The 57,671-nt window shown below is 62.5% G+C and carries 53 protein-coding genes and 1 riboswitch (2 of these 54 only partly in view); of the genes, 33 read left to right on the top strand and 20 right to left on the bottom strand.

The window, feature by feature from the left end; all coding sequences use genetic code 11:
• The 3 genes in view from H281_RS0114775 to H281_RS0114765 are tightly spaced (at most 9 nt apart) and all read right to left on the bottom strand, a layout consistent with a single transcriptional unit that may run on beyond the window.
• Positions 1–287: the start of a precorrin-2 C(20)-methyltransferase gene (locus tag H281_RS0114775; RefSeq protein ID WP_020067897.1), read on the bottom strand. It extends 454 nt beyond the left edge of the window; only the first 287 of its 741 coding nucleotides appear in the window; it begins with the start codon at positions 285–287; its stop codon lies beyond the left edge, outside the window.
• Positions 288–914, bottom strand: a complete 627-nt coding sequence (locus tag H281_RS0114770) for a precorrin-8X methylmutase (protein ID WP_020067896.1) — start codon at positions 912–914, stop codon at positions 288–290. It lies immediately after the preceding gene.
• A gap of 9 nt (positions 915–923) precedes the next feature.
• Positions 924–2,474, bottom strand: coding sequence for an oxidoreductase (locus H281_RS0114765; RefSeq protein WP_277394738.1), 1,551 nt, complete (start codon positions 2,472–2,474; stop codon positions 924–926).
• Between the two features lie 83 nt (positions 2,475–2,557).
• A riboswitch (cobalamin riboswitch) is annotated at positions 2,558–2,743 on the bottom strand.
• Between the two features lie 85 nt (positions 2,744–2,828).
• Between H281_RS0114765 and H281_RS34665 the strand changes: the two genes are divergently transcribed.
• Genes H281_RS34665 through cobM form a run of 4 tightly spaced genes read left to right on the top strand, consistent with a single transcriptional unit; the run spans position 2,829 to position 6,656 of the window.
• A complete protein-coding gene (locus H281_RS34665) occupies positions 2,829–4,088 on the top strand; it encodes a bifunctional cobalt-precorrin-7 (C(5))-methyltransferase/cobalt-precorrin-6B (C(15))-methyltransferase (RefSeq protein WP_020067894.1) in 1,260 nt (419 codons plus the stop codon).
• A 5-nt stretch (positions 4,089–4,093) separates the two neighbouring features.
• Positions 4,094–5,182 (top strand): cobalt-precorrin-5B (C(1))-methyltransferase, encoded by a 1,089-nt coding sequence (locus H281_RS0114755; RefSeq protein WP_020067893.1) that lies wholly within the window; start codon positions 4,094–4,096, stop codon positions 5,180–5,182.
• Positions 5,179–5,901, top strand: a complete 723-nt coding sequence (locus H281_RS0114750) for a cobalt-precorrin-6A reductase (RefSeq protein ID WP_020067892.1) — start codon at positions 5,179–5,181, stop codon at positions 5,899–5,901. Before H281_RS0114755 ends, H281_RS0114750 begins: the two co-directional genes overlap by 4 nt.
• Before the next feature lie 29 nt (positions 5,902–5,930).
• Entirely contained in the window at positions 5,931–6,656 is a 726-nt protein-coding gene (cobM, locus tag H281_RS0114745) for a precorrin-4 C(11)-methyltransferase (protein ID WP_020067891.1), read from the top strand.
• A 74-nt stretch (positions 6,657–6,730) separates the two neighbouring features.
• Here the strand turns inward: cobM and H281_RS0114740 are convergent, their stop codons facing one another.
• Positions 6,731–8,224, bottom strand: a complete 1,494-nt coding sequence (locus H281_RS0114740; protein WP_020067890.1) for an MDR family MFS transporter — start codon at positions 8,222–8,224, stop codon at positions 6,731–6,733.
• A 212-nt stretch (positions 8,225–8,436) separates the two neighbouring features.
• Between H281_RS0114740 and H281_RS0114735 the strand changes: the two genes are divergently transcribed.
• Positions 8,437–8,709 (top strand): DUF1488 family protein, encoded by a 273-nt coding sequence (locus H281_RS0114735; protein ID WP_020067889.1) that lies wholly within the window; start codon positions 8,437–8,439, stop codon positions 8,707–8,709.
• Positions 8,710–9,023: 314 nt separating this feature from the next.
• A complete protein-coding gene (locus tag H281_RS0114730; RefSeq protein WP_027778561.1) occupies positions 9,024–9,659 on the top strand; it encodes a carbonic anhydrase in 636 nt (211 codons plus the stop codon).
• Positions 9,660–9,706: 47 nt separating this feature from the next.
• On the opposite strand, the gene H281_RS0114725 is transcribed toward H281_RS0114730, so the two are convergent.
• Together H281_RS0114725 and treA are read right to left on the bottom strand one after the other, a co-directional pair.
• A complete protein-coding gene (locus H281_RS0114725) occupies positions 9,707–10,288 on the bottom strand; it encodes an alpha-ketoglutarate-dependent dioxygenase AlkB (RefSeq protein ID WP_020067887.1) in 582 nt (193 codons plus the stop codon).
• A 146-nt stretch (positions 10,289–10,434) separates the two neighbouring features.
• Positions 10,435–12,129: an alpha,alpha-trehalase TreA gene (gene treA / locus H281_RS0114720; protein ID WP_020067886.1), complete on the bottom strand. Its 1,695-nt coding sequence runs from the start codon at positions 12,127–12,129 to the stop codon at positions 10,435–10,437.
• Between the two features lie 659 nt (positions 12,130–12,788).
• Between treA and H281_RS0114715 the strand changes: the two genes are divergently transcribed.
• The gene (locus H281_RS0114715) at positions 12,789–13,934 is read left to right on the top strand and encodes a porin (protein ID WP_020067885.1); all 1,146 of its coding nucleotides are present in this window, start codon (positions 12,789–12,791) and stop codon (positions 13,932–13,934) included.
• Between the two features lie 94 nt (positions 13,935–14,028).
• Here the strand turns inward: H281_RS0114715 and H281_RS0114710 are convergent, their stop codons facing one another.
• Entirely contained in the window at positions 14,029–14,769 is a 741-nt protein-coding gene (locus H281_RS0114710) for an LrgB family protein (RefSeq protein WP_020067884.1), read from the bottom strand.
• Entirely contained in the window at positions 14,766–15,137 is a 372-nt protein-coding gene (locus tag H281_RS0114705; protein WP_020067883.1) for a CidA/LrgA family protein, read from the bottom strand. Before H281_RS0114705 ends, H281_RS0114710 begins: the two co-directional genes overlap by 4 nt.
• Positions 15,138–15,271: 134 nt before the next feature.
• Between H281_RS0114705 and H281_RS0114700 the strand changes: the two genes are divergently transcribed.
• A complete protein-coding gene (locus tag H281_RS0114700; protein ID WP_020067882.1) occupies positions 15,272–16,426 on the top strand; it encodes an epoxide hydrolase family protein in 1,155 nt (384 codons plus the stop codon).
• 195 nt (positions 16,427–16,621) lie between these two features.
• On the opposite strand, the gene H281_RS0114695 is transcribed toward H281_RS0114700, so the two are convergent.
• Entirely contained in the window at positions 16,622–17,395 is a 774-nt protein-coding gene (locus H281_RS0114695) for a YkgJ family cysteine cluster protein (protein WP_033379575.1), read from the bottom strand.
• A gap of 129 nt (positions 17,396–17,524) precedes the next feature.
• Here H281_RS0114695 and H281_RS0114690 point away from each other — a divergent pair, with 129 nt between their 5' ends.
• The 6 genes from H281_RS0114690 to H281_RS0114665 all read left to right on the top strand — a co-directional run bounded on the left by H281_RS0114690 (position 17,525) and on the right by H281_RS0114665 (position 24,519).
• On the top strand, positions 17,525–17,857 hold the full coding sequence (locus H281_RS0114690) for an ArsR/SmtB family transcription factor (protein ID WP_020067880.1): 333 nt from the start codon (positions 17,525–17,527) through the stop codon (positions 17,855–17,857).
• A 3-nt stretch (positions 17,858–17,860) separates the two neighbouring features.
• The gene (locus H281_RS0114685; protein ID WP_020067879.1) at positions 17,861–18,307 is read left to right on the top strand and encodes an SRPBCC family protein; all 447 of its coding nucleotides are present in this window, start codon (positions 17,861–17,863) and stop codon (positions 18,305–18,307) included.
• Between the two features lie 42 nt (positions 18,308–18,349).
• Positions 18,350–18,985, top strand: coding sequence for a glutathione S-transferase family protein (locus H281_RS0114680; protein ID WP_020067878.1), 636 nt, complete (start codon positions 18,350–18,352; stop codon positions 18,983–18,985).
• A 666-nt stretch (positions 18,986–19,651) separates the two neighbouring features.
• Entirely contained in the window at positions 19,652–21,820 is a 2,169-nt protein-coding gene (locus H281_RS0114675) for a M1 family metallopeptidase (protein WP_027804609.1), read from the top strand.
• A 718-nt stretch (positions 21,821–22,538) separates the two neighbouring features.
• Complete coding sequence (locus tag H281_RS0114670) at positions 22,539–23,399, top strand: hypothetical protein (protein ID WP_020067876.1); 861 nt, start codon at positions 22,539–22,541, stop codon at positions 23,397–23,399.
• A complete protein-coding gene (locus H281_RS0114665; protein ID WP_020067875.1) occupies positions 23,359–24,519 on the top strand; it encodes a GGDEF domain-containing protein in 1,161 nt (386 codons plus the stop codon). Before H281_RS0114670 ends, H281_RS0114665 begins: the two co-directional genes overlap by 41 nt.
• Positions 24,520–24,631: 112 nt before the next feature.
• Here H281_RS0114665 and glgA read toward each other — a convergent pair whose 3' ends face one another.
• The 3 genes from glgA to H281_RS0114650 form a co-directional block, all read right to left on the bottom strand.
• Positions 24,632–26,233 (bottom strand): glycogen synthase GlgA, encoded by a 1,602-nt coding sequence (gene glgA, locus H281_RS0114660; protein ID WP_027804608.1) that lies wholly within the window; start codon positions 26,231–26,233, stop codon positions 24,632–24,634.
• A 286-nt stretch (positions 26,234–26,519) separates the two neighbouring features.
• Positions 26,520–27,992 carry a sodium:solute symporter family protein gene (locus tag H281_RS0114655; protein ID WP_020067873.1) on the bottom strand — a complete coding sequence of 491 codons (1,473 nt, stop codon included), beginning with the start codon at positions 27,990–27,992 and terminating at the stop codon, positions 26,520–26,522.
• Positions 27,989–28,204: a DUF3311 domain-containing protein gene (locus H281_RS0114650; protein ID WP_020067872.1), complete on the bottom strand. Its 216-nt coding sequence runs from the start codon at positions 28,202–28,204 to the stop codon at positions 27,989–27,991. Before H281_RS0114650 ends, H281_RS0114655 begins: the two co-directional genes overlap by 4 nt.
• A gap of 383 nt (positions 28,205–28,587) precedes the next feature.
• Between H281_RS0114650 and H281_RS0114640 the strand changes: the two genes are divergently transcribed.
• The 5 genes from H281_RS0114640 to H281_RS0114620 all read left to right on the top strand — a co-directional run bounded on the left by H281_RS0114640 (position 28,588) and on the right by H281_RS0114620 (position 34,218).
• Complete coding sequence (locus H281_RS0114640; RefSeq protein ID WP_027804607.1) at positions 28,588–29,268, top strand: MarC family protein; 681 nt, start codon at positions 28,588–28,590, stop codon at positions 29,266–29,268.
• A 275-nt stretch (positions 29,269–29,543) separates the two neighbouring features.
• The gene (locus tag H281_RS0114635) at positions 29,544–30,650 is read left to right on the top strand and encodes a porin (protein ID WP_027804606.1); all 1,107 of its coding nucleotides are present in this window, start codon (positions 29,544–29,546) and stop codon (positions 30,648–30,650) included.
• Positions 30,651–30,823: 173 nt separating this feature from the next.
• On the top strand, positions 30,824–31,273 hold the full coding sequence (locus H281_RS0114630; protein ID WP_020067868.1) for a sugar dehydrogenase complex small subunit: 450 nt from the start codon (positions 30,824–30,826) through the stop codon (positions 31,271–31,273).
• Between the two features lie 3 nt (positions 31,274–31,276).
• A complete protein-coding gene (locus H281_RS0114625) occupies positions 31,277–32,899 on the top strand; it encodes a GMC family oxidoreductase (protein WP_020067867.1) in 1,623 nt (540 codons plus the stop codon).
• A gap of 2 nt (positions 32,900–32,901) precedes the next feature.
• A complete protein-coding gene (locus tag H281_RS0114620) occupies positions 32,902–34,218 on the top strand; it encodes a c-type cytochrome (protein ID WP_408735241.1) in 1,317 nt (438 codons plus the stop codon).
• Between the two features lie 22 nt (positions 34,219–34,240).
• Here the strand turns inward: H281_RS0114620 and H281_RS0114615 are convergent, their stop codons facing one another.
• Positions 34,241–34,453, bottom strand: a complete 213-nt coding sequence (locus H281_RS0114615; RefSeq protein WP_027804603.1) for a hypothetical protein — start codon at positions 34,451–34,453, stop codon at positions 34,241–34,243.
• Between the two features lie 189 nt (positions 34,454–34,642).
• Here H281_RS0114615 and H281_RS0114610 point away from each other — a divergent pair, with 189 nt between their 5' ends.
• Complete coding sequence (locus H281_RS0114610; protein WP_020067864.1) at positions 34,643–34,888, top strand: DUF6723 family protein; 246 nt, start codon at positions 34,643–34,645, stop codon at positions 34,886–34,888.
• Between the two features lie 20 nt (positions 34,889–34,908).
• On the opposite strand, the gene H281_RS0114605 is transcribed toward H281_RS0114610, so the two are convergent.
• The gene (locus H281_RS0114605; protein WP_020067863.1) at positions 34,909–35,145 is read right to left on the bottom strand and encodes a hypothetical protein; all 237 of its coding nucleotides are present in this window, start codon (positions 35,143–35,145) and stop codon (positions 34,909–34,911) included.
• A 188-nt stretch (positions 35,146–35,333) separates the two neighbouring features.
• Here H281_RS0114605 and H281_RS0114600 point away from each other — a divergent pair, with 188 nt between their 5' ends.
• The 4 genes from H281_RS0114600 to tkt all read left to right on the top strand — a co-directional run bounded on the left by H281_RS0114600 (position 35,334) and on the right by tkt (position 38,831).
• Complete coding sequence (locus H281_RS0114600) at positions 35,334–35,594, top strand: hypothetical protein (RefSeq protein ID WP_020067862.1); 261 nt, start codon at positions 35,334–35,336, stop codon at positions 35,592–35,594.
• 27 nt (positions 35,595–35,621) lie between these two features.
• The gene (locus H281_RS36845) at positions 35,622–35,792 is read left to right on the top strand and encodes a hypothetical protein (RefSeq protein ID WP_020067861.1); all 171 of its coding nucleotides are present in this window, start codon (positions 35,622–35,624) and stop codon (positions 35,790–35,792) included.
• A 211-nt stretch (positions 35,793–36,003) separates the two neighbouring features.
• Positions 36,004–36,549, top strand: coding sequence for a cupin domain-containing protein (locus H281_RS0114590; protein ID WP_020067860.1), 546 nt, complete (start codon positions 36,004–36,006; stop codon positions 36,547–36,549).
• Between the two features lie 197 nt (positions 36,550–36,746).
• Complete coding sequence (gene tkt / locus H281_RS0114585; protein ID WP_020067859.1) at positions 36,747–38,831, top strand: transketolase; 2,085 nt, start codon at positions 36,747–36,749, stop codon at positions 38,829–38,831.
• 140 nt (positions 38,832–38,971) lie between these two features.
• On the opposite strand, the gene H281_RS0114580 is transcribed toward tkt, so the two are convergent.
• From H281_RS0114580 to H281_RS0114560, 5 genes are all read right to left on the bottom strand, one after another.
• On the bottom strand, positions 38,972–40,057 hold the full coding sequence (locus H281_RS0114580) for a hypothetical protein (protein WP_020067858.1): 1,086 nt from the start codon (positions 40,055–40,057) through the stop codon (positions 38,972–38,974).
• Positions 40,058–40,296: 239 nt separating this feature from the next.
• Entirely contained in the window at positions 40,297–41,373 is a 1,077-nt protein-coding gene (gene zapE, locus H281_RS0114575; RefSeq protein ID WP_027804602.1) for a cell division protein ZapE, read from the bottom strand.
• 8 nt (positions 41,374–41,381) lie between these two features.
• Positions 41,382–43,715: a hybrid sensor histidine kinase/response regulator gene (locus H281_RS0114570; RefSeq protein WP_020067856.1), complete on the bottom strand. Its 2,334-nt coding sequence runs from the start codon at positions 43,713–43,715 to the stop codon at positions 41,382–41,384.
• Between the two features lie 4 nt (positions 43,716–43,719).
• Positions 43,720–44,523 (bottom strand): alpha/beta fold hydrolase, encoded by an 804-nt coding sequence (locus H281_RS0114565; RefSeq protein ID WP_020067855.1) that lies wholly within the window; start codon positions 44,521–44,523, stop codon positions 43,720–43,722.
• 136 nt (positions 44,524–44,659) lie between these two features.
• Complete coding sequence (locus tag H281_RS0114560; RefSeq protein ID WP_020067854.1) at positions 44,660–45,562, bottom strand: YihY/virulence factor BrkB family protein; 903 nt, start codon at positions 45,560–45,562, stop codon at positions 44,660–44,662.
• A gap of 143 nt (positions 45,563–45,705) precedes the next feature.
• Between H281_RS0114560 and H281_RS0114555 the strand changes: the two genes are divergently transcribed.
• The 7 genes from H281_RS0114555 (at position 45,706) to H281_RS0114520 (ending at position 54,399) form a co-directional block, all read left to right on the top strand.
• Entirely contained in the window at positions 45,706–46,869 is a 1,164-nt protein-coding gene (locus H281_RS0114555; RefSeq protein ID WP_033379574.1) for a ligase-associated DNA damage response exonuclease, read from the top strand.
• Positions 46,866–48,551: an ATP-dependent DNA ligase gene (locus H281_RS0114550; protein ID WP_020067852.1), complete on the top strand. Its 1,686-nt coding sequence runs from the start codon at positions 46,866–46,868 to the stop codon at positions 48,549–48,551. The genes H281_RS0114555 and H281_RS0114550 overlap by 4 nt, the downstream gene beginning before the upstream one ends.
• Before the next feature lie 220 nt (positions 48,552–48,771).
• Complete coding sequence (locus H281_RS0114545) at positions 48,772–49,251, top strand: response regulator (RefSeq protein ID WP_020067851.1); 480 nt, start codon at positions 48,772–48,774, stop codon at positions 49,249–49,251.
• Positions 49,252–49,535: 284 nt separating this feature from the next.
• Positions 49,536–50,402 (top strand): SDR family oxidoreductase, encoded by an 867-nt coding sequence (locus H281_RS0114540; RefSeq protein ID WP_020067850.1) that lies wholly within the window; start codon positions 49,536–49,538, stop codon positions 50,400–50,402.
• Between the two features lie 207 nt (positions 50,403–50,609).
• Complete coding sequence (locus H281_RS0114530; protein WP_020067848.1) at positions 50,610–51,152, top strand: (2Fe-2S)-binding protein; 543 nt, start codon at positions 50,610–50,612, stop codon at positions 51,150–51,152.
• A complete protein-coding gene (locus tag H281_RS0114525; protein WP_020067847.1) occupies positions 51,149–52,153 on the top strand; it encodes an FAD binding domain-containing protein in 1,005 nt (334 codons plus the stop codon). Before H281_RS0114530 ends, H281_RS0114525 begins: the two co-directional genes overlap by 4 nt.
• Positions 52,150–54,399: a xanthine dehydrogenase family protein molybdopterin-binding subunit gene (locus tag H281_RS0114520; protein WP_020067846.1), complete on the top strand. Its 2,250-nt coding sequence runs from the start codon at positions 52,150–52,152 to the stop codon at positions 54,397–54,399. Before H281_RS0114525 ends, H281_RS0114520 begins: the two co-directional genes overlap by 4 nt.
• A 198-nt stretch (positions 54,400–54,597) precedes the next feature.
• On the opposite strand, the gene H281_RS0114515 is transcribed toward H281_RS0114520, so the two are convergent.
• Positions 54,598–54,999, bottom strand: coding sequence for a PRC-barrel domain-containing protein (locus tag H281_RS0114515; protein WP_020067845.1), 402 nt, complete (start codon positions 54,997–54,999; stop codon positions 54,598–54,600).
• 196 nt (positions 55,000–55,195) lie between these two features.
• On the opposite strand from H281_RS0114515, the gene glgX reads away from it, so the two are divergent.
• Positions 55,196–57,412, top strand: coding sequence for a glycogen debranching protein GlgX (gene glgX / locus H281_RS0114510; RefSeq protein WP_020067844.1), 2,217 nt, complete (start codon positions 55,196–55,198; stop codon positions 57,410–57,412).
• A 123-nt stretch (positions 57,413–57,535) separates the two neighbouring features.
• A protein-coding gene (locus H281_RS0114505; RefSeq protein WP_020067843.1) for a DUF2934 domain-containing protein crosses the window boundary here: on the top strand, positions 57,536–57,671 show its 5' portion. It continues 44 nt past the right edge of the window; 136 of the gene's 180 nt are visible here — the first part of the coding sequence; the start codon lies at positions 57,536–57,538; the stop codon falls past the right edge of the window.

Genomic DNA, 57,671 nt, shown 5'->3' with positions numbered 1-57,671 from the left:
ACTATGTCGGCCGCGGTGTCGTAGAAGTCGGCAATGATCGCTTCATACGACAGCGGCGGCTCAAGCGCTTCGGTCGTGACGGGATACACAAGCGGCAGTTGCTGCTGCGTGTCATGCAAATGCGCCTCGATGATGCTGAACGCGTTGCCCTTCTTGCCCTTCGCGACGAAGTAGGCGACCACGGCCGCTGCCTTGAGCAGACGCAATGCCTTTAGCGTGATGAGTTCCGGGTCTCCTGGACCGACACCGAGTCCATATAGACGCCCTGCACGTTGTTGCGCTGTCATTTATTCGATCTCCGTTGCCAGCGCGTTGACAGCGGCCGCAGCCATCGCACTGCCGCCGCGCCGGCCATGCACGACGACATACGGCACGCCACGGCAATTCTCTGCGAGCATCGCTTTCGATTCCGCCGCGCCGACAAAGCCGACCGGAAAGCCCAGAATCAGCGCGGGCTTCGGCGCACCGGCGTCGAGCATATCGAGCAGATGGAAGAGGGCAGTCGGCGCATTGCCGACCACGACGACGCTGCCGCCCAGATGCGGGCGCCACAATTCGAGCGCGGCGGCCGAGCGCGTATTGCCGAGTTCGCGAGCGAGCGCGGGCACTCGTTCATGCGTAAGCGTGCAGATCACGTCGTTGTTCGCCGGCAACCGCGCGCGCGTGATGCCTTGCGCGACCATGCCGGCGTCGCAGAGAATCGGCGCGCCTTGCGCGAGCGCCGTGCGGCCCGCTGTGCCGGCATGGTCGGAGAACGCGAGATCGTCGATCACATCGACCATCCCGCACGCGTGGATCACGCGCACCGCGAGTTTTTCGAGGTCGGCAGGAATGCGCGACAGGTCGGCTTCGGCGCGGATCGTCGCGAAAGACTGGCGATAGATCTCCTGACCGTCGCGAATGTAATCAAGCATCGGTGTCACTCATGTGTCGCTTCGAACAAGGCGCGCGATTTTATCGGCGGCCTGTTCGACTGTCAGTTGGCGCGCGACGCATTGACCGAAGCCGGGGCCCTGGTCGCGTCGAAATAGGTCGTACATGCCGGGCGCCGCAGCGAGCAGCGTAAACGGTGCGCAATGCGCGGCAGCACATGAGCGCGGACACCCGCTCAAATGCACGTCGACGCCGGCGGGCAGGCGCTTCGCGAGATTCAATGCGTCGGCTTTGGTATCCGCGAGGCTTTTCGCGCAGCCAGTGGAACCGGCGCACGCGATCAGGTGCGTGATGGCTTCGGCGCAATCGCATGCGAGGCCCAGCGGGTTCAGCGCGGCAAGCACAACGGGCACTGAGAGCGTCCGGATATCGGGCAGCAGCACGCTTTGCCACGGCGTGATGCGCAGCGTGCCGTCGCCATGTTGTTGCGCGAGCGCGGCGAGGCCGTGCAGCGTGGTCGCATCGATACGGCCGAGCGGCGGTTGACCGCCGGCATGCCATGTATCCGCGGCGCGTTGCGCATGTGCGCCGAGGCGCAGCGAGGCATCGGCGGTCGTGCTGCGACGCCAGTCGCCGAGCTTCGCGTCGCGTGTCAGTGGAAAATCCACGTAGGTTTGCGCATGCTGCAATATCGCGTCCGCCGAATGGGTGTCGAGCAGATGACGCATACGCGTGGCGTCGGCAGCGGCAAGATCTAGAAACGTATGCAGCAGCGCGCGCACGAGCGCCGGAACTTGCGACGGCAGCACCGAGGCCAACGCGCCTGTCGCATCCGCATGCGATCTTTCGGACGAGTTCGCAGCGTTGCCTGATGACGATGGCGACTTCCCGCCGATGTGCGTGTTTGCGCTCGCGTTTGCATCCACGGTCGTGCAGCCCGCGAGCCCGAACACGAAGCGCACCGCACCGGCCGAATCTTGTGCTGCCGCGAGCCACACGTCATGCGGGTGGTCCACTCTCGCGAGCCGCTCGCCGCCGTCGAGCAATAACGCGAATTTCGGCGATAGCGCCGCAAAACGCGGTTCACTTTGCAGCAGCGTGAGAAGGGCGGTGCACAGAGGTCTGGTGTCGAACAGTGCGCACGGGTCGCGTCCGGCAGCGGGGCTGATCATGACGTTGCGCACGTCGTCAGCGGCGGCGGCATCGAGGGCGTGCGCTTTTCGATCGTGACCGTGATCGTCTTCGGCGGAATCGGTCGGCGCTCTATCGCCCATTCTTTCAGAGCCGCTTGCAGCGCCCGGTCCGAGCCCCGCATCGATCAGCTTGGCGACCAGCGCAGCTTCATGGCCGGCCCGAACACCGCGCAATTGCAGATTCGCGCGATTCGTCAGTTCGATCACACCCGCCGTATGCTGCGCGCTCGCGTTGGCGATCGCCTCGGCCTGAGCCGCGCTCAATTCGCCGCCTGGCAGCTTGATCCGACAAATACCGCCGTCGCGCGCCGCCACGATCCGCAGCAGGCCCGGACACGCCGAGGGCCGCAGCGCAGATGCCGCGTCGGGCAAGACAGTGGAGGGCGAAGCTGGATTCAAGACGGACACCGGGTTAGCGTCGCGCGACGGCCCGAGCAAGCGGTCAAAACGGCATTGCTGCGGCATCGGTACACCCCGCCCGATGTTGGCTGGCACGAACAGTCTGGCCGGCAGGTCTCCTGGCTGGCAGGTCGTCGTCCGCTGCGGCCTTCCCGGTTGAACCAGTGGCGCCAAGCGCAGGCGGACTCGCTGCATACAGTTGCGGGGGCAGCCACAGCGGCAATCTTCCCGCTGTGTTCCCTGTTAGGCCCCGAAGGGCACCGGCGGCTGTATTATGCCTTTTTTCGGATAGCACAACGAGGCTGGACGCTTTGACCGGCGTGGCGCAGTGCATTGTTTGAGATACAAAATGAGGAAGGGTGCATGTCGGCGTGGCTGACGGTAGTGGGCATTGGCGACGACGGCTTCGCCGGTTTGGGGCGGCCCGCACGGCGTGCGTTGCTCGAGGCGTCGGTGATTTACGGCGGCGAACGTCATCTGTCGATGTTGCCCGCGCGGCTGGCCGCGCGGCGCGCCGAGTGGCCGCGCCCATTCGATCTCGCGCCGCTTCTGGCCGAGCGCGGCGGTTCGGTGTGCGTGCTGGCGAGCGGCGATCCGATGCTGTTCGGCGTCGGCGCGACGCTGGCTCGGCAGTTGCCGGCCAGCGAACTGCGCGTGTTGCCCGCGCCGTCGTCGTTATCGCTCGCGGCGGCGCGGCTCGGCTGGCCGTTGCAGGATGTGGCCACGGTGTCGGTGGTTGGGCGGCCGTTGCCCACGCTGAACGCTTATTTGCATGACCGCGCACGCGTGTTCGTGCTGAGCGCGGACGAGCGCACACCCGCCGCGCTTGCCGATCTGCTGAGCGCGCGAGGTTTCGGCGCAACGCGGATGACCGTGTTCGAACATCTTGGCGGCGACGACGAGCGCCGCATCGACGGCCGCGCGGATCAATGGTCCCCGGGCGATGTCGCCGCGTTGAACCTGGTCGCGCTCGAATGCCGCGCGACCGAAGGCGCGCCGCGCCTGCCGCTCACCTGCGGCCTGCCCGACGACGCGTTCCGTAACGACGGCCAGCTCACCAAACGCGATGTGCGAGCGATCACGCTCGCGCGACTCGCACCGACGCCCGGCGAATTGTTGTGGGACGTGGGTGCGGGCAGCGGCTCGATCGGCATCGAGTGGATGCGCGCGCATCCGACTTGCCGGGCGATCGCCATCGAAGGGCACGCGGAGCGTCAGCGCTTCATCGAGCACAATCGCGATGCGTTGGGCGTGCCGGGCTTGCAACTCGTAGCGGCCCGCGCGCCGCAAGCGCTCGAAGGGTTGGCCGCGCCGCACGCGGTGTTCATTGGCGGCGGCGTGACGGTGCCCGGCGTGCTCGAAACGTGCTGGGACAATTTGCGCGACGGCGGCCGGCTGGTCGCGAACGCGGTCACGCTGCAAGGCGAGGCGGCGCTTGCCGCATGGCGTGACAAACATGGCGGAACGCTCACGCGAATCGCGCTTGCGGACGCTCAGCCGCTCGGTGGCTTCGATACGTGGCGGCAAGCGCTGCCGATCACCTTGTACGATGTAGTGAAGCGTTGCGCTGCCAACGGCGTCCATAGTGTTGCCGATAACCTCAACGCTGCTTCATCGGCGTGACGCTCATGCGCGACGAAACGCCTGAACAACCCGCACCGCTGCGCAGCGGCTACACGACCGGCAGTTGTGCAACCGCCACGTCGCTGGCGGCCGCGCGTCTGCTGCTCGCGGGTGTGGTCAGCGAGGTGGCCGAAATCGTGTTGCCCAAGGGCCAGCATGTGCCGATGCCGCTCGTGTTCTGCCGGTTGACCGATGACGGCGCCGAAGCCGGCACGATCAAGGATGCCGGCGACGATCCCGATGTCACGCACGGCGCCGTGGTGTTCGCGCGCGTGCGTCTGGTCCCTGAGCCAGGTGTGGTGTTCCGCGCCGGGCCGGGCGTGGGCACGGTGACGCGTGCGGGGTTGACGCTCGCCGTCGGCGAACCGGCGATCAACCCGGTGCCGCGCAAGATGATGAGCGAGCATCTTGCAGAACTCGCCGCCGAGCATGCCTATGGCGGCGGTTTCGAAGTGACGATTGGCGTTGAAGACGGCGAAGCGCTCGCGCTCAAAACGATGAACCCGCGGCTCGGGATCGTGGGCGGCCTGTCGATCTTGGGCACGACGGGCATCGTGCGGCCGTTTTCGTGCTCGGCCTACATCGCGTCGATTCATCAGGGCATCGACGTCGCGCGCGCTAACGGCTATATGCATCTCGCCGCGTGTACAGGTAACGCGAGCGAAGACGCGATGCGCTCGCACTACGCATTACCCGATATCGCGCTGATCGAAATGGGCGACTTCGTCGGCGCGGTGCTCAAGCATATGAAGCGCGCGCCGGTCGAGCGCCTGAGTATTTGCGGCGGTTTCGGCAAGCTGAGCAAGCTCGCGGCGGGCCATCTCGATCTGCATAGCCGCAACTCGAGCATCGATCTGGAACGGCTCGCCGCATGGGCCGCCGAACAGGGCGCCGACGACGCGTTGCAATCCGCGATCCGCGCGGCCAATACGAGTCAGCAAGCGGTCGCGCTAGCGCACGCGGAGCAGGTGCCGCTCGGCGACATTGTCTGTGCGCACGCGCTTGCCGTCGCACGCGAAATCGTGCCGCCGCAGGTGAACGTCGAGATGTTCGCGATCGACCGCGCGGGCAAGCTGATCGGAGTCGCGCGATGACAAAGGTTCTGCTGCTCGGCGGCACCGGCGACGCTTTACGCATTGCCCGCCAACTTACTTCCGTCGACGTGTACAGTCTCGCGGGACTCGGCAAGGTGCCCGACGATCTGCCATGCAGCGTGCGGGTCGGCGGCTTCGGCGGCAGCGAAGGCATGGCACGATATATCGCAGATGAAGAGATCGGCCTCGTGATCGATGCGACGCATCCTTACGCGGCGCAGATCAGTGCGAATGCTGTGAATGCGGCTCGTCACGCGGGCGTTCCGTGCTGGGCGCTGCGTCGACCGGCGTGGGAGCCGCGCGCCGGCGACGACTGGCGCATGGTCGACGGCTGGGACGAACTCACCATGGCGCTCGCGCCGTTCAGGCGACCGCTCTTCACGCTCGGACGCGAACCGCTCTCGCATCTCGACGAGATTCCGCCACATCAATTCTGGCTCGTGCGCTGTCTCGACTCGCACGAAGACACGGAACGCGCCCGCATGATCGCGGCACGCGGACCGTTTACGCTCGAAGGCGAGCGTGCGCTCTTCGCGCTGCAACACGTCGACGTCGTGGTCAGCAAAAATAGCGGCGGCAGTGCAACCGAGGCCAAGCTCGAAGTCGCACGTGAGCGCCGCCTGCCTGTCGTGATGCTGCGCCGGCCTTCATTGCCTGCCGCGGATCGTGAATTCGAAAGCGTGGCGGAGTTGCTTGACGCGCTGCATCTGTCACGTTGAGTCGTCCGCTTGAATCAATGGAGTATTGAATGACGGTGTTTTTTATCGGCGCGGGTCCCGGCGATCCGGAGCTGATCACGGTGAAGGGGCAGCGTCTCGTGCGCAGTTGTCCCGTGATTCTCTACGCAGGTTCGTTAGTGCCGGCTGCGGTGCTCGAAGGGCATTCGGCGGCGCTGGTGGTGAACACGGCCGAACTCGACCTCGACCAGATCGTGGCGTTACTGAAAAGCGCGCACGATACAGGTCAGGACGTAGCGCGCGTGCACTCCGGCGACCCGTCGCTATACGGCGCGATCGGCGAACAGATTCGCAGGTTGCGCGAGCTCGCGATTCCGTACGAAATCGTACCGGGCGTGACCGCGACCGCTGCTTGCGCGGCGGCGCTCGGCTGCGAACTCACATTGCCAGACATTTCGCAGACGCTGATTCTCACGCGCTACGCGACCAAAACCACGATGCCTGAGGGCGAACAGCTTGCCGATCTGGCGCGGCATCGTGCGACGATGGCCATTCATCTCGGCGTGCGGCACCTTGCGCGCATCGTCGAAGAACTGCGGCCGCATTATGGCGGCGCATGTCCGATCGCGGTGATCTATCGCGCGAGTTGGCCCGACGAGGAAAAGATCACGGGCACACTCGACGACATTCTCGGGAAGGTCCAGTCCACGCAGATCGAGCGCACCGCGTTGATTCTGGTCGGACAGGTGCTCGCGGCCGAAGGCTTTGCGAATTCGACGCTGTACGCGAAAGCCTGACGTATCGGAAGGCTTTCGATTGCATTCGCGCGTCGGCCATTCGACATACACGTCCGTCCATCTACCGGCAACAGCTAGTCTTCGAGCGGTGCAAGCGCTTCGACCGGCATCTTTTTCTCCGTGCCGATGGTGATGGCCGGCACGAGAGTCAGCAGCAGCACCACGAAAATCGCGATTGCGAAGATCGAAATGAACGTGAGGTGCAGCGATTGATGCAGCACCATGCGGATTGCTTCGCTACCACCGAGGCTCGCGGCCTGATTTTGCAGCAGGCTTTTCAGTTGGTCCGACGTTACGACGGCGACGCCGTGCGAGTGGCTGAGGCCGAAGTTGAGCACAGCGCCGAATAGCGTGGCGCCGAGCGTGCTGCCCAGATTGCGCGAGAACAGATTCGACGCCGTTGCACTGCCGCGTTCGTCCATTTTCACGATTTCCTGAATCAGGATGAGACAGCTGACGCTCGACGTGCCCATGCCGAAACCCATGATCAGCGAGCCGAATGCGGCGACGAGCGGCGAGCCGCCCGGCGCGAGGAACAGCAGCAGCACCGCGCCGATGGGAATGAAAGCACTGCCGCAAATCAGCATGCGCCGCAAGCCAATGCGATGAAACGACTTGGCGGCGAGCGTGGCGCCGGCCGGCCAGCCGACCATCATCATCGTGAGCGCGAGTCCCGCTATCACCGGCGAGCGATTGAGCACGCCTTGCACATACATCGGCAGGAACGTGGTTGAGCCCATCAGGATCATGCCGGACAGCAAGGTCGCGCCGTTGCACGCGGCAATCGGGCGGCGGCTCCAGAGCGCGAATGAGATCATCGGTTCTTTTGCGCGGCGCTCCTGCAGCACGAACAGCAGCAGGCACACGACGAATGCACCGCCGGCCATCGATGCGTGCGCGAGGTCGTCGTCGCCCGCACAGGTAAGCGCGGTCATCAACGCGGCTATCGCGGCCATGAAAAGCGCCGCGCCCGCGAAGTCGATAGAAGGGCGCGCATGCCGCTCGGACTCTCGTAGAAACGCGATAAATCCTGCTGCGGATGCGAGGCCGATCGGCACGTTCATCCAGAAAATCCACGCCCACGACAAGTTGTGGATGATGAAGCCGCCGACCATCGGTCCCACCACCGCTGAAATCGCCCACACGCTTGCAAGATAACCTTGCACCTTGCCGCGTTCGCGCGCAGGGTAGAGGTCCGCGACGATGGTCAGCGTGACCGGCTGGATCGCGCCCGCGCCGATGCCTTGAATCAGCCGGAACGCGATCATGACCGGCATCGACCATGCGAAGCCCGCGAGCACGGAGCCGATCAGGAAGATCGCGATGCCGGCCAGCATGACCGGCTTGCGGCCGTACAGATCGGCGAGTTTGCCGAACACCACGGTCATTGCCGTTTGCGTGAGCAGGAACGAGGAGAATACCCAGCTATACAGATGCAGATCGCCGAGTTGCGCGACGATCTGCGGCATGGCGGTGGAAACGATGGTGGCTTCGATGGCGACCATCGCCATGGAAGCCATCACGGCGGCAATGACCAAAGGACGCGACGATTGCGGATTGCGGGACATGGGGCGAAGTTGGATCAGAATAGTGGGTGCGTCCGGCCGCCTGGCGCTCGACCTGCACGCGGCGACGCATGAGCACGGCCGTTCGGAGGCGGCCGACCCCGAGTATGCACCTTGCACAGAATCTTCGCATGCGAGCGGCGCCATCGGCGCCCTGCGCCGTTTGGCACAGCACTTGCGACTTGCAAGGTTCTTTCGACACATGGAGGGTCATTATGAGGATCGAATTCACCGGACGCCGTGAAGTGGTGGCGGCGGCACGCGTCGCCTTCGAAGCCAATGTCGACGGAAAAGACGTCTGGTGCAGCGTCTCGCTCGACGCGCTAAACGACCATTTCGGCAACGGCGGGCCGTCGGCTCACGATCTCGTAGGTACGTTCGAAGCCAATCGCGCGCAGATTGAAAAGGCTACCCAGCGGGTGCTGGAAAAGAACGGCGGGCAGTCGGTGGAACTGGAGACGCGCGACTTCGACAAGACGGGGCCTTAGCATTGGCGCTGCCGCGGTCATTGCCGTCGACGGGTCCGGCATGCGCCGGGCTCGACGGTTGTTCTAGCCGATGAATCTGCGGTGGCTTGGCGATGCGGCGGCTCAGCGGCTCGGCGGCGCTCATGCTGCGAGCCGTTGCAGCACTTGTAGCCAGTCCATGCGCCAAGCGGTGAGTTCACGAGTGCCTGGCCGATTGCACCGCCCCGATAGCACACCGCCACGCCTGCCGACGCCACGGCAACGCGGTATAGTTCGCGCGAACCGCCGCGGCCATGCAAGGCGTGCCGCGTATCTTCGATTATCGGGAGAACATCGTGCAGGAAATCATCGAGGGCTTGATCCGCTTTCAACGTGAAGTGTTTCCACAGCAAAGTGCTTTGTTCAAGCGCCTGTCGACCGCGCAAAGTCCGAGCACGCTTTTCGTGACGTGTTCGGACAGCCGCGTGGTTCCTGAACTGCTGACGCAGGCGGAGCCGGGCGCGCTCTTCGTGATCCGCAACGCGGGCAATATCGTGCCGTCGTATGGTCCGGAGCCTGGCGGCGTGTCGGCGACAGTCGAGTACGCGGTCGCCGTGCTCGGGGTGCGCGACATCGTGATATGCGGCCATTCGAACTGCGGCGCGATGACCGCAATTACGACCAATACGAACCTGGAACATTTGCCGGCAGTGGCCGGCTGGCTGCGTCACGCCGATGCGGCGAAGGCGATCAATGCGTCGCGCACCTATCAGTCGCCCACAGAGCGTCTGGACGCGCTCGTCAAGGACAACGTGGTCGCGCAACTGGCCAATATCCGCACGCATCCGTCGGTCGCTGTCGGGCTCGCGAACAAGACGCTGCAATTGCATGGCTGGATCTTCCAGATTGAAAGCGGCGTAATGCTTGCACTCGACGGCCGCACCGGCCAATTCGTGCCGCTGCTCGAGAATCCGAACATTTACGCGGTCTGATTGATGGCGTCTCAGTGCGCCGCGCATGCGGCGTGTAGCCAGTGCCGCTAGCCGCTGTAGCAGCGGAACGCCAGGCTGATGCGCGGCCCAACGCGCTCATTGAGCTTGGGAATGCCGTGGTCATGGGTGAACTGCGATGCGTAGCTCATGACGAGGCAACTGCCCGGTTCTAGTTCGACATGCACTGCGCGGCCCGGGCCTTTCTTTGGACGGACCGTCATGCGGCGGCTTGCACCGAGCGACACGATCGCGATCGGCTCGCCGCGCACCAGATTCGCCGTTTTGTCGCTATGCGGCGCGACGCTGTCGTGCTCGTCGCGATAAAGGTTGAGCCCCACGCGATTGAACGACGCGCCGACCAGCGAACGCACCATCTCGAAAGCTTCGCCAAGCGGCGTGGGCAGGTCCGCCGCTTCGCGCAGGAAGGTCGCGATCAGACGGGGCACGAGCACCTCGCGCTCGTACATCATGCGCTGATAGCTGCTCCAGCCTATGTTGCATAGCGCCTCGTCGAACCACCGTTGCGCGAGCTCGGGCGGTACAGCGTCGGGCAGATAGCGTATTCCGCCGTCGCTGTCGCCGAATAGCGCAACGGGCTCGGGGGCAAACAGGCCTTGCTGGGACGCCATGGTTCAATGCCGGGCGCGAGCGGCCCGGCCGGCAAATAGTCGGTTCATGCAAGGCATTATACTGTGTTTTTATACAGTATTCCTGCCTGCAGGCCTTACCTCTTGCCGGGTCCGCGCTTTAGCCTGTCTGCGTCGCCGGAACGCCGCTACTCGCCCGGGCTGTACAGGTCTAGCAATTTGAGCGTTACGCCATTGGTCCAGCCGAAGCCGTCCTGAAGCGGATATTCGCCACCGCCGCCGCCGCCCGTGCCCGCTCCCTCGACCACGTATTTTTCGACCAGTTTCTTATCCGACGCATAGACGCCTTTCACGTCGGTAAGAAATCGCGTGCCGATCTGTTGGGCGAGGGCGTCGTGACCATAACGCTTCAAGCCCTGAATCGCGACCCAGTGCAGCGGCGCCCAGCCGTTCGGCGCGTCCCACTGTTGGGTGGTGTTGTAGGTTGTCGTCGCGAGTCCGCCGGGCTGCAATAACGTCGACTGCACTTGCTGTGCAGTCTTTTGCGCGCGCTCCGGCCATGCCGCGCCCACGAACAACGGGAACACCATGGCGGCGGTCTTGTTGTCGCGTGGTTTCGCGAGCTGCCAGTCGTAGTCGCCGTAGTAGCCGTTCGGATTCCACAGGTAGCGATTGATGCCGAGCGCGCGCTTCGCGGCGCGTCCTGCGAATTCGCCGACACAGCGGAAGTCGCGCGTCTCGCTGCAGCCTTTCGCAATGCTGATCTCCAGGTGGAACATCAGGCTGTTCAGATCGACAGGGATGATCGACGTCGTGCGCACCGTCGCGAGCGTCATGTTGTCGCCGAACCAGCGCGAGCTGAAATCCCAGCCGCTTTCCGCAGTGGCGCGCAGTTCGCGGTAGACGTCGTTCGGATTGCGCCCGGTGGCTTTCTGCGCGGTCTGTATGTCCTCCAGATACGATTCGTCGCGAGGCGTGTCGAGTTCGTCCCAATAGCGGTTCAGCACGGTACGGTCGGGCATCACGACCACATTGCGGGTCGCCGAGCCGGCCGGCGTGGACTTTTCGCCCTGCATCCAGTAGCCATACTCCTTGCGTAGCGCGGGCAGGTACTTCTGATAGACGCCGTGGCCTTCCACCTTCGCCGCGAGTTCAACCATGTGCGAGAAGAAGGGCGGCTGCGAGCGGTCCAGGTAGTACGTGCGATTACCGTTTGGAATATGGCCGAACGTGTCGATCATATACGCGAAGTTGTCGAGCATGTTGTCGACGAGGTCCTCACGTCCGGCTTCCTGCAAGCCGAGCATCGTGAAGTAGGTGTCCCAGTAGTAGCCCTCACGAAAACGGCCGCCCGGCACGACATAGGGTTTCGGCAACGGAATCAGCGAACTGTTCGGCGGCGCGCTCGTGGTCGTGCGGGTGAGGGCAGGCCATAGCCAGTTGATGTGCTCACGCAGCGTCTGATTGGCGGGCGGTGTGATGACCGGCTCGCTCGGCGGCGTGAAGTACTGGTTCACGAAATTCGCCAGCGAAAACCCGGGCTTGCCTCGCTGCTGCTGATAAAGCTGCACGATGACGGCGGGGTCCGCATTTGGCGTTGCATCGACGAAGGTCTTCTGGTCCGGATAGATCTGCGCGGTTTGCACGGCAACGAAGAGGTCGCCGTACAGAATATCGGGCGCGGGCGGCAGAGTGCCACCTACTTGCGTGTCGGCTCGACAGACGGATGACAGCCCAACGAGGAAGGCAAAGCCTGAAACAGCAACCGCGCGATGCAAGTACTTCAATCGCGCGGCGGGGAGGGAGGGCTGAACGAGGACGCCGGGAACGCCGGACACGTTTCCGGCACGGCTAATGCTGCGCGCTTGCGATGACACAATCATGTCTCCTCCTGAGGAATGGACAACAGGATTGGTCTGCCTCTTACGCCCTCTGTTTTCGTGGCCCGCGTTGGGGCGTGGCTAGCATGGCATAAAACCGGGCGCGCTTCAAACTATGCATGGTGAATGCGTTGCGCGCATTGTCGAGAGTCATGGTTGACGGTCGTTTAGTTCGGATGCCGAAACGATTGCGTCGAGTGTCTGTGTCAGCGAACTTTGATCGACGCTGGTAGTTGCTGCCACTGACGCGCCCACATCTTTCGCCGCTTTTCGAATCAGGCGAAATGTCTTTGCTGTTAAATAAATAACCAATTGAATTGTTTCAATCGCTGATTCATTATTTCCATAACTTACGCATGGAATAATGTGGAAGAATAAAGCGATTGAATCTGCGTTGTTGTGAGACTGTCCATATGCTATTCTCGATTTGCCTGAGATTCCGAGCGCTTTTCTAAATCAGGCACTTGGGGCGCGTCTTCCGCGAGATGCGCCCCATTTCATTTGGCGCGGAGGTTAAGCGTGTTAAAAGAAATAAAACGAAAGTTAAATCGCAATGACGTCGCTAAAAAGCAACGTCGTAATATAGTGAAAAATAGGTTTTGAATTTCTGCGGTATTCTCCGCCGCTCAATAGCAGCCGCTATTGGATTCAGGAGATATTCAATGAACAAATATGTATTGTCGAGCCTCTCGCTCGCTCTTGCCGGCGCCGCGGGCGTCGCTCATGCACAAAGCTCCGTCACGCTGTACGGCCTGATCGATACAGGCTTGACCTATACGAGCAATTCCGGCGGCAGCAGCAACTTCCAGCAGGCAAGCGGCATTCTGAACGGCAATCGCTGGGGCCTGCGCGGTGCGGAAGATCTCGGCAACGGCCTGAAGGCAATCTTCGTGCTTGAAAACGGCTTCAATCTGTCTACCGGCAAGCTCGGTCAGAACAGCCGCGAGTTCGGGCGGCAGGCGTTCGTCGGTTTGTCGAGCAACCAGTACGGCGCCGTCACGCTGGGTCGCCAGTACGACAGCGTGGTCGATTATCTCGCGCCGCTTGCGCTAAACGGCACGCAGTATGGCGGCACGCTGGCGTCACACCCGTACGACAACGACAACCTGAACAACTCGGTGCGTATCAACAACGCTGTCAAATTCCAGAGCGTCGATTACGCCGGCTTCAAATTCGGCGCGTTATACGGATTCTCGAACGCAGCGGGCAGCTTCGCCGATAGCCGCGCGTACAGCGTCGGCGCGTCGTACGTGTTCGGCGGCCTGAAGGTCGCGGCGGGTTATCTGCAACTGAACGGCGGCGGCTCGTCGACGAACACCAGCGGCGCCGTTGCGACTGGCGACTCGACCTTCACGGCGGCGCGCCAACGCACGTACGGCGCTGGTTTGAGCTATGCGTTCGGCCCGGCGAACGTCGGTCTCGTCGTGACGCAAACGCAACTGAACGGCGCGAGCGCGATCAGTTCGTCGGCATCGGGCACGAGCAGCGGGTTGGCTCTGACGGGCGGCAGCGCACGCTTCACGAACTACGAAGTGAACGGCCGTTATGCGTTGACGCCGGCGTTGTCGGTGTCGGGCGCGTACACGTTTACCGACGCGCGTCTGGACGGCGTGAGCCCGAAGTACCATCAGGTCACCGTGCAAACCGACTACGCGTTGTCCAAGCGTACCGACGTCTATGCTGAAGCGGCATACCAGCATGTCGGCAGCACCGGCAACTCGGGCATTACTGCGGACATCGTCGGCGTGAGCGCTTCGTCCACCAGTTCGCAAGTGGTTGGCACCGTCGGTATCCGCCATCGCTTCTAAGCAGTGGCGCCGAGTGCCGCATTAGCGGCACTTTGAAAAAAAGCCCGCAATTTGCGGGCTTTTCTGCGTCGTAGAGACAATGAACATCTTGCGCTCAGGCGCCGATCCAGCGCGCAATGAGCGGCATCAGCACGGGAACCACGAACGCGGTGAACACACCGTTGAGACCCATGCCGAGCCCCGCGAACGCACCCATTTGCTCGCTGACCTGAAAAGCGCGCGCCGTGCCGATGCCATGCGACGCAACGCCGAGTGCGAAACCGCGCACTTCAGGCTCGGCGATTTTCAGCGCGTTCAGAATGGCGCGGGCGAACACTGCACCGAATACTCCCGTCGAGATAACGAGTACAGCCGTCAACGAAGGAATCCCGCCGATTTCGGAGGCGACGGCCATTGCAATCGGCGTTGTCGCGGATTTCGGCGCGAGCGACGCAACCGTCTGATGCGAGGCGCCGAAGAGCGCAGCCACGGCGACCGCGGACAGTATCGCCGTCAACGAGCCGGCGACGAGTCCGCCGATCAGCGGAAACGCAAAGCGGCGCAGCTTCGGCCATTGACGATAAAGCGGCAACGCAAGCGCGACCGTCGCGGGGCCGAGCAGAAAGTGCACGAACTGCGCGCCCTCGAAGTAGGTGGCGTACGGCGTGCCCGTGATTTCGAGCAGCGCGACCAGCAACGCGACCGCAATCAACACCGGATTAGCCAGCGGATTGAAGCGCGCCTTCGCATACAGCGTCTGGGCGATCAGGTACGCGATCAGCGTGATGGTCAGGCCCAGCAAAGGGCTCGCTGCGAGATAGACCCAAAGTGCGCCGAGCTTTGGTAAGGCGGTCATTGTGCGGCCTCGTGGTCGGCGTCATTGTGCAACTGCCGGCGCATCAACGCGCGCGTGACGAGCGCGGCCACCGCAATCGCCAGAGTCGTGCTGACGGCAATCGACACGATCACCGCAATGGCGTCGCCGCGAATGCGGCTTGCCGAGACCATGATGCCGACGCCTGCCGGCACGAACAGCAGCGACAGGTGCCGCAACAGTTCGAGCGCGGTGGGTTCGATCGCATCGGCTGTTTGCGGACGCATCATGACAAAGCCGAACAGCAGCAGCATCCCGATCACGGGACCCGGCACCGGCAAATGAAACACGTAAGACACACCTTCTCCGAGGCATTGAAAAGTAAGCAGGGCAGCCAGCGCGGCAAGCATGTAGATCTCCAGCAGGAAACGGAAATGCGGCCATTGTGTACCATGCAGATAGTTCCGTGGACCCCGCGAGCAGATTGCGGCAAGCCTTGCGTACAGAAAGTTCTCCATCAATGACTTGTTGCAGGACGACAGCCATGCAAATCGAGCCGTTTCAAATCGCCGTACCTGACGAGGACATCGACGATCTGCGTCGACGCATTCGCGCGACACGTTGGGCGCCCGCTGCGCCGTCTGCCGCGTGGCAGCAGGGTGTCGATTCGAACTGGTTGCGTGAGCTCGCCGACTATTGGGCCGGCCAGTTCGACTGGCGCGCGTCGGAACAGCGCCTGAACCGGCAGCCGCAATTCGTGGCCGACGTTCAGGGGCAGCGCGTGCACTTCCTGCATCGGCGCGGTACGGGACCGGCACCTTACCCGCTTGTCGTTACACATGGCTGGCCGGGCTCGTTCGTAGAGTTCGAGGCGTTGCTCGAGCGGCTCTGCGAACCGGCAGCGTTCGGCGGCGATCCCGCTGATTCGTTCGATGTGGTCGTGCCTTCGCTGCCGGGCTTCGCCTTTTCGCCGCCGCCCGCGCAGTCCGGCATGTCCGCGTTTCAGGTCGCGGATCTCTGGGCGTCGCTGATGAGCGGCCTCGGTTATCAGCACTTCGGCGCGCAAGGGGGCGACCTGGGCGCCGGTGTGTCGGTTGCACTCGCGGCACGGCATCCGCAGATGGTTGACGGTATTCACCTCAATTTTCTGCCGGGGTCGTACGAGCCCGCAATCGGAGCGGCCCAACAACCGTTGACGCCGGAAGAAGAGCGCTTTCTGCGTGAGAGAAACGAGTGGGTAGCGCTCGAAGGCGGCTACGCGCACATGCACGCAACGAAGCCATTGACGGTCGCAGCTTCGCTGAACGATTCGCCGGTGGGGCTCGCCGCTTGGATCGGCGAAAAATTCCGCGCATGGAGCGATTGCGAAGGCGACGTCGAACGGGTGTTTTCAAAAGACGATTTGCTGACCAACATATCGCTCTACTGGTACACGCAAAGCATTGGCCCGGCGATGCAGATGTATTGGGAGAACCGCCTCGCGCCGATGCGTTTTGCCGATGGGCAACGTGTCGTGCCGCCCGTCGGCTTCGCACGTTTCCCGAAAGAGATCAGTCGTCCGCCGCGCAGTTGGCTCGAACGAACCTTCAACGTGGTGCAATGGACCGACATGCCGAGCGGCGGGCATTTCGCAGCCATGGAGAAGCCAGATCTGCTCGCCGCCGAAATCCGCGCATTCTTCCGGCCGCTGCGGACGTAACGCATTGAACGATGTGTGAAGAGCCGCGCGTGACTGTCGTGGCAGTTCATCGGATAGCCGCGATGTATGTTCGACAAAGCATGCGCCGCGCGCTTGTGGATAAACATTGTGCGAGGTTCGGCAATGCGGTGGAACCGCCGGGGGCCTGTGGGCGGCGTCTGGACGCCGAACCGGTGCGAGCAGACATGCACGGTCCTACGCAGACGATGCCTCATGAAAGCCGTGATAGCGGAAGTCGCGCGCGTCCACCGGTTCGTCAAGGCGGACGGCGGCGCCCACTGACAGCAGCGTCTCCACCGTAACACTGCGGTTCGATACAAACGTCCATTCCGCCGATGCGGGTGGCACATCCGGAGTCGCGCGAACTCGTTCGAGAGCCGCAAGTAGTTCGCTGCTTCGCGGCGCATGAATAACAAAGCCTTCGTTTGCAAGCGACGCATGAGTAATCGCCAACTCGTGACACAAGCGCATACGAAGCGGCGCTTCATTTTCCGCTGTGCGGCGCGATAGTTCGATCAGCCGCCGCGTCGTCTCCTCCACCAACACACCGTGCCGCTGCAACGGCTTCGTATTCCATGCCTCGGGCGGACACGCCTTGTTTGCAGGCGTCAGCGAGACGAAAGGATTGATCTCCGCCGGATAGATGCGGCACACGAGTGGCCGCTCTTCATAGATGCCACACAGCATGTCGGCGCGAAGATTCGGACATGGACCCGCGAACGCGGCCGCGAGAATGATCGACACGCGCACGGGCAGCGAACCGCTCGCCGCGGGTGACGAGCGCGCTTTTCTATAGTCCGCTTGCGCGTTGGGCGGCTCGGGATCGGCCGGCCACGGAATCGCCTCGCAAATCAATTCCATCTGTCCGCCTCGCGCGAGCCAGTCGCTCGCCTCGGCCAATGTCAGCGGCAAGCGCAAGTCGTGGCAGCACTTGCCGCACGCGGTGCATTCGAAGTCGATGTCGTCCACGCGAAAGTCCTTTTTTAATTCGACGTTCGGCTTGGTCGCGCGAACGGCGAACTTCTGACAGCAGACTGCAGAAAAAAGTATCGCGCAAAAATCCTTGACACCGCCCGTCGAATCTCTATAGTTCACCACATGGTGAAGTGTCCAGTCAGTCAACTCGATCGTACTTTTTCCGCGCTGGTAGATCCGACCCGGCGGGCCATCCTCGCTCGTCTGGAGCGAGAGCCGGGCCTTTCGGTCACGGAAATCGCGCGCCCGTTGCCGCTAAAGCTGCCGGCCGTCATGAAGCATCTCGACGTGCTGAGCGACGCCGGCCTCATCACGCGCGCCAAGCATGGCCGCACCGTGTCAGTCGATCTGGTTGCCGGCCCCATGGAAGAGGCCATGGCGTGGCTTAAACGCTATGAACGCTTCTGGTCCGCGAGCCTCGACCGGCTTGCCGATTTTGTCGAAGGAGGAGAGTGAGCGATGCAGAAACCCAGTTTAACCATCGTGCGCCGCCTCAAGGCGCCGCCGCAAAAAGTGTACGCAGCGTGGACGAGGCCGGAGTTGATGGCGCACTGGTGGGGACCTGACGCCGGCCCGGTGTTGAGCGCTGAAGCCGATCCGCGTGTGGGTGGCCGGTTTCGCGTGGTATTCCAGACGCTCGACGGCGAAACGCATGACTGTCGCGGCGAATATCAGGAAGTCGAGCCGGACCGTAAGCTCGTCTTCACGTGGGAATGGGTGACGCTGCCCGAGCGGCGCTCACTTGTCAGCATCACGTTCCGGCCGATCGACGATGGCACGGAAATGAACTTCACACACTCGCAGTTCTTCGACGAAGCCGCACGTGACGGTCACGACGCCGGGTGGAAGGGCGCGTTTGAGAAGCTGGATGCACTGATTGCGGAACTCGGCAATACGGAACTTTGAAGGGGCAGCATCGAATGAAGTGAACCATCACGGAGACGTCAAATGAAGCTTTACTATGCGGAGTCGTTAGCGCCGCGCAAGGCATGCGCAGTGGCTAAATATTTAGGGTTGCAAATTGAATACGTCTATGTCGATCTGGGCAAAGGCGAGCACACTGCGCCCGCTTATCTGGCGCTCAATCCCAACGGCAAGGTGCCGTGCCTTGTCGATGGGCAGAGAAGCATCTGGGAAGCGGACGCGATCATTTGCCATCTCGCGCAACGTGGGCAATCGCCGTTATGGCCGCGCAATGCCGAGCAGCAGACCGACGTGCTGCGTTGGCTAAGCTGGAATAGCCAGCACTTTTACCGCCACGGCGGCCTGCTTTACTTCGAACACCTGATAAAACCGGCAATCGGTCTGGGCGCGCCTGACAGTGCGAAAGTCGCGGAAGCACAAGGGTGGTTCCGCAAACATGCGGGCGTTCTCGACCGGCATCTGCATGGGCGTAAATGGTTGCTTGGCGATCAGATGAGCATCGCTGATTTCTCGGTCGGCGTCACGCTGCCTTATGCGGCAAGCGCGAACATGCCGCTAGACGAGTTTCCCGAGGTAATGCACTGGCACGATCGGCTGCGCGAGCTTGAGGCGTGGCGCGATCCGTTTCCTTTGAGGCAGGCCCAGGCGGTTGCGGCCTGAGACGTTCAACTGCGGTGCGATCGTTGCATCGACGGTGACGTGCACCACGTCACCGGTCTTAGCGCGGGTCGGCAATGCGCCGACTCGCGGCCATGTGGCCCATGACCCATTTACACACCGGTCGTTTTGTGCGCTGCGCTGAACTCAATAGCTAGTACAAAAATCGATTCGCAATTCGTTATTTGCGTCCTGCTCGCCTTAGCACATCCGGCATTGAAAAATAAAAAAGTTTTTCGTAGTCCAATCCGGAAAAACCGCTATTTAGAGTCTTAACTCGGATCGATTACGTCCGGCAACCAACTCGCATACATCGCGTAGCAATTCAGGAAAGATTGTGAAAGGAAGTTGACACGATAACGTTTGCCAAACTAGGCTACGCACTGTCGTCGAAAACTGATCCTGGTTTCCGGTTCTGCCTGTGAGGTCCGGTGGGCGGCCCTTTGCCCGGCGATCATCAGAGCGTAGTCATTACGTTTCTGAAAGCTTTGTAATAAATAAGCATTTGAATCTTAAAATCAGCCAATTAGTGCTGAGGACGTAACACGTCCATATTCTGGCTAGCAATTCGGTGCTAGTGCGGGAGACCTTTGTCGCTGAAAAAACAGAAACACGGCTCAAGTGGCTCAACGCACTTCTTTATACCGATATTGTCAGTCGAGGATTAAAATGCGTATAAATTTCCGATCGCAGGTGCAGTGCCTGGCGTTAGCCGGAATAATGGTAACGGCCGGGTGCGGTGGAGGAGACGGCTCTTCGTCATTGACGAGTAAATCCGCACAGGGGCCGGCGGGCGCGTCCGAAGTCGCTCAGGTGCCGCCCGCAAGTGCAGTGCTCGCGGATACGTCGATCGACAAGACCGTGCAGCCGGTCGAATTGCCGAACACTGTCATGCCGGTCAACTACAAACTGTGGTTCCGGCCCAACCCGGCGCTGTCGTCGTTCGACGGTCGCGCAGACGTGCAGATCAAGGTGCTCAAAGCCGTCAATGCGATTACGATCGCAGGCCATCGCGTCAAGTTCACCAACGGCACCATCACGCTTCAACCGGGCAACATCGCGTTGATCGCCACGCCGCAAGACGACGGCGACTTCTATCAGCTTCGGCCCGTGAGCGGTCAGATCGCTGCCGGCAACTACTCGCTCCACATGGAGTGGAGCGGCATCATCAACTTCAAGAGTTATGACGATCCGGTCGCGAAGACGGGCGGCAGTTGCGGCGACGATCATTACCCCGGCTGCTCTGCAGCGGAGGGCGTATTCCGCGTCGATCTGAAGGCGACCGACGGCACCACGAGCGGCGCGATCCTCACGCAAGGCGAGTCGAATCTGGCCCGGCAATGGTTCCCGGGCTGGGACGAGCCGGCTTTCCGGCCGACCTATGAGGTGAGTGCGGAGGTGCCGCGGAACTGGAACGTCGTGTCGAACGCGGCGGAAAAACCCGCGGTGAATGTGGATAGCGGCTACAAGCTGGTGTCGTTCGAAAAGACGCCGCCGATGCCTTCGTATCTGCTCTTCTTCGGCGGCGGACAGTTCGACATTCTCGAAGACGACTTCACGAGTCCGCTGCCTGACGGCAAGGGGCTGCATCTGCGCATTTTCACGCCGCCGGGCATGCGGGACTGGGCCAAGCCGGCGATGCAGCAGACCAAGCAGGCGCTGGATTACTACTATCGCTACACCGGCATCCCGTTGCCGCTCACGAAGTTCGACACGGTGGCCGCCAATGACGCGTTCAAGGAAGAGAAGGACCTGAACTTCGGCGGCATGGAGAACTGGGGCGCCATTCTCGAATTCGCCGACGACATCCTGCCCGCGCCGGGCACGACCATGTCCGACTATGGCGTAACTGTGCTCACGCACGAAGCGGCGCACCAATGGTTCGGCGATCTGGTCACGCTCGACTGGTGGGACGATGTGTGGCTGAACGAATCGTTCGCAACGTTCTTCGAAAACAAGACGAAGGTGCGTTTCTTCCCGGACCGGTTCAGCTGGGTCGACGACGTGAAGAACAAGTATGCGGTGATCAACGCGGACCTGAAGTCGACCTCGTTCCCGGTGCAGCCGAACTTCAACGGCTGGGCGTCCAACGACTTCGTGCTGAGCGCGAGCGCGTTCACGTACGACAAGGGCGGCCATGTGCTGAAGATGATCGAAAACTATCTCGGCGAGGAAACCATGCGCCGCGGTCTGCAGCAGTATCTCGCCGACTATTCGCTTGGCAACGTCACGCCGAAGCGTCTGTGGGATGAGCTGGCAAAGGCGAGCGGCGAGCCGATGGTCGCGATCGGCGACAGCTTCGTGCGGCAAACCGGCGTTCCGTTGATTTCGCTCGACACGCAATGCGATCTGACGACGAACCAGACCATCGTGACGCTGAAACAGTCGCCGTTCCCGAATCAGAACCAGTATCCGGGGACGCAGTGGACCGTTCCGCTGACGCTCGCGTATGGCGACGGACTGACCTCGCGCAAAACGCTCGCGCTGAAAGATCCGCAAACGCAGGTGCGGCTCAACGGCTGCTCAGCGGTGCTCGCGGACCCGAGCGGTCTCGACTACTACGTGACGAACTACAGCAACAACGCGTGGAGTCAGTTGCTCGCACAGGGCAATGCGCTGAAGGATCCTGTCCTGCTGACGAGCTTGCAACTCGAAGCAAAACTGCTCGTGGCACACGGTCTTGCGGACCCGTCGCGTGAAACGAGCATCGGCTCGTTCAGTTCCGCTAACGCGATGGTTGCCCGTCAGTTGCTGAAGACGCCGGCTCCGACGACGCAGTCGCTGCGTCCGACGATCCGCTATCAAGGCAAATTGCGGCAAAAGGCGCAAGGGGAGTAACACGCCAAGCCGGCGGCGAACACCAGTCTGTTAGCCGCCAACAGTACAGTGGCCCGCATCGTTCACGCGATGCGGGCCACTGCGCTTTTGCAAGCGAGGTCAGCGTTACCGCATTACCGGCCATATCCGCTTAATGTATGGGCAAGCGGCTCCGCTAAGCGATAGCACAATAGCGCCGAAATCTCGTCGATGTACGCCACTCGCGCCTGCGCGTGTCAGCAAAAGACGCGCAGCCGCGCCCGAGCGCTCCCGTGAGAATGTGTGACTCCTGTGTGCGCCGGACGTGGCGTTAAACATTCCTCGTTTAGTGGATGGCGCAACCATTTCTGGCGCCGCTCGGCGCAGCTATTCGACGCGAGGCGTAAAGAGCAAGCGCGCCGCGCATTCAGTTAACCGGCCTGCAGGCGCGAAAATTGCATCGTACTGAGCCCCTGGCGCATTCTGCCGACCGATCATCAAGGCTGGCGGCGCTTTGCGCCCGCTCCTACGTCAGTTGAAAGGCCACTGCGTTGTTGTATATGCATGGGCGTTGAACGTTTTACCCGGGTTTCAGACGCGAATGCGCGCTGCCGAACAGACGTCGGCAGCCGCGCCGCGTGTTGTTGTCGCTACCGGACGAGCGAGTTACATTCTTCCAGCAGCGTTTGCATCGACCGTGCGAAATAGTGAGACCCAGCCTGATGGAGCGTCAGACGGAAGAATTCCGGAGCGTATTGCGATGTATAACGATCCCGACTTGCCTCCTGTCCGCGGACATGGAGACGATGCGCGCTTCGATAGCGGCGATGTGGAAGACCCAGGCGTGACGCCCCGCTTCGGACGCCTCGCGCTATGCGTAGCGGCGGCGAGCGCGCTCGCGTTCGGCGTGGTGGGCACCGTGGCCTACGGCGTCTGGTTCAATAGCGACCAGCAGACGTATGCCGAGGCCATCGCCCGCGCGCGCCAGGCGTTGCGTATGCCCACGCCGAACAACATGGCGTCGGCACTCGCGAAAGCGTCCGCGCAGGCAGACACTACGCTCGCCACCAGCGCGCAGGCTGCACCGCCTGCAGCCGCTATCGTGGGAGCGCCGCTCGTGACATCCGCGATCAGCGCCCCGGCACCAACACCGGCACCGGCACCGATGCAGGCACCGACACAGAGTCCCAGGCCCGTCACCAGCTCGCCCGCAGACGCGATTGCACTGCTCGACCTGCCGGCGGTTCCCGCGAAGTCGCCGGTGTCTAGCACGGAGAGCCGAAAGCCGTCGGTGTGGTCCGGACAGATCAGCCGTCCGGAGGACGAAGAGGAAGTGCTCGCGGATAATGCCGAGGCTATGCCGTCGGGCACGGAAACCGGCGCGGCCGTTTCGCCTCGCTCAATGCAACGTACTGCCGCCGCGGCAGATCCGGCCTCGCCGCAGCTGGCATCCACACGTCCCGCGCGAGCGGCGAAATACGCGCAGCAGGAGCGCCGCGCTTCAGGGACCAGCGCACGACGTAAGCCCAATCTGTTTGCAAGAATGAGCTCCTTCTTTCGACGCGTAAGCTACCGACAACATGGCAGCGGAAGTCAGCAAGACCCCTACTCGCATCCCTGAAACGCTCTTTGCGTTGCCCCGGGAATCCGGCCGCGCCAACGGATGGCGTCTCACGCCCGGTCCCGCAACCGTCGCCGTGGCGTCGCTGCTGTGCCTGCTGATCGGCCTGCTGTATCTGGCGTTGCAGATCAGAACGGTATTCGCTGATCAGGTCAAACAGGAATATGCGGGCCTCGTGCTCGAAGCCGTCGAGCGAGCCGAGACCGCGCGTGCGCGCGTGGGCGTATGGGACCAGGTGCCGCACGCTCACGATGCCGCAGCGGAAGGGTACGGGCAGGCGCGCGCCGAACTGACGCGGCGTCTCGCGTCGCTAGCCGCGCTCGTGAACGCGAGTCCTGCGAATGCGCCGCGTATTCCGTCGTCGGTGTTATTGCCCGACGCGACGTTCGGCGAAATGGACAGGTTGCTCGGCGACGCGTCGTCCTACTGGCACACGCAACGCGATACCTATAGCGCGGACATGCGCAAGCGAATCACGGGGATCGCGCACATGCTCATCGCGGTGGCGGCGCTGCTCTTCTGCCTGCTGATTACGGCGCTGGGCATGTATGCCAAACGCAACCGGCAGTTGGCCGGCCAGTCGCACGAATTCAAGCACGCGGCGCTGCACGATCCGATGACCGGGCTCGCGAACCGGCGCAAGCTTTTCGCCGCGTTGGAAGAGGCCGCTGCCCAGGCGTCGATGTCGGTCAGCCCGCGCAAGATGGCCGTGCTGTATGTGGATCTCGACGGCTTCAAGAAGGTCAACGATTCACGCGGTCACCGTGTGGGCGATGAGTTTCTGGTCGCAGTATCGCGGCGTTTTCGCGAATCGGTGCGCAAAGAAGACGTTGTCGCGCGGATCGGCGGAGACGAATTCGCAGTGCTGGTTCAGGAGTTCGCCGAGCAGGAGGAGTTGCGGCAGATTGCGCAGCGCCTGATCGCCTGCGTGGCCCGCACCGACGAACAGATGGGCATGGGCATGGTTCGCGCGAGCATCGGTATAGCGAGCTACCCCGATCTCGTCGACGACTATTGCCGCCTCGTCGCTGCCGCCGACGAAGCAATGTATCGGGTCAAGCGAAGCGGCAAGAACGGCTTCGCGTTTGCCTCGCGCGCATCTGAGGCGCGCGTCGGGTAGCCCGGGCGTTGCGCCTTTAAGCGAAGCGGCTGCACTTTTGATGAACCGGCTGCGCCTTAGCGGCGCAGGCCCTTCATTACCGCCAGACTCCAGCCATCACGCCGTCAATCCATCACGCGGTTCGCGCCAACTCGCCCACACCCGCATTGAACGTATCTTCGCTGCGAACTCGCCGTGAGTTCGCCGGGGCTGCAGTTCTTGCGCGGACAGGCGCCTTGCGAACACGCGTATCGGGCACCGCAGAGTGTGCGTCGACGAGACCCGCATATAACGCAAGATAGTTCGCTGTCGACACTTCCCAGCCCGAGTCGCGGTTCATCGCATTGCGCTGCAACGCATGCCACGACGCGGGCCGCACGAACGCGGCCAACGCACGGCCGAGCGCATGCACGACGTCGTGCGGATGTTCGCCATCGAACAGGAAGCCGGTCGCGCAATCTTCGTCTCGCGCTTCGTGCGGCGCGTAATCGACGATCGTATCCGCGAGGCCGCCCACGCGCGAGGCCACCGGGATCGTGCCGTAACGCATCGCATAGAGTTGCGTGAGTCCGCACGGCTCGAAGCGGCTGCCGTGCAGCAGAATGTCCGCGCCCGCGTGCAGCATGTGCGCGCGCGGCTCGTCATAACCGATCTGCACACCCACACGCGCCGGCCACGCGGCAGCAAGTTCCTGCATCGCATGTTCAAGCCCGCGTTCGCCTTGTCCGAGAATTGCGAACTGCAGACGCGGATGCTCTTCAAGCAGTCGGGGCAGCGCGTGCACCACCACGTCGGCCAGTTTCTGTTCGGTGAGACGGCTGCCTATCGCGACGAGCGGCGCGAACGGGTCGCGCGTCAAACCAAATGCCTGTTGCAATTCGCGCTTGCACGCCTGCTTGCCGGCGGTGTCGTCGACGGAATAGGGGCGGGCGATGTATTCGTCAGTGGCCGGATTCCACACGGACATGTCGATGCCATTCACGATGCCGCTTAGTTTTCCTATCTGAGCCTGCAGCACGCCTTCCATTCCGTGGCCGAAGTGCGGCGTGAGAATTTCGCGTGCATAGCGCTGACTGACGGTCGTCACGCGATCCGCATGGACGATCCCGGCCTTCATCATGCTGAGCGAACCGTAGAACTCGATGCTGCGCTCGTCGCTCAGTGCAGGCGCGAGCAATTCCGGCGGCACACCGATCCAGCCGCCCATCGCGAGCGGATGATTGCCCTGGAACGCAAGGTTGTGAATCGTGTAGACGCTTTTCGCGGCGACGCCAGCGAGCCGCATGTAAAGCGGCGTGAGCCCTGCATGCCAATCGTGCGCGTGCACGATGTGAGGGCGTTTCAGGTTGCGAACGCCGCGTGCGACACGCGTGGCCGCCGCCGCCAGCGACGCAAATCGCGTGAGGTTGTCGAGATAATCGTGCCCTTGCGGGTCACGGTACAAGCCTTCGCGCGCAAAGAGGTGATCCATTTGAAGCAGCAGCACGGTTACGCCGCTATCGGGCATGCGGGCGCGCAGCAAACGCGCGTCGCCGCCCGGCAGACCGGTCATCCGCGCAACGTAAGTGACATCGACGGCACGCTCGAGGGCGTCCGGATAAGCGGGCATCAGAATCGAGACGTCTACGCCGGCATCGCGCAAAGCTGCGGCATAGGCGCTGACCATGTCGCCGAGTCCACCCGACTTGGCGAGCGGTAGGGCTTCGGAAGCGACAAGTAGTACGTTAAGCGGCAAGGTGGCCCCCAGAGGACGCGTTTTTGCACTTGTGCAGTGCGGCGGATTCACAGGGCCAACTAACAGCAAGCCGTGTGCCCAGCACGCCCATTGGGTTTGCGGCCGGCTCATGGCCATGCTGCGGTGCATGGCGTTTGCGCGCCGCTTGCGCGTCGACGCACCCGGTCCGTTCGGGCCAGGCTTTTCTTCATGCGAATGTAGTTTTGACCTCCTGAATTGCCTAGCGGAAACAAAAAAGCCGTCGCGCGAGGCGACGGCTTTCGGTAAGCGCAAGGTGCGCTTCGATTCAATGCGCCGATGCGTGCGTATGCTCGACGCGTCCGCTTTGCGTCATCGCACTGACAATGATGAATACGACGATGTTGACCGCCAGCGCCACGAAGCCGATGTTCACGTCTTTCAGCGCGTCGGGCAGGAACGGCATTAGTTGCCCGATCGTCAGATGCATGGTCGTGGTAATCGCCACCACGGCGACGCCCGCAACGATGCCGCAAAACGCGCCCTGTTTGGTCGCGCGATTGCGCGGGAAAAGGCTGCAGATAACCGCGGGGAAAAGCTGCGTGACGAAGCTGTAGCCCATCAGCAGCAGGGCGACGATGGTTTCGCCGCCGTGCAGCGTGAAGGCGACCGCCACGAGCGCGACGACCGGCACCAGGATTCGCGCGAGATTGGCAACCGTGGCGTCCGTCGCGTTGCGGTTCACCATCCCGCGATAGACGTCGTTGGCGAGCAGCGTGGATGCCGAGGTGAGGATCATCGAGCCCGGCACGAGCGCCGTCAGAATACCGGCCGCGCCGATCACACCGACGAACCAGGGGTCGAAGGTCTGCAGCGACAGGCGGAACAGCGACAGGTCGATATCGCCGCCCTTCAGACCCGGCACCTTCAGCGTCGCGGCAAAGCCCACGAAGAACACGAACAGCAGGATCAGCTGGTAGAGCGGCAGCACCATCGCATTGCGGCGGAAGATGCGCTCGTCCCTGGCGGTGAATATCGAGCCGAAAGTGTGCGGCCACATGAAGAAGCCAAGCGCCGTCAGCAGCACGGTGGACTGGAACCACGTGACGCTCGAACCCTTGGCGGGGAAGGTCAGAAAGCCGGGACGGGCGGCGTCGATTGCATGGAACATTTCGCCCAGGCCGCCGTAGTAGTGCAGCGGCAGATAAATGCCGAGGAACAGCACGATCGCGAGAATCAGCAGATCCTTCACGACGGAGTTCCATGCCGAGCCGCGCACGCCCGAGACGATCACATACACCGTGACCACCGCCGCGCCGATCCAGATCGCAGCGGTCGACGAGATCGCGCCGTAGGAAGCGGTTGCGACGATGATGCCCAAGCCCTTTAACTGCAGCACGAGGTAGGGGATCAACGCGGCCACGCCGACCAGCGCGACGAGCGTGCCGAGCGCGGGGCTATCGTATTTGCGGCTGAAAAAGTGCGGCTGCGAAACGAGATGGTGCTGTTTTGCGTAGCGCCAGATCGGCGGCAGCATCCAGTAGGAAAGGATGTACGCGAGCGTGCCGTAGGCCAGAATGTAATAGACAGGCGCGCCCTTGCCATAGGCAAAACCGCTGCCGCCAAGGAACGTGAAGGTCGTATAGATTTCGCCGGCCATCAGCAGGAACACGAAGGCGGTGCCGAAGCTGCGGCCGCCCACAGTCCATTGTTCGAGGCTCATGTCATGGCCATGCTTCGCGCGCACGCCGAGAAAGAGCGCAAAGAGCGTAATGGCTGCAATGATAACGAGTGCGCTCATGGCCGGACCTCCTCGCCGTCAGCGGCGACGTGCCGGTTCGAAGCGTCGAGCCGGTACACGATCGCCATGATGATCGAACTCAACACCACCCACGCGACGATCCAGCCCAGCACGAACGGCATGCCGAGCACGAGCGGCTCGACCCGGTTCACAAACGGGACACCGAGCAAAATGCCGATGAACGGCAGCGCGGCGAGTACACGAAGCAACATGGGGCAACTCCTCGAACTGTAAGTACGTCTCGTTGAAAGTGCGGCTTCGCTGGCGACTGTATGCCGGATGCTTCGGTCCCGTAAAGTAAGTCAAAAAAGTGTAGGCTTTTCGAAAGTTGCGGACGCATCGATCGGCACATCGACTGTGAGCTCGTGTTGCGCCGCAATGTGCGACGCGCGCGAGTGGAAGTCGGGATGCATCCAGAACATTCACGCCTTTCTATATAGGTTCGCGTTCTACCGGGTTCATATCGCGCCGCGCTATGATCTCGCCACGCAACGCGCGCAGGTCTGAGGCTTCGGCGCTTCAGTTCAACTACACGGCGCGGCGCACCAGTGTGCAGCAGTCGCAGTGCCTGGCCGCCGCTCGACACGGATCGCATATGGTCGAAAGTCTGATCTCGGACATTCTGTTCGGCTTTACCGGGCTGATCAGCATCATCAACCCGATCGGCATTGCATTTGTCTTTCTCGACCGGACCGCCTCACTGACCACCGAGGAACGCACCGCACTCGCAAGAAAGATCGCGATCAATGTCGTGTGCGTGCTACTGGTGGCGTTTTTTATCGGCACGCCCATTCTGCATTTCTTCGGCATTTCGATGCAGGCGCTGCGCATCGGCGGCGGCCTTGCTGTGGCGGTGGGCGGCTGGCAAATGCTGAATGCGCCCGATACACAGCCCGCCGAACAGCCGACCGTCAAGCGCGTGGATGCCGAGAACGCGAAGGCGAGAGCGTTCTTCCCCCTGACCATTCCATTGACCACCGGACCGGGCTCGATCGCCACGGCCGTCGCGCTGACCGCGAACCGTACGCATAAGCTGTCGGAGTTCGTGCTGTCGAGCATCGCGTCGGTTGTGATCTCACTCGCGGTCGCGCTCACGGTCTATCTGATCTACAGCCGTGCCGTCATCTTCGCGCGGTACCTCGGCGTGGAAGGTACCAAGGTAGCGATGCGCGTCTCGTCCTTTCTGTTGCTGTGCATCGGCGTGCAGATCATGCTGACCGGTTTCTCGGAGTTCCTCATTCCGATCGCGACGATGCAGCCGGCGGTGAACCGGTAATCGATGCGGTACTCAGACGGCAGCCCCGCAGTCGAGTCCATGCGTCGCAAAAGTCTATTGCGCGAAACGGGTAGTTCGCCGAGCGCGCATCGCCTATAGTTCGGCGGCACTGCGTGTAGTTTTACAACATCGCGCGTGCCATCTCCTCTGGCAGCACCTGGCGTCGAGCCGCATTACTTCGAGCCGCATTACTTCGAGCCGTCCGCAGTTCGCATTGCGTCATGCAGTGCTCATGCTTTGCCCCATACCGCGTCACACGAACTCACGCCAATACAATGAGACTACACACAAAACTGGTGGCCGCTCTTGCGGTGGCAAGTCCGCTTGCATATGGTCAAACAAGCGTAACGCTATATGGCCGTCTGGATGCCGGCGTCGAATATCTGAATCACATTAACAACGGCACGGGCGGAAGCTCTAACCGCTGGCGCGCCGAAGGCGGCGATTGGGGCACCAGCATGCTGGGTCTCAAGGGCAATGAAGAACTGGGCGGCGGACTGAAAGCGATCTTCACACTGGAGACCGGTCTGCAGGTGATGGACGGCACGACGAGCGGCGGACGGCTCTGGTCGCGGCGCGCCTTCGCCGGACTCAGCAGCCAGCAATGGGGCACGTTGCAAGCGGGTCGTAATCTTTTCATCGACAGCGACGGTGTTTGGGAATTCGATCCGTTCGTGCAGCAGGCGTTTTCGTCGGCGTCGCTCGTGCGGGGTCGCAACTGGCAGCAGACCAGCAATAACGTCGAGTACCACAGCCCGGTGTTCTGGGGCTTCGACGTGCAGGCGCAGTACGCGTTCGGCAATCAGCCGGGTGCCTTCAACAGCGGCGCGAGCGGCGAGTTCGGCCGCTCGGACGGCATCATGCTGACCTACCATTCGCAGCTCTTCGACGTGCGCGGCATCTACGACGAACTGCGCGACAGCAACGGCCGCTTCTCGAACATTTTCCAGAGTTCGCGCGAGTACTTCGTGGGCGCGAACGTGCATTTCGACGCGGTCAAGATTCAGGGCGCCTATACGCATTACTCGGCGCCGGACTCGCCAGCGGGCGTCGCCGATACAGCCGACCACTACTGGCTTGGCGCGACATACAACTTCCAGCCGCGCTGGGCCGTCACCGCGGGCGGCTATTACGTGAAGGTCGGCGACGGCAGCGGCGACGCCGCGCATGATCCCTCGGGCCACGCGATGATGTACGTACTCGGCACCACGTACAACCTCTCGAAGCGAACATTCCTTTACGGCACGGTAGGTTACGTGCGCAACAGCAGCAACGCGAACTTCTCGCTCGAAGCCTCGCCGCGCGATTCGACCAGCAACACGAGCCCGCTCGTCGGCGAATCGCAGACGGGTGCCTATGTCGGCATGCTGCATCAGTTCTGAAGCGCGGCCTGATTGTCGGGCAGCGGCGTTTCGTTTAATCGCGTATCACACGCTTCATTTCATTACCGGCATTACCGCATCAACAAGTTTTGAACCACGCCTCACAAGGGATAAGAACATTGACTCCACAAGACTCTCTCGGCGAGCACGCCGCGAGCGGTGAGCCGTCGACCATGACGCGCCGCCGCTGGCTGCAGGGCGCGCTCGCGTTGGCGGCCGCGGGCCTGACCGGCTCGCTCACGCTCAAGGCACTGGCCGACGACTCGTCGTCCGCTCCCATCGACACCTTCATGACGTTGTCGCAATCGCTGACCGAAAAGTCCGCGCTCGATCGCGACGTCGGCACCCGGCTCTTTGCCGCGCTGCAGAAGTCCACGCCCGAACTCGCGCAGCAATTGCCGAAGCTCGCGGGCGCGCTCGCCGCCGGTTCCGCCGATGCCGCTCAACAGGCGCTTGCGCTGAAGATCATGGAAGCGTGGTATCTCGGCACCGTCGATGACGTCGTCATTACCTATGAGCAGGCGCTGATGTTCGGCGTGGTATCCGACACGCTGATCATCCGCTCGTATTGCCCGAACAAGCCCGGCTTCTGGGCTGCAAAACCCGTCGAGAGGCAAGCATAAGCCATGGCCGATAAACAACAGAGCACTGAGCAAGCCGATATCGTCGTGGTCGGGTCGGGGGTCGCCGGGGCGATCGTCGCGCATCAGCTGGCGCAGGCCGGCAAGTCCGTGATCCTGCTCGAAGCCGGGCCGCGCATGCCGCGCTGGGAGATCGTCGAGCGCTTTCGCAATCAGGCGGACAAGATGGATTTCATGGCGCCGTATCCGCCGAGCAAATGGGCACCGCACCCTGAGTACTATCCGCCCAACAACTATCTGATCCTCAAGGGCGAGCATAAATTCAACTCGCAGTACATTCGCGCGGTCGGCGGCACGACATGGCACTGGGCCGCATCGGCATGGCGCTTCATGCCGAACGACTTCAGGATGAAAACCGTCTATGGCGTGGGCCGCGACTGGCCGATGCAATACGAGGAACTGGAGCCGTATTACCAGCGTGCCGAAGAAGAACTCGGCGTGTGGGGCCCGACCGACGAAGAACTCGGCTCGCCGCGCAGCCAGCCTTATCCGATGGCACCGCTGCCGCTGTCGTACAACGAGCAGACCATCAAGAGCAAGCTCAATGCTTTCGACTCACGCTATCACGTCGTGACCGAACCGGTCGCGCGCAACAGCCGTCCGTACGATGGCCGCCCGACCTGCTGCGGCAATAACAATTGCATGCCGATTTGCCCGATCGGTGCGATGTACAACGGCATCGTGCACGTTGAAAAAGCCGAGCAGGCCGGCGCCAGGCTGATCGCCAACGCGGTGGTCTACAAACTCGAAGTCGGCACGGACAAGCGCATCACGGCGGCTTTGTACAAAGATGCGCAGGGCAACGAGCATCGCGTGGAAGGCAAGTATTTCGTGCTCGCCGCGAACGGCATCGAGACGCCGAAGATCATGCTGATGTCGCAGAGCCACGACTTTCCGAACGGCGTCGGCAACAGCTCCGACATGGTAGGTCGTAACCTGATGGACCACCCGGGCACGGGCGTCACGTTCTACGCTGACGAAAAACTGTGGCCGGGGCGCGGCCCGCAGGAAATGACCTCGCTGATCGGCTTTCGCGACGGCGCGTTCCGCGCGACGGAAGCGGCCAAGAAGATCCACCTGTCGAACATGTCGCGAGTCGATCAGGAGACCCAAAAAATCTTCAAGCAAGGCAAGCTCATCAAGCCCGCCGAGCTCGATGCGCAGATTCGCGACCGCTCGGCGCGCTTCGTCGAGTTCGACTGCTTCCACGAAATTCTGCCGCAACCGGAAAACCGCATCGTGCCGAGCCGCACCGAGACCGACGCGATCGGCATTGCGCGGCCCGAGATCACTTATCGCATCGACGACTACGTGAAGCGCGGCGCCGCGCACACCCGCGAAGTCTATGCGAACGCGGCGAAGGTACTGGGCGGCAGCGACATCCGGTTTGACGACGAATTCGCGCCGAACAACCACATCACGGGCGCGACGATCATGGGCAGCGATCCGCGCGATTCCGTGGTCGACAAGCATTGCCGCACGTTCGACCACCCGAATCTGTTCATTTCGAGCAGCGCGACGATGCCGACCGTCGGCACCGTCAACGTGACGCTGACCATTGCCGCGCTGGCACTGCGCATGGCCGACCAGTTGAAGAAGGAAGTGTGAACGTGTTGAAGAAGACTTTTTTCTGGATGCTGTCCGGCGCCTTCGCGTGGTCTTCGGCGCTGCCCGTTTGCGCATTCGCACAAGACGCTAAAGCGGTGGACGGCAACGACGCGGCGTTGATCAAACGCGGCGAATATCTCGCCACCGCCGGCGATTGCATGGCGTGTCACACCACCGCGAAAGGCAAGCCGTTCGCGGGCGGCCTGCCGCTCAAGGTGCCGATGCTCGGCACGATCTATTCGAGCAACATCACGCCCGACCCGCAAACGGGTATCGGCACGTGGTCGCTCGAAGACTTCGACCGCGCGCTGCGCAAGGGCGTGTCGAAGGACGGCCATAACCTGTACCCGGCGATGCCGTATGTCTCCTACGCGAAGGTCAGCGACGGCGACGTGAAGGCGCTATACGCGTATTTCCGCTACGGCGTGGTGCCGGTGCAGCAGGCTACGCGCGCGAGCGACATTGCATGGCCGCTCAACATGCGCTGGCCGCTCACCGTATGGAACTGGATGTTCCTGAAGAGTGGCCCATATCAGGCGAAGCCTCAACAGAGCGCCGAGTGGAACCGTGGTGCCTATCTCGTGCAGGGGCTCGCGCATTGCAGCACGTGCCACACGCCGCGCGGCTTTGCGATGCAGGAGCAGGCGCTCGATGAAACCGGCAGCGGCTTCCTCGGCGGCTCGGTGCTCGCGGATTGGGACGGCTACAACATCACGTCGTCGCCCGATAGCGGCATTGGCGGATGGAGCCATACGCAGCTCGTGCAGTATCTGCAAACGGGCAGCGTGCCCGGACTCGCACAGGCAGCGGGGCCGATGGCCGAGGCGGTCGAGCACAGCTTCTCGAAGATGAGCGACGCCGACATCGGCGCCATCGCGACGTATGTGCGCACGGTGCCGCCGGTCAACGACGGCGGCGCTCAGAGCGGTTCGCGCTCGCGCAGCGCGTGGGGCAAACCGTCGACGGACGTGGCGCGCCTGCGAGGCGTTGCGATGAACGACGGCACGCTCGATCCCGCGCGGCTCTATCTGGGCAACTGCGCGACCTGTCACCAGGCGAGCGGCAAGGGCACACCGGACGGCTACTATCCGCCGTTGCTGCACAACTCGACGGTGGGTGCGTCGAATCCGGGCAACCTGATGCAGGTCATTCTGCACGGCGTGCAACGCAAAGCTGCAGGCAACGACGTCGGCATGCCGGCCTTCGCCGCACAACTGAACGACGCGCAGATTGCCGCGCTCACGAACTACGTGACGACGCAGTTCGGCAACCCCGCAGCCCAGCGCGTGAGCGAGAAGGACGTCGCCCGGCTACGCTGAGCACCGCTCAATGACCGCCTCGTCACGCGAGCCGTGACGAGGCACGCATTGGCGGCGGCTTCGCAGGCGGGTCGCCTTCCGGCGCGGCCGGCGGCAGCCCGCCTGGGTCGTCGTCGGGCGTCGCGGGTGGATCGGGATCGATGTTCGGAGGCGGCGGCGCCTCGGGATCGACCTCGGGCGGCATCGGCGTATGCATGACGAACGCCGTCCCATCGGGCGAGTTTGAACCGGCCATCGTTACCTCCAACTTTTGTCTCTGATCATTGCGTGCAATGCGCATGTCCCTTTGTCCCCAATCGCCCTTTGCGTAGTGCCTTTCGCGCGTGGAACGGCCATTGCTGTGTTTCATCGCGCAATGCACCAGGCATTGCGCAGTTAAGCGTGGGGTGCTCATCGAGCATCGACAGGGATAGGGAATACACAAATGGCGCGACATAAGGCCGACGTTGCTGATGACGAATTCGAGATTTTCGCCAGCTATCACGGAACAGGCGACGGCCGTTACGTAGGTGGACTGAAGGTCGTCCGCAGAGCGGATCGAAGGATACTTTTTCCGTTCGACGGTGCGCCGGAAATCGGACCGTACGAGACGGCCGATCAGGCGCGCCGTGCCGCCATCGAGTATGGCAAGCAGATCGTCGCGGCCGACCGCAAATCGCCGGAACGTTGACTGCGGCGCGTGTGCGCTCGTCAAGGCATGCCACCGAGCGACGGCGAGATCGTGCTGCCGCGATTCGGATCGTCCGGATGTTCATCGGGGACGGTGGGCCGCGCCGAGAGCGGCGGATGACTGCGATAGCAGGTGTCGATCGAATCGTTCACTACGCACTGCGCGAACGCGTCGGCATCGCTCTTTTGCGCGAACGTGTATAGCGTTCGCTCGACCTGAACTTCCGTGTCGGAGATGCGAATTGTCGTCACTGTCATGAAGTGCTCCTTTTTACAAAGATGAATCCGAAGCTTCAGTTCTGGCGACGCAATGCACGTGCCCACTTTACCGATGTCCGCGACGCTTGCGAGCCGTAACGGGACGCCCCTCGGCGTGCGGTCCGATGCAGTCCGGCAGGGTCCGTATGTTGCTGCACTCACGAGGTAGCCGATAAAAGGAGAGCGATATGCAGCCTGACACACCCAGCGAGAATTCCGGCGCTCCCGAGGTTTCGCCGGAAGTGAAAGAACGCAACAAGCCGAGCGGCGCGCAGTACGTGGAGCCGAGTCCCCTCGGCATCGAACCGGTCGTGCAGACCGGAGTCGACAAGCAAACCAATCCACCGCGCTCGAACGAACGTCCGGAGCAGACCGCCGAGGTGCCGCTCGGCACCGGCACGCACGGCGAGCCTGCGGGCGGCGGCGGCCGCGCGTCGCACAAGAACTGATGCGGTCAACAGCGAACGGAGAGACATATGCAACAGGACAACCAACCCCTGAACCCCGGCGATGAAGCGCCCCCCGACGCGCCCGGCGTCGGCGAAGATATCTGCCCGGCATGCAAGGGAACCGGCAAGGTAGAGGAAGTACAGTGCACCGTGTGCGGCGGCACCGGCAAAGTGCTGCAGGGCATTGGCGGCGGTTGAACGGTTTGATCGAGCGTCGCTGTGATGGTGTGATCGCCGGGCCAAGGCGTGGCTGCCGCCCGTCGCGGCAGCTTCGTGCGAGTTAAATGCGTCGTGGGATCAACCCGGGCAGCGACATGCCGCGGAGCGGGCGCGCTTTATGCGGCGCTGCAATATCGCGCCCTCCGGCACACGCACGCCGGACGCGCCCCGCTACCCACAGGAGCCAACCATGCAGGAACATTCGAAGCACGGATTCGACGCAGCGCAGACCGAGTACGAAGCCTTCATGCTCGAACCGCACGACTGGGTACCGAATAACAGCAAGCTGCCGGTCGTGATCTACAGGCAGGCAGTGGACCCCGCGATCGGCGACCTCGCCAAGGCGTTCGAACTGCTGTTCGCACGCAACGAATGGCCGCCGCAGTGGCGCGACGGCATCTTCGACTACCACCACTTTCACTCGACCGCTCACGAAGTGCTCGGCGTGTCGGACGGTTCCGCGGATGTGATAGTCGGCGGTCCGGGCGGCAAGGTGGTCAGCGTGTCCGCGGGCGACGTCCTGCTGCTGCCCGCCGGCACCGGCCATTGCCTGCAATCGTTCGAAGGCCGCTTCCGCGTGGTGGGGGCCTATCCCGCAGGCCAGCAGTGGGATATCCGCCGCGAAGCGCTGACCCCGCAGGAGCTTGCCGCAATGCATGCGCTGCCGTTCCCGAAGATGGATCCTGTCGACGGCAAGCATGGCCCCCTTTGCGAGCATTGGCTGAACGCGGCCTAGCCGCGCCCGTCGGCACGTCCGCCAGAGTTCCAGCAACGAGCCCGATGTCACGCAGCGTGCAGATTTGCGCGCATCGGCGCATCATCCATGAGGCTTGCTGAGCTCTTCATGCGTTGTTTCCCCTGAACACCGCTTGCCGGCGACGTCGCGGCAGCGCGCGCAGGCAATGTTTCCAACGGCCGAACAAGGAGTGTCCCATGCAAAACGATCCCGCCCTCGATCAGTTGTGCATCAATACGATCCGCACGCTGTCGATGGACGCTGTCCAGAAGGCCAATTCAGGCCACCCCGGCACGCCAATGGCGCTCGCGCCGGTCGCCTACCATTTGTGGCAGAACCATTTGCGCTACGACCCGGACGAGCCGTTGTGGCCCAATCGCGACCGCTTCGTGCTGTCGGTCGGGCATGCGTCGATGCTGCTGTATTCGCTGCTGCATCTGGCGAACGTGAAGGCAGTGGACGAAGAGGGCAAGCCGACCGGCAAGCCCGCCGTTTCGCTGGAAGACATCGAGCGTTTCCGCCAGATCGACAGCAAGACGCCGGGCCACCCTGAATACCGGATGACGACGGGCGTCGAAACCACGACAGGTCCGCTCGGCCAGGGCCTCGGCAATAGCGTCGGCATGGCGATGGCGGCCCGCTGGTACGAGAACCGCTTCAACAAGCCGGACGCGCCGCTTTTCGACTACCGCGTCTACGCGCTGTGCGGCGACGGCGACATGATGGAAGGCATCTCGCACGAAGCGGCCTCGCTCGCGGGCCATCTGAAGCTGTCCAATCTGATCTGGATCTACGACAGCAATCGCGTGACGATCGAAGGACATACCGATCTCGCCTATAGCGACGATGTCGAAAGCCGCTTCCGCGGTTACAACTGGCATACGCTACATGTGAACGATGCGAACGACGCCGCTGCGCTGGAAGCCGCATTCGTCGAAGCAAAAAGCATTACCGACCGGCCGACGCTGATCGTGGTGAACAGCATCATCGGCTGGGGCGCACCCAACAAGCAGGACACGTCAGCGGCGCACGGCGAGGCGCTCGGCGTCGAGGAAGTCGCGCTCACTAAAAAGTTTTACGGCTGGCCGGAAGACAAATTCTTCTACGTGCCCGAAGGCGTGCACGAACGTTTCGCCGCGGGCATCGGCGCGCGCGGCAAGGCGGCGCGCGCCGAATGGCAGGCGAAGTACGACGCCTACAGCAAGCAATATCCGGAACTGTCGCGCGAATTCGCGCTGATCGAGGCGCATGGTTTGCCGGTCGGCTGGGACAGCGACATTCCGACCTTCGACGCAGACGCCAAAGGCATGGCGTCACGCGAGTCGTCGGGCAAGGTGCTCAACGCGATTGCCGCGCGCGTTCCGTGGATGCTCGGCGGCGCGGCCGACCTCGCGCCATCCACGAAAACGAATCTGAAATTCGAGGGCGCGGGTAGCTTCGAGCACGACAATTACGGCGGCCGCAATCTGCATTTCGGCATTCGCGAGCATGGAATGGGCGCGGTGGTCAACGGCCTCGCGTTGTCGAATTTGCGGCCGTTCGGCTCGACATTCCTGATTTTCAGCGACTACATGAAGCCGCCGATCCGCCTGTCGGCGATCATGGAAGTCGAGTCGATCTATGTGTTCACCCACGATTCGATCGGCGTCGGCGAAGATGGCCCGACGCACCAGCCTATCGAGCAATTGGCGTCGCTGCGCGGCGTTCCCGGCCTCACCGTGCTGCGTCCGGGCGATGCAAACGAAGTAGCCGAAGCGTGGCGAGTCGCAGTTACGCAAAAGCGGCGTCCTTCGTGCATCGTCGTGTCGCGGCAGGCGCTGCCGACTCTCGACCGCAGCCGTTATGCCTCGGCCGAGGGCGTGAAGAAGGGCGCCTATGTGCTAGCCGACGCGCCCGACGGACAGAAGCCGCAAGTCATTCTGCTCGCGACGGGCAGCGAGTTGTCGATTTGCGTCGACGCGTACGAGAAACTGAAGAGCGAGGGCATTGCCGCGCGCGTGGTGTCGATGCCGTCATGGGATCTGTTCGAGCGGCAGGACGAAGCCTATCAGGACGCGGTGCTGCCGCCCGACATCGATGCGCGCGTGGCCGTCGAGCAGGCCGCCTCGCTGGGCTGGGACCGATACGTCGGCCGGCTCGGCGCGCAAGTGGTGATGCACACGTTCGGCGCATCCGCGCCGCTTTCCGATCTGAAGAAGAAATTCGGCTTCACGCCCGAGCATGTTTATGAAGCGGCGAAGCAGCAGATTGCGCGGGTACAGGGAAAGCGCAGCCAGGAGTAGTGCGTAAGCTGTAACACAGGCAATAAGCTGAGCAGCAGCGAAAAAAAGCCGGCGGTATGAAAACCGCCGGCTTTTTATCGAGCGTCAGCGCTGACTGTGAGAAGGCGCAAGCCGCCGCGTTCGACCCGCTTCAGTTCAATTCAATTTGCCGGAATCGTCACAACGGGCGCTTTGCTGCTGGTATCCGCCTCGGCGAGCGCCATCAGGTTTTGCACGACCGTGAATGCGTATTTCGAGTCGAAGTCGTTGCGATCGACCCAGTATGACGACGTCCCGTACGGAATCATCACGTACGCATTGTCAGGCGCGCTCCCGCCCGAGTGAATGATGATCGTCGGTCTCGTCTCTCCGCCGATCAGGCCCACGGTCGGCTTTGTCGAGCCGTCGGTTATGCGCTCGACGGGCACCTGCACCTGTGCACCGAGATCGGTCAGGATGCCGAGCACCGAGCGCGTCACCATCGGAATCTTGTCCGCTTTCTGCCATGCGGAAGAGGGCCCGTAGACGATTTCATAGCTGCGCGTTTTCGACGACAGATGCAGCAACTTGCGCACGCGGGCCAGATCGGCCGCCGTTTGCGGCGACTCGCCGCTCGTGGTTGCTCCCATCACCAGAAACACGCTCATCTGCTCATTTTTGGTGCCCACGTTGCGCGACTCGACGTTCAACTCGCCTGCCAGTTGCAGGCGGCGCAGCGAACGCAGCAACTCGAAAAAGCCGGGCGCGCCCGCGCTGTTTTCTCCGCCGAGCGCATTGCCGTTCTGCAAGCCTCCCACCGATTGCGCGGTGATGCGCAACAGCAGGTCGATAGGAATGCCGCCTTCGGCGAGCGGCAGCACGAGTGCGGGCGCTAGCGGCCGGATGTAAGCGGAGGCGAACGCTTCGCCGGTCGTCGGCGTGAACGTGAAGGTAGGGTGATTCGAATACGACACGCTGCCGGTGGCGAGTGCGTAGTTCGGCTGGCTACCGGAGCCCGCGTTAGCGGTTGCGCCGCCGGTGGCGTCGAACGTGTAGGCGGCGATGATGCTGCTGACGGTCAGAAACGCAGGCGCGTCGCCATAACGAAGGCCGACCACGGCTGCAAGAATCTCGCGTTTCTTCGCGTCGCCGAGTGCACGCGCATAGTCGACCTGATCGGCTTTCAGGCGCGAGGGTCCGATATGCACGCAGGCGGAGGAAAGACATGCCGCGCAAAGCGCGGCGGCGACCGAAGCGGTTCTGATCATGTCGGCAAAAGGGCGGAGTGCATATCCGCTGAAGAATGAGTGCGCAACGGCGGTAGCAGGTCGCATTCCCGGACGCGCGGCGTGCGTGCGTGAAAAAGGGTGTCGTCGAGGCTGCACGGCGCGATCTGCGTCGCTACGCAGTGGGGAACGCTTCGCGAACCGGTTAGGCGAATGACGCGAACGAGCACAGTCTTTGCAAGATTTGCAGCCGCGCTTTGCGCTTAGCCACACCCGCTGATTTAGCGCTCGGGCGCAGTTGCGGCGGACGCGTCCGTCGCTTCTTCGAGCGTGCTGCGATAAGCGCGCGATTGCATCTCCGCGAGCCGACTCAGCGTTCTCGATAGATCATGTGCGCCTTCGAGTCCTCGCAAGGCCTCATGAATCGGTTCGTCCGATGCGATGAAAAGCGCACGCTTGCGGTCGTAAAGAATGTCGACCAGCCACACGAGTCGCTGCAACGTGTGCGCTTTCGTGAGCCATTCAGTATGTAAATTATCGACTATGAGTCCATGCCATCGCTCGGCGAGGTCCAAATAGTCGAGATGCGAACGGCTTGCCACACATAGTGATTCGAAGTCGGCCCACAAGAGAGCCGCGCCCACCGCGTGTGCCGCGAGCGGACGTCCCGCGGCACTGATCTTCGTCGATTCGAATGCGCCGCTGCTGTCGTAACGCAGGAAGATTTCACGCAGCGCGTTGTGAGCGGCTGCATCGAGCGGGGCGAAGAAGTGCGGCGTGTCATGCTGTTCGCCGCCGAACCGGTAGTCACGCGCGCCGTCGAAATGGATCACGCGGAAATGCCGCTTGATCTGCTCGATGGTGGGCAGGAAACGCTCGTGAAACTCGGGGTCGGATAAAAGGCCGTCGGGCGCATAGTTCGACGTCAGCATGATGCGCGTGCCGAACTTGATCGCCGTGTCGAGAAAGCGGCCCATCAGAAACGCGTCCGCGATATCGTGCACGTGGAATTCGTCGAAGCATAGCAACTCAATGCCATCGAGCCATTGCATCGACACGGAGCCGAGCCTGTCGTCGCCACGCGGTTCGTTCACGAGGCGTTGATTCATCTCGCGGAGAAACTCGTGAAAATGCAGGCGCCGCTTGCGGCAATCCGCGAGTTCGAACGCGGTATCCACCACGAGACTTTTGCCGCGCCCAGGCAGTCCATGGCAATACACGCCTTGATATCGCGATTCAACGTGGCTTGCTGTGGACCCAGCCAATGCAGAGAGCGCCGCGATTGCGTCGCGCTGCCTCGCATCCGGCACGATGCCGCGCGCGACGAGACTGCTGGCAATCTCGGCTTCCTCGAATATGCGCGCGCTCATTTGACCTGATGTCCGCTGAGCACGCGCTGCAGTTCACTCGGGTCCACCGGCTTCGTAAAGTGATGATCGAAGCCGGCCTCCACCGCCGTCTGCTTGTCCTGTTGCTGGCCCCAGCCCGTTACCGCAATCAGTCGGATGCCGGCGTCCGGATAGTCGTTGCGAACCCGTCGAGCGACTTCATAGCCATTGAGGAGCGGCAGACCGATGTCGAGAATGACCGCCTGTGGGGCGAATTCGGCGATCACCGCAAGTCCCGCGACTCCGTCGCTTGCCGTGCGCACCTGGTGACCCTCCAGTTCGAGCACCATTGCGAGGCTGTCGGCGGCGTCCGCATTGTCGTCGACAATCACTATCCGCAGTCCGGCGGCCGGCGGCTTGTCGGGTTCCGTGCTGTCAGCGGGTGCATCGGCGGAACTGGACAGCGGCAGCCGGATCACGAATTCGCTGCCGGCGCCGGGCCCGTTGCTGAATGCCGCGACCGTGCCGCCGTGCAATTCCGCCAGACCGCGCACGAGGGCGAGCCCAATGCCGAGTCCGCCTTGAGAGCGATCGAGCGCGGGTGCGAGTTGCGAGAACATTTCGAAGACGCTGTTCAGATGTTCGCGAGGAATGCCGATGCCCGAATCGCGCACCGTAATCACGGCCTGGTTGCCTTCGCGATGTGCGGTGAGCGAAATGCTGCCGCCTGGCGGCGTGTATTTCGCTGCGTTGTTCAGCAGATTGAGGATCATCTGCGAAAGGCGGGTAGGGTCCGCATCGAGAAAAAGCGGCTCGGGAGATAGCGTCACGCTCAGACGATGGTCGGACGCCTGCACGATTGCACGCGCGGCTTCCACCGCGGATTGCATCGCGCGCGCGAGTTCGAGCCGCTGCTTGCGCAGTTCCAGTTTGCCTTGGGTAATACGCGAGACCTCGAGCAGATCGTCGACAAGATGGGTCATGTGCTGCAATTGACGGGAGAACACGTCGCGCGACCAGTTCAGTTGCGGATCGCTGAATTCTTTCGCACGCAGAATTTCGAGGACGTTGCGCATCGGCGCAAGCGGATTGCGTAGCTCATGCGCAAGCGTCGCGAGGAATTCGTCCTTGCGGCGATCCGCGTTGGAAAGCTCCGCGTTAAGCCGCGTGAGTTGCTGCTCGGCATGCCGCCGCTCGGTAATGTCGCGATTAATGCTCACCGCGCCGTAGATGTCGCCGCGCTCGTTGGCGAGCGGTTTGACCACGGTTTCGCAAACGCCGCGCGAACCGTCGCGCCGCGCGAACGGCAACTCGCCCCGCCACGTGCCGTACGCGCCGAGACTCGCGAAAACTTCGCGTCGAATACGCAGCGCATCTTCTGGCGGATGAAAGATCGAGACGTGCTTGCCGAGAATGTCGCGCAGCCGGTAACCGAGCATGCGTTCGCCGCCGACATTGAAGTCGGTAATGTTGCCGCGCAGATCGGTGATCACGATTGCATCGCTCAAGTGCTCGAAGATCGCGGCCTGGCGTAGCAGCACCGTCTGCGCCTGCTTGCGTTCGGTAATGTCGATGCCGAGCCCGTAGACCGTCAGCGGCTCGCCACGCTCGTCGTAAGTGGCGCGGCCGCGGCCTTCCATCCAGCACCAGTCGCCGCTTGCATGCAGGAAGCGGAATTCGGCGACGTAGTCGTCGCGGGTTCGCACCGCATGATCGACGGCTTCGTTGAGCGCGAGCAGATCGCCCGGATGAATCAGTTCGAAAAAACCGCGCGTTGTAATGGCGAGGCGTCCTTCGGCGTAACCCGCGAGCGCTTCCAGTTCGCGGCTCCACCAGAACTTGCCGGTCTTCGGTTCGTGTGACCACGCGCCCATGCGCGCGCCGCGCATGGCCAGACTCAATACGTCGCGGCTTTCCTGCAATTCCCTTTGTGCCCGCTGATGCGCGGCCACCGAAGCCTCCGCATTTCGCCGCGCGAGCACGAGTTCCTGCTCGTACTTATGACGATCGGCGACGATGAGCACTGCGACTTCGATGTAGCTCTGGTCGCCGTGCACGCGGCGCACTGCATTGAGCAATGTCGGCACCGTGTGGCCGTCGCGATGCAGCATGCTCAGCTTGACCTCGGCGACAGAGCCCTGCATTTGCAGCAGCGGCGCCCAATGCGTCTGATAAAAGACCTTGCCGCCCGTTGTCAGCAGGTCCTGAAGGCTGATGCCGCTCGTAAGCTCTGCGGCGCCATAGCCGATCCATTCGCAAAACGTTGCATTGGCGCGCACGATGCGCCCGTCGGTATCGGTCACGACGAGGCCGCAGGCGGCGTGCTCGAACAACGCATCGGCGAGCGGCAAGTGGCGGTCGGTACTTTGCATTGCGTTAAGTTGGGGTCGTCCGCAGGAAAGCGCTGATGGCCTCCGCAGTGGCGACAGGCGCGCTTACGTGCGGACAGTGTCCATTATTCTCGACGACGCGAAGCGTGCTGTTACGCATCGTGCGATGCATGTACTCGCCGACCGCGCGCGGCGCGACGACGTCTTCGCTTGCTTGCAAAATGAGCGTAGGCGTGACGTTCAAAGGCAGCACACCGCGATGATCCGAGAGAAACGTGACACGTGCAAACTGGGCGGCGATCCGCGGATCGGTCCGGCAAAAGCTGTTAATTAATTCAGCGCCGAGTTCCGGCTGATCTGGCACGCCCATGATAGCGGGTGCCATTGCGCTGGACCAGCCGAGGTAGTTGTGCTCGAGCGTGAGCAGCAGGTCGTCGATGTCCTCGCGCGTGAAGCCGCCGATGTAATCGCCGTCGTTCACATAGCAGGGCGAGGGAGTCACCATCGCCTGAGCGGAAAAAAGTTGCGGTGCTTCGAGCGCGGCGAGCAGGCCGATCATGCAACTCACCGAATGGCCGACGAACACGACCGGCCCGTCGGACACTTCGCGGACGATTTCGATCAGATCGCGCGCGTAGCCGTGCAGCGAATCGTATTTGTCGACGTCGTATGCGGCGAGGTCCGACGAGCCGCTGCCCACGTGATCGAACAGCACGATGCGGTAGTCGTCATGGAACGACGGTGCGAGGCGGCGCCACATGCTCTGGTCGCAGCCGAAGCCGTGCGCGAACACCATGGTGCTCGCGCCGCGCCCGGAAATATTCACGTTGTTGCGCTGGATGATGCCCATTGTCGAGTCCTGGAGCGTGCCGGGATAGAAGCGGCGGGTGCGCTCGGTCCGGCCTCCGACAGAATGTTACCGCAGTCTCGCGGCGCCGCCGCCACTGCACGTCTGCACCGATTCGCCGCGCTGCGGCCTGAAGGTTTCATCCGGTCTTTATCGGCTGCTTTGGCGCGTTCTGCGGCTCGATGCCGAAGCGCTCGTATTGTGCAATCACCTGTGCGCCGAAAAGCAGCAACGTGGCGAGCCATTCCAGACTGAAGAGAATGACGATCGCCATGGTGAGCGAACCATACACCACGCTGACCTGTGAAAGCGTCGCGAAGTACCAGACCAGCACATGCCGTGTGATCTCCCACAACAGCGCAGCGACGATGCCGCCGAACAGCGCATGCTTGAGCGATGGCCGTCCAACCGGCATGACCATATAGATCGACGTCAGCAGGAAAACTTCGCCGGCCAGACCCAGCAGATACAGCAGAACGCGCGAAGCGCCCTGCAGCGACACATGCAGCCCGAACAGGTCGATGCCTTCGGCGCCCACGGCTTCCAGTCCGCTCGACACGAGCGTGACGATCAACGCGCCGACGCCGAGGAACAGGATGTAACAGTAGGGCAGCAGCGCCGAGAGTAGAAAATGCCGCCGCCGTATAACCACACGGTGTACGAAGATCAGCGACATCGCGTTTTCGAGTACCGTGAATGCAAGTGAACTGAAGAACAGCATCGTCACGAACAGCACCCAGCCGATCACCGCACGGTGAGCGAGAAAGTTGGCAAGCTCACGTACGAGTGCTGCGGACTGGCCCGGCACGAGCCACTGCAGCAAGTGCCCCAGCGCCGGAAGCAGAATGTGTTGCGGCACGATGCGGGACAGCGCGATGACAATGAGGATCATCAGCGGCACGATGGAAAGCAACGCGTAGTACGCGACCGCGCCGGCGAGCAGCAAACCCTGATTGGCCCGGAACGCCTTCATCGTTTCGAGGAGGAATCTGCCCGGATGCTTCGCGACATTGAGTGTGCGTTGATCGATGATGGAGTACATGGGGCCTCGCCATGCGCGCGGCGGGCCGCCGACGGACGGCGCATGCCGGTGCGCTTCTGCATAGGTTAAGCAAGAAAGCCGCCACGCGCATCGCGACCGCGAAGAAAAGTGTGCAGGAATACGCCTTGCTTTCGAGGTGCAACATGGCATCCGAATCGATATCGAACACATCCAGCTCATCGAACATCTCATTGGGAGATGCAGACTCCGGGGATCTCGTCGTCGCGCGGCCCGAGGGTCTGTATTGTCCGCCCGGCGACTTTCATATCGACCCCTGGCGCCCCGTCGAGCGCGCGGTGATCACGCATGCGCACTCCGATCACGCCCGCTTCGGGCATCGGCGTTATCTTGCATCGCGTGCGGGCGCAAACGTGCTGCTGTCGCGCCTGCCTGACATTTCGCTGCAAACGCTTGCGTACGGCGAACGGCTCGATATCAACGGAGTGACCGTGTCCCTGCATCCCGCCGGACATGTGCTGGGGTCCGCGCAATTACGCATCGAGCACCGCGGGCGCGTGTGGGTCGCATCCGGCGATTACAAACTCGACCCCGATCCGACCTGCGACGCATTCGAGCCCGTGCGCTGCGATACATTCATCACCGAGTCGACTTTCGGTCTGCCGATCTACCGCTGGGACGCACCGCAAACCATATTCGACGGCGTCGATTCATGGTGGCGTCATAACGCGGCGCAAGGGCGCGCGTCCGTGCTGTTCTGTTACTCGTTCGGCAAGGCGCAACGCGTTCTGGCAAGCGTCGACGCGGGCATCGGGCCGATCTTCTGTCATGGCGCGGTCGAACCGCTCAATCGGGCTTATCGCGAGGCGGGCGTGCGGTTGCCGCCGGTACGTCTCGTTAGCGAAATTGCGCCAAAGGACAAGGCGGCATTCAGCCAGGCGTTGATCGTTGCGCCGCCGTCCGCGCAAGGCAGTGCATGGCTCAAGCGTTTCGGCGACTATAGCGACGCGTTCGCGTCGGGCTGGATGCGCTTGCGGGGCGCGCGACGCAGGCGCGGCGTCGATCGCGGGTTCGTGCTTTCCGATCATGCGGACTGGCCGGCGCTGCAAACGGCGATTGGCGCGACCGGCGCGGGCCGCGTGATCGTCACACACGGCTCGGTCGAACCGATGGTGCGCTGGCTGCGCGAGCAGGGACTGGATGCAGGCGCCTTCGTGACCCAATACGGCGACGATACGGTCGAAGCGGATGCATTGGGCGGCGACGAGGCCGTGCCGGGCAATGCGCCGCTCCCGCCGGGTGACGCCGCGCCCGTGCATGAGTTCGACGATGCCGCGAGCCGTTCATGAAGCGCTTCGCTGCTCTTTACACCGCGCTCGACGCGACGACGTCCACGCACGACAAGCTCGAAGCGCTGACGAGTTACTTTGCCGTAGCGGAACCCGAAGACGCCGCGTGGGCGTCGTACTTCCTGGCCGGCGGCAAGCCGCGGCAATCGGTGCCCACGCGTCTGTTGACCGAATTTGCCCGCGAACGCGCGGGATTGCCCGCCTGGCTTTTCGAAGAGTCGTATCACGCAGTCGGCGATCTTGCGGAGACCATCGCGCATATTCTGCCGCCCGCGCAGCGCAGTTCCGAACTGGGCCTCACACAATGGATCGAGCAGCGTGTGCTGACGTTGCGCGGTCTTGCGCCTGAGGAGTTGCGCACGCGTTTGTTCAGCTATTGGGACGAGCTGGATTGGGGCGAGCGCTTTTTGCTTACCAAGTTGATTGGTGGGGGCTTTCGCGTCGGCGTGGCGCGGCAGTTGGTGGTGCGTGCGCTCGCACAGGTCGCCGGAGTCGATCATAAGCGGATTGCGCAACGCATGGTCGGATGGACCGATTCCCGGCAGAAACCGGACGCCGCGCGTTATCTGCGTCTCATCGCACCCGACGCACCCGATGCCGGCAACGCGGGCGAGCAGCAATCGGCGGATCGGCACGACAGCGATCTGGGCCTTCCATATCCGTTCTTTCTCGCGCATCCGTTGCAAACCGATCCCGAGACGCTTGGCGATCCGTCGCGCTGGCTGATCGAATGGAAGTGGGACGGCATACGCGCGCAACTCGTCAAACGCGGCGGCCGTGTGTGGTTGTGGTCGCGAGGCGAGGATCTGATCACCGACCGGTTTCCGGAAGTGGCCGCGCTGGGCGAGGCCTTGCCTGACGGTTTCGTGATCGACGGCGAAATCCTTGCCTGGGAGCCGGGCGCCGCTGCGCCATTGCCGTTCGCGCGCCTTCAACCGCGCATCGCACGAAAGACCCTGACGAAAAAAATCCTCGCCGATTCGCCCGCCGCGCTGCTTGCTTACGATCTGCTGGAAGCGCACGGCGAAGACTTGCGAATGACGCCGCTGGCCGAACGGCGCGCGCGTCTGGACGCGTTGGCTGCATCGCTGGACGGCACGCTTTCGGGCGACTTGCTTCGTGTATCGCCGCAGGTGTCCGGAGCCGACTGGCGCGCGTTGGCAGCGCTACGCGAAGAGAGCCGCGCGCGGGGTGTCGAGGGCTTCATGGTGAAGGAGCGCGAGTCGATGTACGGTGTTGGCCGCACGAAAGCTTCGGGCACATGGTGGAAGTGGAAAATCGATCCGTATGCAATCGACGCCGTACTGGTTTACGCGCAGCGGGGACACGGCAGACGTGCGAGCCTATACACTGATTTCACGTTCGCGGTGTGGGACGAAGCCAATGGCGTGCGCACTTTGGTGCCGTTCGCAAAGGCGTATTCGGGTCTTACCGATGAGGAAATGCGCCAGGTTGACGCCATCGTACGCAAGACTACGATCGAGAAGTTCGGGCCGGTGCGCAGCGTGACGCCGACGCTCGTATTCGAAATCGGCTTCGAGGGCATTCAGGCAAGCACGCGTCACAAGTCCGGCGTGGCCGTGCGATTCCCTCGCATGCTGCGCTGGCGCACCGACAAGCATATCGACGACGCGGATACGCTCGCGATGCTCAAGGGTTTCATCGACGATCGCGCGGCCTGACCGTCGCGGCAGCGCATAAGTAACAGACACGCAACGAATCCGTAAGACGCATCGGCAACGATGCAATCAAGACACATCGACGGCAAACACCGCCGCTGCGAGATCGCGGCTCATTCAGAAAGCATGTCACCAGTGATGCAGCGCAGCGCGGGAGCGAATCTTGCAACCGGGCGGCGGGTGCCGTGATGCGGCGCGCGCATGCACCAGGGAGAACGTAGTGATGCTCGACAACCAGTTCGACAACCAGTTCGACAACCACTTCGACGACAGCGAAGACGTGGTCGTGTGGCGGCCAATCCAGTACGCAATGGCGTCGCACCGGCGCATACTCGTCGTGGACGACTATCGAGAGGCGGCGGACGCGCTGCAAATGTTGTTGAACGCGGACGGGTTCGAATGCCGTGCGCTCGAAGATCCGCACGCGGTCTGCGAAATGGCATCGCAATGGCAACCGTTCGCCGTGGTGCTCGACATCAAGATGCCCGGCCTGGACGGCCTGGAACTGGCGCGGCGCCTGCGCGCGCATCCGTCCACCGCGCATATGCTGCTGATCGCCTGTACGGCGTTTGCATCACGCGACGACCGCGCTCGCGCGCGCGCCGTGGGCTTCGACGCGCACTGCGCGAAGCCGTTGACGCCGGAGCGTCTGCTGCGCGTGCTGGAGTCGGCTGCGGCGCTGCATGCGGTGGGCGCGCCGTAAAGCGTGCGCGCCGTTTGAAAAAACTGCGGTGTGCAAGACGCAGTTCCGACATGCGTTCCGCCGTGTTCTACGTGTTGCCGACTCCCTTCGTTTCGCTCGAATTGCCGCGCAGCGCATCGCATTTCCTTGCGCATTTGCTTCGTCGATGCGCGACTCATGTCCCATTGTGCAGCGGCAATGCACCAGAAAACCGTGTCATGCGCGGGCCCGAGGGTTGCTGAATCTGTCGCACCGCCGTGCTTTTTGCACGCCGCGCAGGTTAAACAGTTTTCTGGAGGTTTTATATGAGCGACACAGAACGTCCCACGCCGCCGTTCAAAGGACAGCAGCAAGATCAGACGCCGGGCCGCACTGCGGAGATGAACCCGCAACCCGATCACGGCGAGAAATCGTATAAGGGCTCGGGACGCCTCGCTGGCAAGGCAGCCATCATCACTGGCGGCGACAGTGGCATTGGCCGCGCAGTCGCCATCGCATTCGCGCGTGAAGGCGCAGACGTTTTGATCTCCTATCTGAACGAAGACGACGATGCACGCGAGACCGCGCGCTGGGTCGAAGAGGCCGGCCGCAAGGCGGTGCTGGTGCCAGGCGACATTGCGAATCCGGCGCATTGCAACGCGATTGTCGACAAGGCGATCGAGGCGTTCGGGCGGCTCGACGTGCTCGTGAACAACGCGGCATATCAGATGACCTATCCGTCGCTGGACGAAATCACCGATGAGGAATGGGATAAGACGTTCGATACCAACATCGGCGCGATGTTCCGGATCACACGCGCTGCAGTCAGGCACATGAAGCCGGGCGGCGCCATTGTCAACACCACGTCGATTAATGCGGACCATCCGAATCCCGGGTTGATCGCGTACGCGACCACCAAGGGCGCGATCCAGAACTTCACGGGCGGCCTTGCGCAACTGCTGGCTGAAAAGGGCATTCGCGCGAATTGCGTCGCGCCGGGTCCGATCTGGACGCCGCTGATTCCGTCGACGATGCCGCCGGAAAAAGTCGAAAAATTCGGAGAGCAGGTACCGATGAAGCGTCCGGGCCAACCGGCCGAGGTCGCGCCGGCCTACGTGATGCTGGCGTCAAACGAAGCGAGTTACATCTCTGGCGCGACGATCGCCGTTACGGGCGGTTCGCCGATTATCTAGGTCTGTTGGACGGGTGCCGAACTGGCCGCTGCTTGCGCGACTAGGCGCAAGCGGCGGTTCTCAGAGTCGCGCCTCAGATCCTTATCGACGCAACGCTGCATGAGCGGCGCGCAGCATTGCAACGCTGTGCTGCCGGGCACGCCGCTTGCGCGCGTCATGGGTTCGTCTTGCGCTCGCCGTACGTACCCATCGTCAGGAGAAACCCCCATGAATTCACCCACAGCGGAAACGCTGCTGGACGTTGCACCGAGCGACGTCCAGCGCGTGCCGGTGAGCTTCGACATCAACGGAAAAAAGCATGAGTTCGAAGTGGAAGCCTGGACCTCGCTGCTCGACTTGCTGCGCGAGCACTGCCATTTGAGCGGCACGAAGAAGGGCTGCGATCACGGGCAATGCGGCGCGTGCACCGCCATTGTGAACGGCCAGCGTATCAACACATGCCTCGCGCTCGCGGTGGTTCACGACGGCGCGTCGATTACGACAATCGAAGGACTCGCGAACGGCGAAACGCTGCATCCGGTTCAACAGGCGTTCATCGACCATGATGCATTTCAGTGCGGCTACTGCACGCCAGGACAGATCTGCTCGGCCGTGGCGATGCTGCAGGAAGGCCATGCAAAAACCGCGGACGACGTGCGTGAACTGATGAGTGGCAACCTGTGCCGCTGCGGCGCTTACACCAATATCGTCGCCGCGATTCTCGACGCAGCGGAGCTTGCGGATAAGGACCGCCAGGGAGTGAGGCCATGAACCGGTTCTCGTACACGCGCGCGAATGAAGTGTCGCAAGCGATCGAACAGCATCGTGCAAAAGGAGCCGCAGCATTTATCGCGGGCGGTACCAATCTGGTTGATTTGTGGCGCGTGAACGTCGCGCATCCGCAGGTCGTGATCGACATCAACCGCTTGCCGCTTAAGCAGATCGAGCCGACTGCAGCGGGCGGACTGAAAATCGGCGCTCTCGTGACCAATAGCGCGGCCGCTTACGACCCGCAGATTGCCGCGCGCTATCCGTTGCTCTCCAAGGCGATTCTCGCGGGCGCTTCGCCGCAGATTCGCAACGTGGCGAGCGTGGGCGGCAACCTGCTGCAACGCACGCGTTGTGTCTACTTCTACGATGCGGGCACGCGCTGCAACAAGCGCGAACCCGGCACCGGCTGTCCTGCACTAGAAGGCGTGAACCGGATGCATGCGATTCTCGGTGCAAGCGAACACTGCATTGCCGTGCATCCCTCCGACATGTGCGTGGCATTGGCCGCGCTCGATGCAACGGTGCATCTGTCCGGGCCCGACGGAGCGCGCGTGTTGCTGTTCGCCGACTTTCACCGCTTGCCGGGCGACACGCCGCACATCGACACCAATATCCGCGACGACGAACTGATCACTGCGGTCGAGTTACCGAAGCAGGGCTTCGCGCAGCATCATGCGTACATCAAGGTGCGTGACAGGGCGTCCTATGCGTTTGCGCTTGTCTCCGTGGCATTGGGACTGGAACTCGACGGCGACGTGATCGTGAATGTGCGTTGCGCGCTCGGCGGCGTTGCGCACAAGCCGTGGCGCAATACGGACGCTGAAGCGTCGCTGCAGGGCAAGACGTTGAGCGCGGAGACGGTACGCAACTTCGCTACCGACCTGCTGCGCGACGCGCAGGGCCGCCGCGGCAATGCGTTCAAGGTCGAATTGACGGCGCGTGCGATCGAGCGCGCATTTCTGGGCGCGAGTCAACGTTCGTTCGAGGAGTCTGTGCAATGAACCGTGTTGAATCTTTGCCTGCTCTGCGCGCGAGCGGCGTGCCGCACAAGCGCGTCGACGGCAGACTGAAGGTGACCGGCGCCGCGCAGTACGCGGCCGACTTCACCGCCAATGGACTCACGTATGGCTTCGTCGTGTCGAGCACGATCGCGGCGGGGCGTATCGTGTCGATTGATTCGTCGGCCGCGCTTGCGTTGCCGGGCGTGCTGCATGTGCTGACGTATCAGAATCGCCCTGAGTTGCCTCGCGAGGACAAACCGTACAAAGACATGGTTGCGCCCGGCGGCAGCCCGCTCAGGCCGCTGTGGGACGACCGTGTGTGGTACAGCGGCCAGCCGGTTGCGCTCGTGCTTGCGGAGTCGCTCGAACTGGCGCGTCATGCGGCGTCGCTCGTGGATGTGCGCTATGAGTCGGCGCCGCATCGAACGGATATGGGCGAGGCGCTCATGGACGCAGAGCCGCCTTCGACGGAGAAGGGCGGCTTCGACCCGCCGCCCCCGCCGCGCGGCGACGCCGACGCTGCGTTGGCCAGCGCCGTGGCGCGTGTCGATGCGTTCTACAGCACGCCGGCGGAATATCACAACCCGATGGAAATGCATGGCTGCACAGTCGTACCCGACGAGCACGGACACTTGACCGTGTATGAAAAGACACAGGGCGTCGTCAACACCAAGTCGTATCTGACGGCAGTGTTCGGCTTGAGCGACGATCAGGTGCAGGTGGTGTCGCCTTTTGTCGGCGGCGCATTCGGCTCGGGCTTGCGGCCGCAGTATCACCTCGCGCTTGCGGTCATGGCGGCGCTCGAATTGAAGCGCCCCGTGCGAGTGACGTTGACGCGCCAGCAGATGTTCACGTTTGCGCATCGGCCCCAGTCGATTCAGCGCGTGGCACTGGGCGCGGGCGCCGACGGCAGGCTGCAGGCGGTGATTCACGAAGCCGTCTCCGAGACATCCCAATACGAAGATTACTGCGACGTGGTGGTGAACTGGGCCGGCCAGCTATATCAATGCGAGAACGTGACGCTCGGCTACAAGGTCGTGAGGCTCGACGTGCCGACGCCCGCCGACATGCGCGCGCCGGGCGCCGCGCAAGGTCTTTTCCCGCTCGAAGTGGCAATGGACGAACTGGCCGAGTCATTGCAGATGGACCCGCTCGAACTGCGCCTCGTCAACTACGCCGAACGCGATGCGAACAAGAATCTGCCGTTCTCCAGCAAGGCGCTGCGCGAATGCTATCGCGAAGGCGCCGCCCGCTTCGGCTGGGACAAGCGGCCGCTTGCGCCGCGCGCTCGGCGCGAGGGCACTGAGCTGATCGGCTGGGGCATGGCGACGGGCGCATGGGACGCGATGCAAAACGAAGCGTCCGCGCGCGCGGTGCTCACGCGCGACGGCCGGGTGACTGTGTCGAGTTCGACTGCGGATATCGGCACCGGCACTTACACCGCAATGACGCAAATCGCGGCGGACGCGCTCGGTGTGCCGCTTCACGACGTGGTGTTCGAACTCGGCGATACGCGCTTGCCAAAAGCGCCGCTTGAAGGCGGATCATGGACGGTGTCGTCGGTGGGAAGCGCGGTCGATGTCGCGTGCAAGCGGCTACACAACCGTCTCGTTGAACTTGCGCGGCAACATGGCGGCGCGCGTTTCGCGAGTGTCGCGCGCGAGGACATCAGGCGTGCGGGCAAGCAGATGGTGTGCGGATCAGGTACCGAAGACGCAATCGCAATCGACACGCTGCTGGAGCGCGCCGGCCTCGAATCGCTCGAAGAGCAAGCCAGCGTGAAGCCGCACGAGAAGCAGCAGGCGTATTCGATGGGCACACACTCCGCGGTGTTTGTCGAAGCGCGCGTGGACGAGGCGCTGGGCACCGTGCGCGTGACTCGCGTGGTGAGTGCCGTGGCCGCAGGTCACATCGTCAATCCGAAGACTGCGGCGAACCAGGTGGCGGGCGGCGTGGTGTGGGGCATCAGCATGGCGCTGCACGAGGAAGGGCAGTTCGACCACGATATCGGCCGGCAGATGAACCACAACCTTGCCGACTATCACGTGCCGGTCAACGCGGACATTCATGACATCGACGTGCTGTTTGTCGAGGAGCACGACGATATCGTCAATCCGCTTGGCGTGAAGGGCGTAGGTGAAATCGGCGTGGTGGGTGTGGCGGCTGCAGTGTGCAATGCGATCTGGCATGCGACCGGCAAACGCGTGCGGGAATTGCCGATCACGTTGGACAAGCTGTTCGCGTGAAGACCGGTTGTCGCGCGGGTCGAAGCGGGTCAATGCAGATCAACGCGCGGCAAGAAGTGTAGAAACGCCGGGAGAGGCAGAGCGGGGCTCGTTAGCCGCGCTCTGCTTCGTCCATTGCGCTGCGGCTCAATCTTCGCGCTGTGCGTATTCGCGCAGCGCGAGGCACGCCGAAACGTGCCCAAACATCAAGGCACAGTGTTAGTCGGCGTATTTGAATTCCGGCAGCGCTTCGAGCGACTTTTTGGTCGCCTCCGGCAGTACCACGCGACGATTGGTGATCTGCAGATCGTTGAACGGAACCGCCACGAGATGCTTGCCCAACCCTAGAAAACCGCCCACCGACAGAATGGCGTAGGTGCCGCGGTCGCCGCCTGGCGAGACGATCAGATCGTCGACAGTTCCAATGGTGTCCTTGTTCTTGTTGAAGACGTCGGCCCCGGCCAGCTTCGACGCGCGATAGCCGCTCGCAAGCTGAACCACGTCGGTGCGCCTTTCGGTAATGGATTGCGGAGCGCCCTGCGCATAAGCGTTGCCTTGCGACGCGAGTGTGCCGAGCAGCACTGCTGCTGCAAGCAGCGGTCTGGCTTGCGTGCTTCCCATGATCGTTTCTCCTTGTTATGTATGGCGCCGTTCGTGGCGCGTCCAGTAGCTTTCAAACCCGTTACCGCAAATTGCGTGCCGCGTCTGGCGCTCCGCCCAGTCTCAGGCCCAAGGATTGCTACAGGAGCGAGCCTGCTGTTCATATTGCCTACACAGGAACCGCGCGCAAGCGCTTTTGCTTCTCACAGGAATCCCTATGTCATCCCCGGCCAATTACTCCACGCGCATCGCGGAGGGCACTCCTTTTCCGCTCGGCGCGACATGGAATGGAAACGGTGTGAACTTTGCGCTGTTCTCAGCGCACGCGACCAAGGTCGAACTGTGTCTGTTCGATGAAACCGGTCAGCATGAAATCGAACGCATTGAACTGCCCGAATATACCGACGAGGTCTGGCACGTGTTCGTGCCGAATCTGAAACCCGGTGCCGTGTACGGTTATCGCGTGCATGGTCCGTATGAGCCCGAGAAGGGCCATCGTTTCAATCCGAACAAGCTGCTGCTCGACCCTTATGCGAAGGCGCACATCGGCGAGCTGAAATGGGCGCCTGAAATTTTCGGCTATACGCTTGGTTCCGAAGAGGGGGACCTGTCGTTCGACGAGCGCGACAGCGCGCCGTTCGTGCCGAAGTGCAAGGTGGTGGACGCAACCTTTTCGTGGTCGCACCCGGAGCGCAATCCGCTGCCATGGGACCGCGTGATCTTCTACGAAACGCATGTTCGCGGCTTCACGAAGCGTCATCCGGAAGTGCCTGAGGAATTGCGCGGCACCTTCGCGGGGCTCGGACAGAAACCGGTGATCGACTACATCAAGAGCCTCGGCGTGACGTCGGTCGAACTGATGCCGGTCCAGACATTCGTGAACGACAGCTATCTGCTGGAGAAGGGTCTCACCAACTACTGGGGCTACAACACCATTGGCTTTTTTGCGGCCGACCCGCGTTTCTTCGCTTCGTCGACGGATTCCGTCAGCGAGTTCAAGGGAATGGTGGACAGCTTCCACAACGCGAACCTCGAAGTCATTCTCGACGTGGTGTACAACCACACCGCCGAAGGCAACGAACGCGGGCCGACGCTCTCGTTCAAGGGCATCGACAACGCGTCGTACTACCGTCTGATGCCGGACGAGCCGCGTTATTACATCAACGATACGGGCACCGGCAACACGCTTAATCTGTCGCATCCTCGCGTATTGCAAATGGTGACCGACAGCCTGCGTTACTGGGTGACGGAAATGAAGGTCGACGGTTTCCGCTTCGACCTCGCGACGATTCTCGGCCGCGAGCCGCACGGCTTCGACGAGGGCGGCGGGTTTCTCGACAGTTGCCGGCAGGACCCGGTTCTTTCCAGCGTGCGACTCGTCGCGGAACCGTGGGATTGCGGCCCCGGCGGCTACCAGGTGGGTGGCTTTCCGCCCGGCTGGGCCGAATGGAACGACCGCTTCCGCGATACCGTGCGCGCGTACTGGAAGGGAGACGAGGGCATGGTTGCCGATCTCGCTGCGCGTCTGACCGGCTCGGGGGACAAGTTCAACCATCGCGGCCGGCGCCCTTGGGCCAGCGTGAATTTCATTGCCGCTCACGACGGCTTTACGTTGAACGACCTTGTCTCGTACAACGACAAGCACAACGAGGCGAACGGCGAAGACAACAAGGACGGACACTCGGACAACAAGTCGTGGAACATGGGCGTGGAAGGTCCGACCGACGACATCGATATTCGTCAGCAGCGTGAGCGTCAAAAGCGCAATCTGCTGTCCACGTTGCTGCTTTCGCAAGGCACGCCGATGATTCTCGCCGGAGACGAGTTCGGTCGCACGCAGAAGGGCAACAACAACGCGTATTGCCAGGACAACGAGATCAGCTGGGTGGATTGGGAAGGTATCGACGAAGACGGCCGCGCGCTGACCGAGTTCGTGAGAAACCTCACGACGCTGCGTCACCGTTTGCCGGTGCTGCGTCGTAGCCGCTTTCTCACCGGCGAGTACAACGAGGCGCTCGACGTAACCGACGCGCGCTGGCTCTCGCCCGACGGAACCGATCTCACGCCTGAACAATGGGCCGATCCGCTGATGCGCTGCTTCGGTCTCGTGATCGACGGCCGCGCGCAGGCAAGCGGCATTCGCCGTCCCGCGTCGGACGCCACGCTGTTGCTGGTGCTGAACGCGCATCACGACGTCGTCAACTTCACCTTGCCTGAGGTGCCCGAGGGCGAACGCTGGACCTGCCTGCTCGACACGAACATGCCGGTGCGCGCGGAACTGCCTCAGTTCAGCGCTGGCGACGACTATCAGGTGACAGCGCGCTCACTCCTGCTGTTCGCGCTCGAGGCACCGAGTCGCGCGACACAACGCGTGTTCGACCGGCTGGAAGAGCAGCTCACTTCCGATGAAAGCGAAGTCCCGCCTGCACCCTGATCGGGGATAGCACTTCGGGAATAGCACTTGCTCTTTGCTTCAAGGCCGCGCGTATTCACTCAGTGATTGCGCGCGGCCTTTCGCCATGCCGGCATCCGCTTGACCTTTACTGTAGGTGACCAAATGGAACAGGAGCAGACCTCTCAGGAGGAACAGATTCGCATGCGTGCTTATTACCTGTGGGAGCAGGCGTCGGAGCCGAAGGGCACACCCGACGAATACTGGGAGCAGGCCCGCAGCGAGATTGAGAAGGAAGCGC

The organism is Paraburkholderia caledonica, assembly GCF_000383275.1.
GTDB lineage: Bacteria > Pseudomonadota > Gammaproteobacteria > Burkholderiales > Burkholderiaceae > Paraburkholderia > Paraburkholderia caledonica.
This window is presented reverse-complemented; position numbering and strand designations above follow the sequence as displayed.

Bases quoted from the DNA above. Each gene is read 5' to 3' on its own strand.
- H281_RS0114770 (WP_020067896.1), bottom strand. From the start codon at position 914: ATGCTTGATTACATTCGCGACGGTCAGGAGATCTATCGCCAGTCTTTC.
- H281_RS34665 (WP_020067894.1), top strand. From the start codon at position 2,829: ATGTCGGCGTGGCTGACGGTAGTGGGCATTGGCGACGACGGCTTCGCC.
- H281_RS0114755 (WP_020067893.1), top strand. From the start codon at position 4,094: ATGCGCGACGAAACGCCTGAACAACCCGCACCGCTGCGCAGCGGCTAC.
- H281_RS0114750 (WP_020067892.1), top strand. From the start codon at position 5,179: ATGACAAAGGTTCTGCTGCTCGGCGGCACCGGCGACGCTTTACGCATT.
- cobM (WP_020067891.1), top strand. From the start codon at position 5,931: ATGACGGTGTTTTTTATCGGCGCGGGTCCCGGCGATCCGGAGCTGATC.
- H281_RS0114740 (WP_020067890.1), bottom strand. From the start codon at position 8,224: ATGTCCCGCAATCCGCAATCGTCGCGTCCTTTGGTCATTGCCGCCGTG.
- H281_RS0114735 (WP_020067889.1), top strand. From the start codon at position 8,437: ATGAGGATCGAATTCACCGGACGCCGTGAAGTGGTGGCGGCGGCACGC.
- H281_RS0114725 (WP_020067887.1), bottom strand. From the start codon at position 10,288: ATGGCGTCCCAGCAAGGCCTGTTTGCCCCCGAGCCCGTTGCGCTATTC.
- treA (WP_020067886.1), bottom strand. From the start codon at position 12,129: ATGATTGTGTCATCGCAAGCGCGCAGCATTAGCCGTGCCGGAAACGTG.
- H281_RS0114715 (WP_020067885.1), top strand. From the start codon at position 12,789: ATGAACAAATATGTATTGTCGAGCCTCTCGCTCGCTCTTGCCGGCGCC.
- H281_RS0114710 (WP_020067884.1), bottom strand. From the start codon at position 14,769: ATGACCGCCTTACCAAAGCTCGGCGCACTTTGGGTCTATCTCGCAGCG.
- H281_RS0114705 (WP_020067883.1), bottom strand. From the start codon at position 15,137: ATGCTTGCCGCGCTGGCTGCCCTGCTTACTTTTCAATGCCTCGGAGAA.
- H281_RS0114700 (WP_020067882.1), top strand. From the start codon at position 15,272: ATGCAAATCGAGCCGTTTCAAATCGCCGTACCTGACGAGGACATCGAC.
- H281_RS0114690 (WP_020067880.1), top strand. From the start codon at position 17,525: ATGGTGAAGTGTCCAGTCAGTCAACTCGATCGTACTTTTTCCGCGCTG.
- H281_RS0114685 (WP_020067879.1), top strand. From the start codon at position 17,861: ATGCAGAAACCCAGTTTAACCATCGTGCGCCGCCTCAAGGCGCCGCCG.
- H281_RS0114680 (WP_020067878.1), top strand. From the start codon at position 18,350: ATGAAGCTTTACTATGCGGAGTCGTTAGCGCCGCGCAAGGCATGCGCA.
- H281_RS0114675 (WP_027804609.1), top strand. From the start codon at position 19,652: ATGCGTATAAATTTCCGATCGCAGGTGCAGTGCCTGGCGTTAGCCGGA.
- H281_RS0114670 (WP_020067876.1), top strand. From the start codon at position 22,539: ATGTATAACGATCCCGACTTGCCTCCTGTCCGCGGACATGGAGACGAT.
- H281_RS0114665 (WP_020067875.1), top strand. From the start codon at position 23,359: ATGGCAGCGGAAGTCAGCAAGACCCCTACTCGCATCCCTGAAACGCTC.
- H281_RS0114655 (WP_020067873.1), bottom strand. From the start codon at position 27,992: ATGAGCGCACTCGTTATCATTGCAGCCATTACGCTCTTTGCGCTCTTT.
- H281_RS0114650 (WP_020067872.1), bottom strand. From the start codon at position 28,204: ATGTTGCTTCGTGTACTCGCCGCGCTGCCGTTCATCGGCATTTTGCTC.
- H281_RS0114640 (WP_027804607.1), top strand. From the start codon at position 28,588: ATGGTCGAAAGTCTGATCTCGGACATTCTGTTCGGCTTTACCGGGCTG.
- H281_RS0114635 (WP_027804606.1), top strand. From the start codon at position 29,544: ATGAGACTACACACAAAACTGGTGGCCGCTCTTGCGGTGGCAAGTCCG.
- H281_RS0114630 (WP_020067868.1), top strand. From the start codon at position 30,824: ATGACGCGCCGCCGCTGGCTGCAGGGCGCGCTCGCGTTGGCGGCCGCG.
- H281_RS0114625 (WP_020067867.1), top strand. From the start codon at position 31,277: ATGGCCGATAAACAACAGAGCACTGAGCAAGCCGATATCGTCGTGGTC.
- H281_RS0114615 (WP_027804603.1), bottom strand. From the start codon at position 34,453: ATGGCCGGTTCAAACTCGCCCGATGGGACGGCGTTCGTCATGCATACG.
- H281_RS0114610 (WP_020067864.1), top strand. From the start codon at position 34,643: ATGGCGCGACATAAGGCCGACGTTGCTGATGACGAATTCGAGATTTTC.
- H281_RS0114605 (WP_020067863.1), bottom strand. From the start codon at position 35,145: ATGACAGTGACGACAATTCGCATCTCCGACACGGAAGTTCAGGTCGAG.
- H281_RS0114600 (WP_020067862.1), top strand. From the start codon at position 35,334: ATGCAGCCTGACACACCCAGCGAGAATTCCGGCGCTCCCGAGGTTTCG.
- H281_RS36845 (WP_020067861.1), top strand. From the start codon at position 35,622: ATGCAACAGGACAACCAACCCCTGAACCCCGGCGATGAAGCGCCCCCC.
- H281_RS0114590 (WP_020067860.1), top strand. From the start codon at position 36,004: ATGCAGGAACATTCGAAGCACGGATTCGACGCAGCGCAGACCGAGTAC.
- tkt (WP_020067859.1), top strand. From the start codon at position 36,747: ATGCAAAACGATCCCGCCCTCGATCAGTTGTGCATCAATACGATCCGC.
- H281_RS0114580 (WP_020067858.1), bottom strand. From the start codon at position 40,057: ATGATCAGAACCGCTTCGGTCGCCGCCGCGCTTTGCGCGGCATGTCTT.
- H281_RS0114570 (WP_020067856.1), bottom strand. From the start codon at position 43,715: ATGCAAAGTACCGACCGCCACTTGCCGCTCGCCGATGCGTTGTTCGAG.
- H281_RS0114565 (WP_020067855.1), bottom strand. From the start codon at position 44,523: ATGGGCATCATCCAGCGCAACAACGTGAATATTTCCGGGCGCGGCGCG.
- H281_RS0114560 (WP_020067854.1), bottom strand. From the start codon at position 45,562: ATGTACTCCATCATCGATCAACGCACACTCAATGTCGCGAAGCATCCG.
- H281_RS0114555 (WP_033379574.1), top strand. From the start codon at position 45,706: ATGGCATCCGAATCGATATCGAACACATCCAGCTCATCGAACATCTCA.
- H281_RS0114550 (WP_020067852.1), top strand. From the start codon at position 46,866: ATGAAGCGCTTCGCTGCTCTTTACACCGCGCTCGACGCGACGACGTCC.
- H281_RS0114545 (WP_020067851.1), top strand. From the start codon at position 48,772: ATGCTCGACAACCAGTTCGACAACCAGTTCGACAACCACTTCGACGAC.
- H281_RS0114540 (WP_020067850.1), top strand. From the start codon at position 49,536: ATGAGCGACACAGAACGTCCCACGCCGCCGTTCAAAGGACAGCAGCAA.
- H281_RS0114530 (WP_020067848.1), top strand. From the start codon at position 50,610: ATGAATTCACCCACAGCGGAAACGCTGCTGGACGTTGCACCGAGCGAC.
- H281_RS0114525 (WP_020067847.1), top strand. From the start codon at position 51,149: ATGAACCGGTTCTCGTACACGCGCGCGAATGAAGTGTCGCAAGCGATC.
- H281_RS0114520 (WP_020067846.1), top strand. From the start codon at position 52,150: ATGAACCGTGTTGAATCTTTGCCTGCTCTGCGCGCGAGCGGCGTGCCG.
- H281_RS0114515 (WP_020067845.1), bottom strand. From the start codon at position 54,999: ATGGGAAGCACGCAAGCCAGACCGCTGCTTGCAGCAGCAGTGCTGCTC.
- glgX (WP_020067844.1), top strand. From the start codon at position 55,196: ATGTCATCCCCGGCCAATTACTCCACGCGCATCGCGGAGGGCACTCCT.